Here is a 57,671-nt window from a genome sequence, read left to right on the forward strand (position 1 = left end):
CGTTCAAAGAATACCTAAAGGTTATCATACCAGATGTTTGCGTGTTTAGATATGGCACGCGTAGCTTTGTCAGAGTTTGCAACGTTTCTTGATCCGGATGACCATACCGATTATGCCGGCCTGAAGAAATTAAAGCAAATTGTGGCTGCAGTTGTTGAATAAAATCTGGGTTTGACGACGTTTTACTACCATGATGCGCAATTTTAAGAAAATCTACTTTCAATGATGGATAGTGCGTGATTATGCCCTTTTCCCCTGCTTGATCGACATCTCCAGTAAAAAGCCAACGCTTATGTCCAAGCTCAGTATATAGCACTAATGAATCTTCATTAGCGCCCATTCCGGGCTGAAACGGATGAACAGCTGAAAACCTCATACCAGCCAGATTCAATTGATCACCCGCTAAAACCGGAAAGTAATGCGGCTTGATCATTGGATCAACTAGTTTCTGATAAAAATGTGGATTTTGCGTCAGTCCCTGTGCAAAAACAACACGTACCACTGGAATTGATTGTAATAACGTTTGTAAATCGCCGAGATGATCAGCATCTTGATGTGTTAAAACAATGGCATCCAAATGACTGATCCCTTGTTGTTTTAAAAAAGGTAATGTGATTTTTGTAACACCATCTTGTTGAATTTTCTTTTGCCAGGATTGCAGTGGTAACTTCAGTTTACCTCCTGTGTCAATTAAAACGGTCTGTCGATGAAATGGTGTGGTAATTAGAATAGAATCGCCTTGACCAATATCAATTAAAGTTATCTGCCCCATTAGAGGAAAGTGGATCATGATAAAAGAAACGACTAATAAAGTACCATAAACAACACTACCCTTCAAACGATTTCTTTGCTGAGTTTGATTTAAAATCCAAAATGCTGTCATGACTAATCCAGTGACAATGATAAGCGACGGCTGCCCAAAAATCACATTTAAAGTTCGTGTTTGTGCTACAAAATGTAGACACTGGTCCAACGCTGTCAGCCCACCATTAACAAAGCTATGTATATGCCACATATCAAACGGCAAAAACGCCACGCCAATGATAATTGGCAAAATAATAACCTCAAAAAGTGGGATCATTATCAAATTTAATATCAATGTTCCCAGATGCCAACTATAACTAAAATATAATAAAAGGGGTAAGCTGGCCAACATTAAATTTAGTTGTCTGCCAATTGCGGAATGCCAACGATTTAAAATCAACGCTAATGACATGCCAAAACTTAATTGGCCGCCTAAATTAAATAATAAGTAGGGGTCAAGCAGCAATAAGACGATCATAATAACGCTAATTTTATCCAACTTTCCCCAATGCCATTTGACTTGATGCAAGCAAATATTTAATACAGTCAAAAAGACAGCACGTCGAATGCCCACCCCTGCGCCAACGAATAAACAATAAAGGGGTAATAAAATTAAAAGCCAACGCTCAACCAATTCTCTTGTAAATCTTAATCGAGTTGCGAAAAAATAAATGCCATTGATCAAGACAAAAACATGTAGTCCCGATAAACTAAACAGATGAATAATGCCTAGCTGACTCATGTCTTGTTTAAACGTCAGATCGCCATCAAATTTGCCAATAATCAAACCGGTCAAGTAAACATTGAGGGGTTTTGGAAAACGCATAAAATGCAAGTAAAGCTGTTGGCGCCAACTTAAAAGTTGATCAATCCAATGATGATCATCATAGACACAGCTTTGAATTTGCGACACATTGATTGCATATTGAATACGGTGGGCTTGCCATTGATAATTACGATTATCGAATTGACCGCGGTTAGTTGCGGCCATAATAGGCGTTACCTCACCGGTAATTTGTAAATTTAAATTATGATAGTTATTTTGAAAATATAATTTTTCCTGAGGTGACTGTAACCGATAATACACTAAAAATGACTTTGACTTACTATTGATTTCAGTCGCAATACCGCTCAACTGATCGCCATTGACCTTGATTGAATCAGCCTGAATATGAATATTTATTGGCGCTGGTATAGTCGTGATTCTAGGTGGCCGCACGCGAAAAGCCAGCGTTCCCACGACCACAATAATGCTGATCATTAAAAAAAATACGACCTTATCGGCTAGGCTAGCTACGCGTATGCATAAATAACTTAATAGTAATGCGGGTAGCCACCAACGTTGACCATTCACCAACCAAGCAGTTAAGATGGCTGCCAAGCCAATAAAAATCAGGCGATCTTCCAGCCGGTTTACCAACCACTTTGCTTGTCTCTGAATAATCATCTAAACGGTCAATTTATCACTTAATTTTTGTACGGTTTTATCCCCAAATCCATTGACCTTTTTTAAATCGGTCACACTTGAAAATTGACCTTGGTTGGTCCGAAAATCAATTATTTTCTCGGCTTTCTTCTCACCAACACCATCAATTTGCTGCAGCTCTTCTTTAGTTGCTGTATTCAAATTGATTTTAGCTCCAGTAGTAGAACTACTGGGTGCATTGGCTGTATTACTTGCTCCCGCAACTCTTGGTTCTCCTTTTTGAGGAACATAAACCATGCCTTGATCTTGCACTTTTTGCGCCAAATTGATTTGCGTCTGATCCGCTTCTGGTCGAAATCCCCCAGCACGTTGAATTAAATCATTGATGCGATCTTCACTTTTTAAGTGATAAAGGCCTGGATGGACAACTGCACCTTTAATGTCAACGACAACGGTTTGGTTTTTGGCGGCGTGATCACTAGACTTACCAGACGATATCGCACCCTTTTGGTTTGAAGCTGGGCCAGCTTTAGGAAAAGTCGCCTCGGCGGTAGCGACATCATGTGTCACATCAGATTTTGGCTGACTCAGATACCAAAACCCACCACCTGCTAGAAAAACACCGACAATTAACACCCAATAATAACGTTTAATCCACTCCATTAAAAAAACCTCACTTTCTGCTACTAATACGTACGCAGAAATCTGAGGTTATTATTTTTCTAGGTAATGAATTGCGTCATTTAAATTTCGCACAGGTATGATTTTCATTTTTGTGTGAATTTTCTGAGCCGCTTTTTTAGCAATCATATAATTGTTTTGGTAATGCGGCATGGCATGACGTTCTTTTTTAGTTAATTGATCATCAGGAGCAAAAAAGACCGTTGCTCCCATTTTTGACGCAGCAACAACTTTTTTATCAATCCCGCCAATTGGCCCGACTTGCCCATCCGTTGAAATTGTGCCGGTTCCAGCAATCGTTCGACCGCGCAATAAATGCTGCTGACTGAGCTGATCATAAATTTGCAACGTAAACATTAATCCAGCAGATGGCCCACCAATGGCACCAGCATCTACACGAATTGATCTTTTAGTTTTGATCTGCGTATGATCTGTTAGCGTGATGCCTAATCCAGGGCGCTTGGTATCGGGTAATCGAATCAGTCGGCCAATCGCATGGTGCGTTTTTTTATTTCGAGTATAGGTTAAAGAGACTTTCTGGCCCAACTTTAAATGGCGCACATACTTTTGGAAATTAGCCGTATTCGTAAATTTCTGCCCATTGACCTGAGAAACAGTATCGCCTAATTGCAACTTATGCTGAAAACTCGATTGCTGAAGCACATCTAGAACGTAGACACCAATGAAATGCCATTGATACGGGACTTTTGCACGTTTTGCTGCCTGTGCGATAGCGGTATTTTCAGAGTTTTCAATGTAATATTGTTGCAAGCGATCATAAGCCGCGCTAGACGCACTACCCATTAATTCTTGTTTACTATAGATATCTGTGAACGATCGAAAATGCCCAATCAGTAACTGTATTGGTGTGGCTTGTTGGATTTGGACTGTGGTTAACAAAAACTTTCCTTTAGTTTTAGCATGCTGATGATCGACTTTAACAAATTGACTGACATCTTCTGCCGATCCTGGAGATTCCAAGTAATAATTTGTCGGCCACAAAAAAACAACCGCTAGACCAACCAAACCAATGACTATTAAAAGTCGTCGGAACCAGAGCCAACGTGACTTAGTTGCCATAGTGAACTTCCTGCAGCTTCTGTTTCAGAGCAATTTCAACGTTTTTAGGCACCAAACCAGTCACGCGGCCATTAAAAGCCGCGACCTCTTTGATCATACTAGAAGAAATAAAGTTGTACTCTTGGTCAGCCATGAAAAAAACCGTTTCGATACTTGCATCTTGAACTTTATTCATTTGAGCAATCCCAGCTTCATATTCAAAGTCATTACCATTGCGCAATCCTCGAATCAGCGTCGTTGCCCCTAGTTCTCGAGCCAATGTTACCGTTAGTTTTCTGGGAGCCGCAATGACCGTTACCGATTCTAATGCAGTCACAGCATCTTTGATCAGCGCAACTTTTTCTTCTGTAGAAAACAAAGCACTTTTACCAGTATTGGTGGCAACAGCAATATAGACTTTATCAAAAAAAGTCAAAGCCTTTTTAACCGTGGCTAAATGGCCGTTCGTAAAGGGATCAAAACTACCTGGGAAAAGCCCAATTTTTTCAGTCATAGCTTACCTCGCAAATTAACTCGTATACTTAAAGATACTCACTTCTGTAATACCATATTGATGTTGTCCAATCAGTGAAAAACCGGTAATTTCGGGATATAGGACCGTAACATCAGTTTCAGCAACAATCAAAGCACCGGGATGTAACAACACTTGCTCATGAAATTGACCCAATAATTTCACGATTTGCTGTTCACGATAAGGTGGATCTAACAAGACTAAATCAAATTTGATTTGGTCTTCAGAAAACTTTACAAGTGCTCTATTAGCAGGTGATTTGATAATATCAAACTTCTCTGGTGCCTTGGTAACTGAAACATTTGCTTCAATTGTTTTGATTGCCGCATACTGCCGATCCACCAAATACGCTTTAGCAATACCCCGTGATACAGCTTCAATTCCTAAGCCACCTGTCCCTGCATACAAATCCAATGCAGTTCCACCTTCAAAATAGGGGCCAATAATATTGAAGATTGCTTCTTTAACTTTGTCGGTCGTGGGTCGCGTTTTACGACCAGGTACTGGCTTTAATCGGCGCCCACTATACTCACCGGCTACGATGCGCATCGTCGTTGCTCCTTTTTTTATATTTACGGTAATTTTCAACATCTGGAATAGCTTGCTCTGATTGTTCAGCAAGCTGATCTAATCGCTCGCCAAACTCAGTATTCAATTCACCGCGATGTGAAAGTTCTACTTTTCGTACAAAATTCAATTTTTCAATCATTGTCTTGACCGCATCTGCTTGAATTTGATCTACGTAAAGAACAACGTATTTCATACGCTTTGAGGTGTAATAAATCATACCATAACGGCGCAGCTGTTTGACATGATGTAAATTATACAACCAAACAATAACACCAACGCGCGGTTTAATTTGAAACATGTGCTTCACCTTTCTAACTTGTTGTGCGGTCGCCGTTTAGTCTCAAAAAAGGGATTTTGAGTCGCTACTTTGATATCTTTAGAAACACTATTTGCCATGACAACAGCAATCGTATCAATGACTGTTTCTAATTCACGCTGGGCCAATTTGTAAGCAGCCACTTGTTGATTTAGATCCATCGCACGCTTAGCGGCTAAAGTTGTTTGTTTTAATGTCATTACTTCAGGACGATAAGCGCCATAAGGTTCTACCTGACTTAAACGTTGCTGTAGGCTATGAAACTTATCAATGAGCACCTGTGCTTGTAAATCATGTTGTAACGCTGCAAGCTTTTGCTGGTAGTGCGTTACATATTTGGATTGAGCTAATTTTTCTACTAAATGATCAATACTGTCTTCTACAGCAGCCATATGTTCATCATAAATCAACCCGATCATCCCTTGATAGTCCTATTTTTTAGCCTCTTGTGGCGTCATTTCCATCAATAAATCATTCGTATCTACACGCTGTCCTGGTTTAACATAAATATGCTGAACCAAGCCATTATATGGTGCAGGGATCGAGGTTTCCATTTTCATTGCTTCAGTAACTAATAATGGTTCCCCTTTCTTCACAAACTGTCCCTTCTTAACTAGAACTTTGGCAATTGTCCCAGTCATCATAGCACCAATCTGATCATTATTCGTCGGTTCAACTTTTTGGTTGCCGACAACACCGTGACTGACAGACTTATCTTGAACACTGATCTGCAACCTCTGCCCATTCAAAGTAAAGTAAATGGTCCGCATGCCTTCAACATCAGGTTCACCGATCTCTTCTAAATTCACGATAGCTTCTTTGCCCGAACCATAATTAATATGAATGGTTTCACCGAGACGCATCCCTTCAAAGAAAGTTGGTGTATCTAAATGTGTCACACCACCATATTTTTCATGATCTTTAATATAGTCCATGAACACCTTAGGATAAAGTAGATAACTCACAATTTCTTCATCCGATGGTTCTCGCTTCATTTTTTCCGTTAATTCACTTTTAACAGCCGTAAAATCAACAGGCGCCACCAAACTACCTGGTCGAACTGTAATTGGTTTGCGATCTTTTAATATGATTGCTTGTAATTTTTTGGGAAAACCGCCAACCGGTTGCCCCAAATCACCAGCAAAGAAATTAATAACGGACTCAGGGAAATCAATATCACGGCCCTTTTCAAGTACGTCTTGTGGGGTTAGATTATTCTGCAGCATGAACAAAGCCATATCGCCAACAACTTTGGAAGATGGCGTAACTTTAATAATGTCACCAAACAATTGGTTGACTTTGGCGTACATGACCTTAACTTCATCAAAGCGATCACCTAGACCAACGCCCTTAGCTTGTTGATACAAATTCGTATATTGACCGCCAGGCATCTCGGTTAAATAAACGTCTGTTTGCGGGCTGGTCACACTCGTTGAAAAAGCAACATAGGCCTGGCGTAAGTTTTGAAAATATTCATTAACTTTTTCAACTGACTGCATTTCCAAGTCAGGCTGGCGTGCGCTATCTCCAAGTGCATAGTATAGACTACTCATACTTGGCTGTGAGGTTGCCCCAGACATAGCACTTTGCGCAACATCAACGACGTCTACCCCTGCTTCAACAGCTTTTACATAAGTATAAATACCATTACCGGCCGTATCATGTGTGTGTAGATGGATCGGAATAGAAACGGTCTCTTTTAACATTGAAATCAATTCATAAGCCGCCTGTGGTTTTAATAAACCAGCCATATCTTTAATCGCTAAAATGTTAGCACCGGCAGCTTCAATGTCTTTAGCCAGCTGTTTATAATAATTTAAATCATATTTGTGTAAGCTGGAATCTGAAACATCGCCGGTATAACACATGGCAACTTCAGCAATCTTATTGTTTTGCCGAACTGCATCAATACTTTTTTCCATTTGTGGCAGCCAATTTTGACTATCAAAAATACGAAAAACATCCATGCCCTCTTGAGCAGCTAAATCAATGAACTTTTTAATCAAGTTATCGGGGTAATTTTTATAACCTACCGCATTACTGCCACGGAACAGCATTTGCAACAATGTGCCAGGTAATAACTGCCGCAGCCGCCGCAGCCTTTCCCAAGGATCTTCATGGAGAAAGCGATAACTGACATCAAATGTCGCGCCGCCCCACATTTCATAGGAAAAAAGATCTGGTAATGCTCGGCCCATTTGTCCGGCCATCCGAACCATATCATGCGTTCGCATCCGCGTGGCAAATAAACTTTGATGTGCATCTCTTAAGGTTGTATCGGTTAATAAGACTTTGGGTTGCGCCAATAACCATTTTGAAACCGCTTCTGGGCCTTGGTCATCCAAAATCTGCTTGGCCGTTATTTGTGTTGGATCTGGATAAGCAGGCATGACAGGTAAGTCAACTAAACTAGCTGATTTTTCCTTCTTACGTGGCAAATCTGCATAACCATTGATCGTAATGTCACCAACGTATTGCATTAACGCTAAAGATGGATCTTTGTGTGCTTTGATCTTTAATAATTCAGGATGGTCGCCGATGAACGTTGTTAATGCCTGACCAGAAATGAAAACAGGATTCACAATAACATTTTGCATAAATGGAATGTTGGTTTTGACACCTTGAATATCAAATTCGCTTAAAACGCGACTCATCTTGTGACAAGCTTGTTCAAAACTCAAAGCATGAACACTAGCTTTAACCAGTAGAGAATCAAAGTAAGGTGTCACTACTGCGCCAGTATAGGCATTGCCAACATCTAGCCGAACCCCATTACCACCGGGAGAACGATAAGTATCTAAAGTTCCGGTATCTGGGAAGAAATTATTACTTGGATCTTCTGTAGTTACCCGACATTGAATCGCAGCACCGTCAAAATGCAATTCATCTTGTGTTGGTAATCCCAAGTCCTTGTGAATGTCAGCACCAGCAGCAATTCTTAACTGGGCCCCAACAATATCCACACCGGTAATTAATTCAGTAATCGTATGTTCCACTTGAATACGAGGATTCACTTCAATAAAGTAAAAATGGCCGTCTTCCATCAAGAATTCTACTGTGCCGGCATTACTATAGCCCACGTGTTGCATTAATTTCACAGCTGCCCCACAGACAGTTTCCCGCTGTTCAGGCGTTAACATCACACACGGAGCAACTTCAACAACCTTTTGGTTTCGACGCTGCACAGAACAATCCCGTTCGAAAAGATGCATCACATGACCGTGTTCATCAGCAAGAATTTGGACTTCCACATGCTTGGCATGGGCAATGAATCGCTCAACATAGAGCTCATCTTCACCGAAGGCCTGTTTTGCCTCGCCTTTGGCACGTTCATAAGCATCTGGTAATTCTTCCGGTGTATCAACCACACGCATACCACGGCCGCCACCGCCTAAAGCGGCTTTGATCATAATTGGAAAGCCGTATTTCTGACCAAAAGCTTGCACCTCTGCTAAAGATTCAACCGGGTGATCTGTACCAGGAATCGGTTGAATACCTGCAGCCTTCGCAGCGGCCTTTGCCTTAATTTTGTCACCAAATATATGTAAAAGTTCTGTTTTCGGACCTATAAAAGTTAAGCCAGCTGCCCGAACACGCCTTGCAAATTCTTCATTTTCAGATAAAAACCCATAACCGGGATGGACAGCGTCAGCGCCACTTTTTTGCGCCACACGAATGATACTGTCAATATCTAAGTATGCATCGGTTGGCTTTTTACCAGCCCCTACTAAATAAGCCTCTTGTGCTTTGAACCGATGAATAGATAGTTCGTCTTCTTTGGCATAGATACCTACCGTTTTTAGACCCAATTCTTCACAAGCACGAAAAATTCGAGTTGCAATTTCGCCTCTATTTGCAACTAATACTTTATGCATGAACGTGCGCTCCTTTGCTTTTATTATAATAAGCTTAAACAATGATTATAAAATTAGCAATCATCTTTTTGATTTAATATTAGAATTCAACCTCAATGTTGTGCTTTTTTGCTTCGTGCTGCCCGCTCACGTTTTTCAGTACTGCTAATATTTAACACCAATCCAATAGCAATGGACAGCGTTACAATACTAGAACCCCCATAGCTAATGAATGGCAATGTTACCCCGGTGATTGGCAAGAAACCGATCACACCAGCAATATTAAAAGAAGCTTGAACAAACATCATAGCTGCGACACCATAACAAATCAGCGTTCGATAGGTAGAATGCGCTCGAATCCCGACATAAATGATGCGCCCAATTAAGAAAAATAATAAACCCAAAATGACGGCAACGCCAATAACTCCTAATTCTTCTGCGATAACTGACAAAATAAAATCAGTATAGGGTACGGGCAGATAGCCCTTTTTTTGAATGCTATTGCCTAACCCACGGCCCAACCAACCACCATTATTGATGGCAAAATATGAATTAACTAACTGGCTGCCACCCGCACGTTCACGCTGAAAGGGATAAAGAAATGATAAAATACGTTGATACTGGTAACTATGTTCTAAAAATGGTAATGGAAATTTCTTAAGTAGATTGATACCTAAAGGTATAAAAGCGCCTAAAAGCGTGACAAATGATAAGCCCCAGCCAATTGGAATTCCTGCCGAAAAAATCATAATTGCAGCGATAAATGCCAGGATCGAGGCACCACCAGTATCTGGCTGGATCAAAACCAAGCCAGTAATCACGCCAGCTAAAATGATGGGCCCAAATAAATTATGCCAAATCTGGCCATGAGATAATTTGGGGCCGCGCTTATTGAAGATAAATGCAAAGTATAAAATAATTGTTAACTTGGCAATTTCTGTTGGCTGAATATTGATCGGGCCTAAATTGATCCAGGCAACGGCACCGTTGACGGCTGCCGCTGGATGCACAATCGAAAGTACCACCAAATAAACCAGCAATATTAAAGTCATGATCAACAATCCTTTGATCAATCGATCAGACCGCCAAATATCAATTTTCGATAGAAACACAATCGTGGTAATCACCAAAGCAACAATTACCCAAAAAAATTGCCGTTTTAAGTATATCGTTGGATCAGCACCGGCAACGGCCAACATATCGGAACTAGCTGAATAAATCATCACAACGCCAGCGCCAATCAACAACAGGAATGGTACCAATATATAATAATCTAAATATGAAAACTTCTTGTGAATCTGCACGTACGACTCAGCCCTTCTGTTGCGTTTGTTTCTTAGTAATTTCTTGATAAAAAGCTTCAATTTCAAGACTGAGGTCATTAATCAACATTAACGCCGTTTCTTTTGAAATTAAATCACATCGTTTAGCAAAATCAACTTCCCTTGAAAAGACTAACATCTGTGTATCCATAATTTCTTCAACAATGGGGCACTGCATCAAACAAAGTTCATCGAATTGTCCAAACAATTCTTGTCGAATTTTTTTAGCATCTGTTTTTAAAACAGTGAGTGCCTTATTGGATTTAGTTTTTTCCATGAGTGACCTCCAAAAAGTCTAACTTTTGTGGTGAAATTACTGAACTATTTAATTCAACAACCAACATTATATCATTTCACATCTAACAATGCGGCTTTGATGATATAAAAAAGAAGGCCTTCTGCTAAAAGGGCACACAATCATTCTCCTTTTGCATCGGCACTTCCTATTGTTAAGACAAAATGTACTGCAAATCACTTTGATCAGACGGATAAGCATAAATCGTCCGCTGAATATCTTCCAGAGTAAGTTGTTGATTTAAAATTGTCGTCAAAGCATTGAGCATACTCTCAGCTTGAGTAGCTAAAACGCAAAATCCAACGTATTTTTTAGTATTGCTCTCTTGGATCGTGATCACATGGGCATCAGGATCTTTAACTCGATTATAAGTATACCATTGTGTCATATCCAAATCATTAATGGTATAGCTATCATTATCAACAGCATCTTGATATCGAATACCAACTTGGCCCAATTCACTATTGGCAAAAACAATATTGGGAATTACTGGATACTGAATTGATGTTTTAGTTTGACCGAGTAAGTAGTCAGCTACATAATTACCCTCAAAGCTGGCCACTGGGGTTAACTTAGGTTGTGTTTTAACAACCACATCGCCAATTGCATAGATATTAGCAACATCAGTTTGTAAATAGTTATTTACTTGAATCCCTTTACCATCGGCTTTAACAACTGTAGGTAGTCGCAACGCCTCGATATTGGCTTCACGGCCAGTAGCGGCAACCACATAGTCCGCCTCAAAATTACCTCGATTTGTTTGTACTTGATAAGACTTTTGATCTTTGTCTGTGGTCAATTGAGTAACACTGGTATCTAACTGAAAATGAACCCCTTTTGCTTGTAATTGTTTGACTAAACGGCTAACTAATGGTTTTGGAAAAGCTTTTAGTACGCGCTGATTATGTTGTACGATCGTCACTTGGCTGCCAGCTTCAATCGCGATATTTGCCAGCTCAATCGCAACAAATCCAGCCCCAATAAAAACAATTTTTTTAGGTAATTGATCAAGGTCTAAAAAATCAGTACTTGTCTTGAAATATGTTTTTCCAGGAATATCAGGAATTGTCGGTTTTCGTCCTGTGGCGATAATTGCTTGTTCTGTGGTAACAGTTTTATCATTGATTTGTAAATGATGCGCATCGATAAATTGTGCTGTACCTTGAACATAGTCAATTCCAGCTGACTTCAATCCAGCTTTAGTACCTGCAGGTATTGCCTGAGTATATTGCCGTTTAAAAGCCATTAGCTCTGTCCAATCAATTTCAGGCGTATTTTTCAAACCGAAGCCTGATAATTGCTGGCTCCATTGTTTTGCCTCAACTGCAGAATAAAGCATCTTTTTCGGATCACACCCTCGGTTAGGACATGTCCCACCAAACAAATCATTTTCAACAACCAGCACTTTTTTTTCAGGATGCAACCGATAAGCGGCCGCTAGCCCACCCGGACCAGCACCGATAATAATAACATCGTAACTTTTCTCCAATGAAATGGCCTCCTTAATATTGATGTACTATAAAATTCAAAATATCTAGTGTGGACACTTTAGCGTAATTGTGCGTTTGCTTTATAAAAACATAAATTACGGTAATCTGATGTTGTGTCATCCACTCAATGACCCGATTCAAATTTTCGTGTGGTGTGAATTTTACTGACTTTTCCGGTAACGTAGCTGTATATTCTATATGGTCATTATCAGCAATCACGTCATTTAATTCATATTGCAAGGGCGTCAAAACATCCTTTGCCTTAAAAAAACTAGCCACAAAATCATTGACTGGATCAGTCGCCAAAGTTACTGGTTTAGCAGTTTGCAAAAGCTCCCCCTCATGCATGACGCCAATTCGATCACCAAGTTTCATGGCTTCCTTCATATCATGGGTCACAAAAATAATGGTTGTTTTTAACTCATGGTGCAAATCTAAAATTAAATCTTGGAGTTGTGTTCTCGATAAGGGATCTAAAGCACTAAAGGGCTCATCCATCAACATAATTGGCGGCTTTGAAGCTAACGCACGTACAATACCGACTCGTTGAGCTTCACCGCCAGATAGCTCCGCTGGCATACGTTTTAAATAAATATCCGGTGCTAATTGCACGCGCTTTAATAATTCGCGGCTATAGCTTGTAATTTCTGACTTGGATATTCCCTTCATTTCAGGAATTAGCGCAATATTTTCAGCCACAGTTAGATTCGGAAAAAGCGCAATTTTCTGCAACACATAGCCCATATGCCAACGTAATTGATTAATCGGGTATGCTGTCACATTTTTCCCTAAAAACTTGATGTTGCCTGCCGTTGGCTCATACAACCGATTGACCATTTTCAAAGTGGTTGTTTTACCACTACCAGAAGGTCCAACTAATACGAAAAATTCACCGTTTTGAATCTGCAAATTAAAATCGCGAACAGCTACCATTTGCCGAAATTTCTTTTCCACGTGTTTAAATTCAATCAATGGCTGGTCATGTACATTAGCCAAACGGTCTTCTAAATTAACTAAATTACTGTCCATAACCTACTCCTTCAATAAATGATGCGTTAATAAATACTGACGTGCAACTTTAGCGCTTGATTGTTTCTTAACATTGACCTGATAATTCATCTTTTGCATATCCGTGGCACTAATTCGACCGGCTAATTTATTTAAGACATTAACGATTTCAGGATGCTGTTTTGCAAAATCTTGCCGCATAAGTGGCGCACCCTGATAAGGTGGAAATAGGTGTCGATCGTCTTTTAAAACCAATAACTGATACTGTTGTAACTCACTGTCCGTTGAATAAGCATCCACAATATTAACACGACCCGATGCAATTGCCTCATAACGTAAAGAAGGTTCCATAGATTGAACTGGAAAATCTAAATGGTATAACCGCTTAACACCCTTGAAACCATCATCACGATCAATAAACTCCAAGGTCAAACCACCGTGTAACTGACTTTGTACCGTTTGAAGATCACTAATGTTTTTGAGATGATGTGCCTTTGCAAAACTAGCTTTGACAGCTAAGGCATAGGTATTTTCATAGGCCATTGGCTGCAAATAGGTTAACTGGAATTGTTGCTGCAATAACCGTCGCGCCTTTTGATAAGTTTGGGGAGCTGTAAGTCGTTGCTTGGTCTTTGGCGTTTTAACCAGTGACTCTAACACAGTCCCAGTAAATTCGGGATAGATATCAATATCATCATTACGTAAAGCATTAAACAGAAAACTAGTCTTACCGAAATTTGATTTTAAAACAACATGTGTTTTTGGCGACTGGGCTTTGATCAAATCCGCATACATATGAATCAAAATATCCGGTTCAGATCCAAGCTTTCCAGCAATAGTGATTGTTTCTGGCTTAGGCTTTACAGCCTGATACAAACCAGCCCCAATCATACCAAGTATAATAAGAGCCACCGACAGAAAGGACCAGCGTGCCCGGTGATTCTTCAAGAAGAAGATCCAGCCACTGATCAATAATGCTAGCGCTGCCGAACTAACGGCACCGATGATGATCAAAGGCATATTATTCCGGTCAATCCCCAGCAAAATGAACGAACCTAAACCACCGGCCCCAATCAAAGCGGCCAGTGTCGCTGTTCCGATAATCAAAACTGCAGCCGTTTGGATTCCAGAAATAATAAACGGTTTTGCTAAGGGCAATTCTACTTTGAATAGCTTACGCAAACGCGACATGCCAAAAGCATCGGCTGCCTCCTCTAAAGCAGGATCAATTTCCGTCAATCCGACATATGTATTTTGAAAAATAGGTAACAGTGCGTAAACAACTAAGGCAATGATTGCAGGTACCGTCCCAATACCAACAAGCGGAATCAGTAAACCTAATAGTGCTAGAGAAGGAATAGTTTGCAAAATACTGGTCAATTGTAGAAAAATGTTAGCCGTTTTTTTATGTGGTAAGACCACAATTGCTAAAGGCACGGCAATCAAAATAGCAATCAATAATGATAGTAATGAAATACCCAAATGTTGCCACAAGGCCTGTAGTAAATCACTTCGTCGACTAATCAAAGTACTAATAATATTATTCATAACGACTCCTATAAAAATAGCATAAAAAAATAAGCAACTTTATTATAATTCAAAGTTGCCTATTTTTCAGAAGATTTAATTTTTATTAATTTTTTTGGGCAGCAATTTTACGCTTCTTAGCGGCTTTTTGACGCTCACCTGTATTCAAAATCTTTTTACGTAAACGGATACTTTCAGGTGTCACTTCGCAATATTCGTCATCATTTAAGAATTCGATAGATTCTTCCAATGATAGTGTTTTAGGCGTCCGAATTGCAGCAGCATGATCTTTACCTGAAGCACGGGTATTCGTTAAGTTTTTACCTTTTGTAACGTTTACCGAAATATCTTGATCACGATTACTAGAACCAACGATCATACCTTCATATACTTCAGTCCCGGCATCAATAAATAATTGACCGCGATCCTCAACAGATTGCAAACTATAAGTTGTTGCCTGACCTGCATTAATAGATACCAAAGCCCCATTATGGCGTCCTGGTGTCCAATTCTTGATTACTGGTAAGTACTTTTCAAAGGTATGGTTCATGATCCCATAACCACCCGTTTGTGAAAGAAACTCATTAGAGTAACCAATCAAACCACGTGAAGGTGCCAAGAAGTTCAAGCGTGTCTGGCCATTGCCAGTGCTTTCCATATTTTGCATTTCACCTTTACGTTGAGCCATACCATCAATCACGGAGCCAACGTATTCATCTGGTGTGTCGATTTGAACAGCTTCAAATGGTTCGCTCAAAACACCCTCAACTTCGCGGTAAATAACTTCTGGGCGCGAAAGCTGCAATTCAAAGCCTTCACGGCGCATTTCTTCTACAAGGATTGACAAATGTAATTCACCACGACCAGAAACAGTCCAAGCACTTGGTTGGTCTGTATCTTCAACACGTAAGGATACATCAGTTTGTAATTGACTCTTTAAACGGTCTTCCAATTTACGAGCAGTTACAAATTTACCTTCTTTACCAGCAAATGGTGAATCATTGGCCGCAAAAGTCATTTGTAACGTTGGTTCATCGATGCGTAAAATTGGTAAAGCATCTGGATGATCTACTGGTGTAACAGTTTCCCCAACGAAAATGTCTTCCATCCCAGAAACAGCGATCAAGTCACCAGCTTTAGCTTCATCAACTTCGATTTTCTTGAGACCAAAGAAGCCAAAAATTTTCGTAACGCGGAAGTTTTTAGCAGTGCCATCTAACTTAAGTACCGAAACGTTATCGCCAATTTTAATTTTTCCACGGAATACCCGGCCAATACCAATTCGGCCAACGTAGTCATTGTAATCTAACATCGCTACTTGGAATTGTAATGGTTCGTCACTGTTATCAATTGGCGCTGGAATCGTATTGATAATTGTATCAAAAATAGGTTTCATTGTATGTTCTTGTGTCGCAATATCAGAATCTAAACTAGAAGTTCCGTTAACCGCACTAGCATACACGACTGGGAATTCTAGTTGATCATCATCGGCACCAAGCTCAATAAACAATTCAAGTACTTCGTCCACAACTTCTTCAGGGCGAGCGCCTTCACGGTCGATTTTGTTAATCACGACAATCGGTGTTAAATGTTGTTCCAACGCCTTTTTTAATACAAACCGTGTTTGCGGCATCGTTCCTTCATAAGCGTCCACAACTAATAACACACCATCAACCATTTTCATGATTCGCTCAACTTCACCACCGAAGTCCGCATGTCCTGGTGTATCTAAAATATTAATTTTTTTACCTTGGTAATCTACTGCCGTATTTTTGGATAAAATCGTGATACCACGTTCTTGCTCAATTGCGTTGGAGTCCATGGCCCGATCTTGCAATTGGATATGTTCATCCAATGTATCGGATTGTTTTAATAATTCATTGACCAATGTTGTTTTACCGTGGTCGACGTGGGCAATAATAGCGATGTTACGAATATCATCTCTGGTTTTCAAATGCGCAAACTTCCTTTCATTTCTTAGCCGAATTTCTTAGAAAAATTCTAACGAAACGGGCTAAACGCGCTTAATCTTATAAAAAAGCTGTGACGCAGGTCACAGTTAAGAATGCTCTCTTGTTATCGTCATAATCTGCTGATGCGTCCGTTCCGTTGCAATTAGCACAATTTCAGATGATAGCATATTTAAGGGGTCCCCGTCAATATTTGTAACTTTTAAACCTAAAGTTTCTGCCATAATTTTACCAGCTGCAAAATCCCAAGTCATCAAATGGGAAATGTAGCCGTTCTCGATGCCTTGAATGACCTTGGTAAATTCTACTCCTGCACTGCCAATGATTCGTGCACCAGAGCTTTGGGCCACAAAGTCAGCGACATGATACTTATTTTGCCGCAGTAACGGACCAGAAACGCCTAACAATCCGGCTGCCAAATCAATATTCTTTGGTGGTTTTATCTGGATATCATTGCAATAAACCCCAAATTCAGGGCCACCCCAAAATATCTTTTGCCGGACGACATCTAAGATGACACCAACGATGCCCTTGCCATCTAGATAAGCACCGATCATAATCGCAAAGTTCTCTTTTTCTTTAACAAAATTCATTGTCCCATCAATTGGATCAACGAAAAAGACCAATCCTGAGAGATCTGCAACCTTATCTCCAAAACCCTCTTCACCAATAATTTTAGCTTCAGGAAAAGCCTGCCGGATTTCTTGTACCAACAGTTTCTCCGTTGCTTTATCCATATTTGTTACTAAATCATTCCGATTAGATTTTGTAGCAACCTGTAAATCATCATACAAGTGTTGGCGCAGATGCTGGCCAGCAGCTTGAATCCATATTTTAAGCTTAGTGGCGATTTGCCATGAATTGACTGTCACTTATTATTTGACCTCCCTATGTCGGATCCACCATTTTGAGTCTGCCCTTTTGTTGTGATTGAGCTTGCTTAACAGTCCGATAGATAGAATAACCCGATGCCTTTTCAAAAGCACGATCAATTTGTTTCTCTTGCATCTTAGAGCGAACAACCTGTTTAAAAACTTGATAAGTCGCTAATAAATTGGCAACATCAACCCCGTGCTCGTAGGCTGCTTCAACCTCATTATAAAAATTCACGACAGCGACAAGTTCAGATGTTGTCCACTGATCATCAATAGGATAACAATAACCTTCCGTACCCGTAAAAAACGACCCCTTTACACTTATTAACCGAACGATGATTCTATGTTGAACATTATACCGCAAATTGCTGACAACATGTAGTATTTGCCAAATACGCAAAAAAATAAGCCGTGTCAGCTCAAACCGACACGTACTTATTTTGAAAGATATCAGCTTAAATGTTTGTTGGCATACCCTCAGCAACATCGGCAGCATCCATAATTGCTTCGCCTAAAGTTGGATGTGGGTGAATCGTCAAAGCAAGATCTTCAACATTCATACCAGCCTCGACTGCAACAGTTAATTCAGAAATCAAATCACTTGCGCCAGCACCAGCTACCTGGGCTCCAAGCAAAGTGCCTTCTTTTTTATCAGAAATTAATTTGACAAAGCCATCTGTTTCATCTAATGAAATTGCCCGACCATTAGCTGCAAATGGAAACTTAGAAGACTTGGCATCATAGCCCTTATCTTTAGCCTCGCTCAAACTTAGCCCTGTCGTAGCGAGTTCAGGGTCAGCATAACAAACTGCTGGCATTGCTCGATAATCAACAGCTGATTTCTTGCCTGAAATTGCTTCAGCGGCAATCTTGCCTTCATAAGAAGCTTTGTGAGCTAAAGCCGCACCAGCAACAACATCACCAATTGCATAAATATTCGAAACGTTAGTCCGACCTTGATTGTCAACTTCAATCAAGCCTCGATCAGTCGTTTTTACGCCAGCTTGTTCTAAGCCCATATCATTGGTATTTGGTCGCCGACCAACTGTGACCATGACATAATCCGCCTTGATAGTTTGCGATTTGCCATCAACTTCATAAGTGACAGTCACATCTTTATCTGTTTGTTTAGCTTCTTTAGCCATTGCATTGGTAATAACATCTGTGCCCTTCTTCTTGAAATTATTCAAGACAAGTGAAACCATGTCTTTATCAAAGTTAGGCAAAATTGATGGTGTACCTTCCAGAATCGTAACATGCGACCCTAAATTTGTGTAAGCCCCAGCTAATTCTGAGCCGATATAACCACCACCGATAACGACAAGCTCTTTAGGAATTTCTGGCAAGTTTAAGCCGCCAGTAGAATCAACGACCCGACCTTCAAATTTGAAACCAGGGATCTCAATTGGCCGGCTGCCAGTAGCAATAATCAAGTGCTTAAAAGTATAAGTCTGGGCACTGTCTTTTTGAATGACACGCAGACTATTACTATCTTTCAAGAAGGCTTCACCCATGATCAAATCAATCTTGTGCTTCTTGAACAGCATGCCAACACCACCGGTTAAACGTTCAACAACTTTGTGTTGTTTCCAGTCTTGCGTTGCTTGCCAGTCGATTGATGGTTGCTGTGTTTTAATACCAAAAGTTGACGCATCGGCAGCTTCTTGTAACCGATGGCCAGCATTGATCAGTGCCTTAGAAGGAATACACCCGACATTTAAACAAACACCACCAACAAATTCACGTTCAATAACGGTTACTTTTTGTCCCAATTCAGCTGCGTGAATTGCGGCAACGTACCCACCAGGGCCAGAGCCAATCACTACTGTATCTAAATCAATTGCAAAGTCACCAACTACCATCTGTCTGTCATCCTTCCATCAATAATAATTCTGGATCTGCGAGTAATTGTTTTAATCGATTCATTGCTTCTTGAGCATATGCCCCATCAATCAAACGGTGATCAAATGACAAAGATAGTTTCATCATTGATCCGACAGCTACTTGACCATCATCAGTAACGTAAGGTTCTTTGGCGATACGGCCAAATCCTAGAATAGCAACTTCTGGGTAATTAATGACTGGGGTAAACCAACCGCCACCAATCGAACCGATATTACTGATCGTAATCGTACCACCACGCATTTGATCTGGTTTCAGCTTGTTATCTTGTGCCAATTGGGCATTCTCAGAGATTTCTTTAGCGATTTCAAAGATACTCTTCTTATCTGCATCTTTAATATTTGGAACATATAACCCGTGTGGGGTATTTGTAGCGATTCCAATATTAAAGTAATGCTTGTGCACGATTTCTTGGGCAGCATCATCAATTGACGCATTCAAATCTGGATATTCTTTAACCATGACGACCAAAGCTTTAACCACATAAGCTAAGAACGTTAACTTGATACCACGGTCAGCTGCTACAGTCTTATATTTCTTACGATGTGTCATCAATTTGGAAACTTCCACATCATCAAACAAGGTAACATGTGGTGCGGTATGTTTGCTTGTGGTCATTGCTTTAGCAATTGCTTTACGTGTAGGCGACATCTTTTCACGCTCTTCACGATCTGGTTCCGTTGAAGTATATGCTTTTGGCTTCTCTGGAGCCGGTGCAGCTGCAGTAGTTGTTTGTTTAGCTGCTGGTGCTGGCTGAGCAGATGCCGTAGTGGCACCACCCGCAATAAAGTTATCAATATCTTGTTTTGTAATACGACCATGAGAACCTGTTGCTGGAACTTGAGAAATATCTACATCTTTCTCACGCGCATACTGACGAACAGATGGCATTGCCAGAATTTCACGATTTGGATCACTAATTGGCACCACATTATTAGCAGCACTGGCAGAATCAACAGCTGCCGGTCCACTAGCTGCATTAACAGCAGCAGGACCACTGGCGGCATTTTGGGTAGCCGGTGCAGTTGACGCTTCAGGCGCAGCATCATTATGACCTGGTGCATCAATTTCAACTAACACTTGGCCAACTTCAACCGTATCGCCTTCATTTGCCACAATATTTTTAACTGTTCCTGTGACCGGTGATGGAATTTCTTCAACGGATTTATCGTTTTGAACTTCTAATAATGTGTCATCTTCATTAATGGTATCCCCAGGCTTAACCATCCACTTGACGATCTCACCTTCAACGATGCCTTCACCTAGTTCAGGTAATTTAAATTGATAAACGCCGCCACCATTTGCAGTATCAGCTTTTGTCGATTCTGCTGGTGCTTCTGCAGCTGGTGTAGCACTTGGTGCATCGTTACCGGCTGCACCAGGCGCATCAATCTCAACTAATGGTTGACCAACTTCGACGGTATCACCTTCATTTGCGATTAACTTCACAACTTTACCAGTGACTGGAGATGGTATCTCCTCCACAGATTTATCATTTTGAACTTCTAATAATGTATCATCTTCATTAATAGTATCCCCAGGCTTGACCATCCATTTGACGATCTCACCTTCAACAATACCTTCACCTAGTTCGGGTAATTTAAATTGATATGCCATGATATTCTTCCTTTCTGCTGCGATTAGTAGCTCATGATTTCTTTAACTTCTGCTTCGATATCACTTGCATTTGGTAACCAATCGTTTTCGGCTTGTCCAAATGGAAATGGTGTATCTGGTGCAGCCACAAAGCCGATTGGCGCCTCTAGAGAAAGGATAGCACGTTGCGAAACTTCTGAAACAACATTATTACCAACACCACCTTGACGCTGCGCCTCTTGAACAACAACCAAACGACCGGTCTTTTTAACAGAAGTAAGAATCGTATCAAGGTCTAAAGGTGAAATTGTACGTAAATCGATCACTTCAGCGTCAATATTTTCTTTGGCTAAATCGTCAGCAGCCTTTAAACTTTCACGAACCATGGCACCGTAAGTCACAATTGTGATATCTTTACCCTCACGACTAACGTTAGCCTTATCTAAAGGCAAATCATAAGCTTCATCAGGAACTTCTTCACGGAAAGAACGATATAACTTCATATGTTCCAAGAAAAGAACAGGATCATTTGATTTGATGGAAGCAAGTAATAAACCTTTGGCATCATACGGATTACTTGGAACAACAACACGAATACCAGGAAATTGAGCAATCAAACCTTCGAAGTTATCCGAGTGCATTTCGGGTGTATGCACACCACCACCAAATGGTGCTCTGATTGTGATTGGCATTTGGCGCGTACCATCCATTTTATACCGCATTCGCGACATTTGACCGCCAATAGAATCCATCGTTTCAAAAACGAAACCAAAAAATTGAATTTCAGGAACAGGTCGATAACCCTCCAGTGCCAAACCAATTGACAAACCACCAATACCAGATTCAGCTAATGGTGTATCAAATACTTTATCCTCACCATATTTAGCTTGTAAGCCTTCAGTAGCACGGAAAACGCCACCGTTTTTACCAACGTCTTCACCGAAGATCAGTACTTTGTCGTCCTGTTCAATGGCTTGTCCTAATGCATCGGTAATTGCTTGAATCATTGTTTTCTTTGCCATATTAGTTCGACTCCTTCTGACGATAAGTTTCAATTTGTTCCTTAATGTTTTGCGGTTGTACTTCATAGGTATTTTCTAGGAATTGGCTAACTTTTTGTTTTGCAACATTGTCTGCTTGATCAATTGCCGCTTTGATCTCATCTTTATATTGCGCTGTCAATTTTTCTTCTTGTTCATCGGACCATAGATTCTTACTTTCCAAATAAGTTCTGAACCGATTTAATGGGTCACGTTGATGCCACATTTCATCTAATTCTTCAGAACGATAACGTTTTGGATCATCACCAGATAATGTATGTGGCCCATAGCGATAAGTCATCGTTTCAATTAAAACAGGTCCGTTACCGGCTGCAGCCCAATCACGTGCTTCTTTCATAGCTTCATAAACAGCCAACGGATCCATCCCATCAACCTGAACGCCAGGAATACCAACAGCAACAGCTTTTTGAGCTAGTGTCTTAGCGGCTGTTTGTGCTGAACGCGGTACGGAGATCGCAAATTCATTATTTTCAACCACAAAAATAGCTGGTGCCTTAAAATGGCCGGCAAAGTTCATCCCTTCATAAAAATCCCCTTGCGACGTGCCACCGTCACCGGTATAAGCAAAGGCAACATTTTTAGAGCCATTTTTCTTCAAGCCTAAGGCAACGCCAGCTGCTTGGACATATTGTGCGCCAATAATAATTTGTGGTGGTAATGCTTTCAAATCTTCAGGATAGTTATTGCCTTCAACATGGCCGCGAGACCACAAAAATGCTTTGTATAAAGGTAACCCATGTTGAATTAATTCTGGGACATCCCGATAACGCGGTAGTAAGAAATCAGCCTTATCCATTGCATAAACACTAGCCATTTGACTAGCTTCATGACCAGCTGTTGGTGCGTAAAAACCCAAACGACCCTGACGGTTTAAAGCAGTTGAACGTTGATCTAACACACGAGCCCACAACATTTTAGACATTAATTCAACTAATTGTTCATCACTCAAATCAGGAACATGATCCGCATCAACAAGCTCACCTTTTTCGTTGAGAATCTGCACCATTTTAAAGTCTTTATCTTGATCTTTTAATAGTGCTTCAAAATCAAGCAATTTGGTACTTTTTTTACCTGCCATAGATATTCAGTCCCCTTCGTTATTATCTGTAGCAATACAAATTAAAAAACTGTATTACTATAAACCTCTTCTTGTTCAAATTTAGCATTATGCAAACGCTTTTGCAAGCGTTTTATATATTTTTATAGCAAATTAGCCGTATTAAATTAGTGAAATAATTAACTTGATGTTAACACCAAGCAATCTGTTATATATTCCAGTTTGTATTTTACCAAACTGTATCTAAATCAGCCATGTAATTTTTACAAAACGACACCAAATTACCAAATTCGAAACATTTAACAGCCTTGATCCTTTATTACCCAATTTTCAATATTTTTGAGCAACAAAAAATGACCAGAAACAAAACACATGTTTTGCCCTAGTCATACGAATTTCAGTTTATTTCATACGATATTTAATTGATGTTTCTATTCTACGCCGCTCGTAGAAAAGCATTTGAAAAATGTGCCCTAGTTGACTGCGACGGTCGTTCAGCTTCCAAGCTACGTCTTGAGGATTGTAACGACTCATCCAAAAACTCCGGTATAATATTACTTTCAAGCTCTTTCAAAGCAACATTAGTAAAGGCGTCAGAACGCACATCACTGTCTGTTGATGCTGAAATTGTTTGTTGCTTCGATTTTGTGAAAGCTTCAACTATCTTCTTAATTGCCAATACAAGACTTGAACTATTTTTTGCAGTTGATCCATTATTAAATAAATCAGCGCCCGTTTGTAATACCACAGCAAGGCCATCACCAGCAATGATTTTTGAACCAAATTGCCCAGCGTGATCAGCCGTCAAAGTGCTGTCCTGAAAGAAACGAACATTTGCTGGCACATCATCGCCAGCTGTTAATACAATTATGTCGCCTGGGACCAGTTCAGTTGCTGGTAGACGCCGGCCTAAGCCTTCCCGAATAACCAAAACATCGGCTGTTAAAATACGATTGATTCGATCAACTGTCCGGTTAAACATAACGGTTCTACTCATATAAAGAATCATACCTAGAACATAACCCATTACAAAAATATTAACAAAGCCAACTGCCGCAGCTAAAAAACCAATAACTAAAAATAGTGGATTCTTTAAATAATTTAATAATTCATTCGTAAGTGAAACCCGCCGTAAACTTCTGCAAACATTCCGTCCGTTGCGCACCATAATGTGTTGAATTTCAGAAATGCTCAAACCACTTGCTCTTACTGAAGTATCCATCTTGGTATTAGCGCGGATATCAGTAACTGGAAGTGCTCCGTTCCACAGACGTTGTTTCAAAAAAGTTTTTTTGAACATACTTTCTGCCTCCTGTTTATAAGGCAAAAGAAGTTGTGTTCAACCACATTCAATTAAAAAGCGAGGTGGGTAAAACATCTGACTTCTCCTGCTGATCACCTGTATCCGTCGCTCCTGGTTTAGAATCTGTAGACATTCAACTCACCTCTCTTTTCTTTCTATCATTTTTTAAGATAAAATAAAAGGACACCGCAAACAATTGGGTGTCCGAAAACAAGATCCCAATCGTTTAGTTTTAGCACTATATGACGTAGAAATTCATCAGCTGTATTAGAAAAAGCCTTAATGGGCAGTTTCGGCTGACTCGTTGGCATCTCTCGATGTTTCTGAGCAACAGCGTATTTTCATATAGGAGCCTCACCTAACGGGATAAGCTTATATTATCTTTTAAGTTTATTATACGCTTTTAATATGTAATGTTAAGTATTTTACACAGTAAAAATACTTTTGTCAACTTTTTATTTATAAGTCAGCTTTGCATGATACTTTTCAACTCGCTTTCATGTCAGACTTGTGATAATATTTTACGAGAATTCACTAATGGAGGGACGAACCTTGATTTTAATGAAAGATATCACCCGGGACGGCAACCCTGTTTTACGGAAGACTGCACAAAAGGTCAGCTTTCCCTTGAGTGATGATGACAAAAAACTAGCTAAAGATATGATGACTTATCTTGAAAACTCGCAAGATCCAGAGATTGCCAAAAAGCACCAATTACGTGCGGGCGTTGGTTTGGCAGCACCTCAAGTCGGTGTTTCAGAACAGATGGCTGCTGTTTTGGTACCAAGCAATGACCCCGAGGTAGAACCGCTATTAAAAACAGTTTTGATCAATCCAGTGATCATTAGCCACTCTGTTAAAGATGCGGCGTTAGCTGAAGGCGAAGGTTGTTTATCAGTAGACAAAGATATTCCCGGGTATGTGCCACGCCATGACCGCATCACCATTCGCTGTCAGGATATGGACGGCAAAACCATCAAACTTAAGTTAAAAGATTATCCGGCCATTGTTTGCCAGCATGAAATCGATCACCTTAACGGCATTCTTTTTTATGACCATATCGACAAAAAAAATCCTTTTACGCTTAAAGAGAACACAGTCGTCATTGAATAAAAATTATCCACCTAATTAATGTTTATTAAACCTAACAAAAAGACTCGACAAGTTAAATTTGTCGAGTCTTTTCTAATACCCCTATTTCATAGAGCTATTCATTTAAAGCATCTGCATCTTCAAACTGAGAGTTATAAAGTTGTGCATAAAATCCATTTTTTGCAAGTAAGGACTCATGGTTTCCTTGCTCAATAATTTGACCGTTTTGCATGACAAGAATCAAATCGGCATTACGAATTGTTGACAAACGATGTGCGATCACAAAACTAGTCCGTCCTGCCATGACCTGATCCATTGCCTTTTGCAGCATTTGTTCTAGGCGTGTATCTACCGAACTCGTCGCTTCATCTAAAATCAAGATTGCTGGATCTGCGATAATTGCCCGGGCAATCGTCATAAGTTGCTTTTGGCCTTGGGAAATATTGTCTGCCTCCGACGAAATCGTGGTTTGGTAACTATCGGGTAAAGTATGGATATAATAATCAATATTCGCCATCTTCGCCGCATCCACCACTTCATAATCACTTGCATCCAATTTTCCAAAGCGAATGTTATTAGCTATTGTATCTTGATAAAGCCAGGTATCTTGCAAAACCATCCCAAAATTAGATCTTAGATCTTGAACGCTAAGTTGTTGCGTATCGACACCATCCAACAAAATCCGACCGGCATCAATTTCATAAAATCGGAGCAATAAGTTGATCATCGTTGTTTTACCTGCGCCCGTAGGTCCAACAATGGCTACCGTATCGCCCGGCTTGGCTGTAAATGACAGATCTTTGATCAAGGGCTCATTTTTAACATAGCTAAAAGACACATGATCAAAAGTCACGGCACCTTTAACTGGTTTTGGCAGAATTTGTAAATTTGCTTTTTCGGGTTTTATCGGTTCGTTAAGCACTTCAAAAACACGCCCAGTAGCCGCTTGACCCGCTTGAAGAATACTAGACAGCTGCGTCAACGAAGCCAATGGCTGGTTCACTTGCCAAATGTACTGGATAAAGGCCTGTAAATTACCAACTGGAATGACGCCACGAAGTACAAAATACCCACCTAAAGTTGCCATCGTCGCATAGGTTAGATAGGCCACCAAAGAAACCAAGGGCATCATGATGCCCGAAATAAAAGCGGCTTTAAACCCATGTTCTGCCAAATTATGGTTGACATCACTAAACCTCGCTAAAGCTGCCTTTTCTTGACTAAATACTTTAATTTCAGTGAAACCATTAAAGTTTTCTTGGACTGCTGCATTCAACCTGCCTAAATAGTTTTGTTGGTTTGTAAAGTAAGGCTGTGACTTTTTGACAATAATTCGTGAAACCAAAAATGTCGCTGGAATCATCCATAATGAGATCAGGGCCATTACCCAATTGATCGTAAACATCATAATTACAGCAACCGTGATACCTACAACTGAATTAACAACCTGAATCAAGCCTTGTTGCAAGGCATTAGTAATGGCATCGACATCATTCGTGAAACGCGACAATAGATTGCCCAACTGATGACGATCAAAGTAGCTCACCGGCAACGCATTCATCTTTTCATCCAACTGTGCCCGCAACCCACGCATAGACCGCTGTACTGCTAATGTCATCAAATATTGCGATAAAAACATGGTGATCTGGTACAACAAAGCAAACAGCAAAATCAAAGCAATGATCTTTAAAACATAGGTAAAATCAATAGCCCGATGCTGTCGAGCAGCATTCGTAATTTCGGTGACGATTAGTCCCATGATCACTGGCCAAAGCGCATTAAAAAACATAGACAAGCCAGCATTAAGCAACGCCAAGTACAGATGACGCCGATTTGGCTTTAAAAAAGGCTGCAATTGCTTGAAGGAGCGGATCATTTGTTTCATGAGAGTTCCTCCTTCGATAATTGAGAATATGCAATATCTTGGTAAACTTGATTTGTTTTTAATAAACTTGCATGTGTCCCAACGCCAACGACCTGCCCACGATTTAAGACTACAATTTGATCAGCGTTCATAATTGTACTGATCCGTTGGGCCACGATTAGAATCGTTGCATCTTGAATTTGATGATAGAGTGCCTGCCGTAATTTAAGATCAGTCTTATAATCTAAAGCTGAAAAACTATCATCGAAAATATAAATTGCTGGTTGGCGCACGATCGCCCGAGCTATTGACAGTCGTTGTTTCTGACCACCAGAGAAATTACTGCCACTTTCAGAGATCTCTGTATCTAGCTGGTCAGGTAAGGCTTGTACAAAATCTTTAGCTTGGGCAATCGTTAACGCTTGCCAAATCTCGTCATCTGATGCATCTGTTTTGCCAAATTTAAGATTATCACGAACCGTGCCTTGAAATAGCATCGCTTTTTGCGGGACAAAACCGATCTGCTGCCGCAATTGCTGAATTTGATATTGATCAATACCAATACCATCTAAACTAAGTCTTCCATCGGTGATATCATAAAATCTGGGAATCAATTGGATCAATGTGGACTTACCACTGCCCGTGCTGCCGATAAAAGCAGTGGTTTTCCCCGCCGGCAAGTCTAACGTTACATCGCGAATGACAGGTTCTTCTGCAGAAGTATAGGAAAAAGTAACTTTTTCAAATTGAATATGTCCCTTGATTTTTTGTTGAACTGGTTGCTCAGGTGCCTTGATCTCACTTTTAGTATCTAATACTTCCTGAATACGTTTTGCCGAAACAGCAGCCCGAGGATAAAGCATAAATACGCTGGAAAACATTAAAAATGAAAAAAGCACATGAAAGATATATTCTACAAAAGCAATCAATGACCCAATTGCCAAATTACCAGCACTGATGGACAAAGTCCCTTGCCATAGAATTAAGGCAAATACAATATTAAACACAAACGAAAAAGCCGGTTGTGACATTGCCATCAATGTGTATAAATTAATGGAACTTTTAGCATAAGCCTGGTTAACATCTGCAAAGCGCTGCTGCTGGAACTTCTCCCGGACAAAAGCCCGAATGACACGAATACCCGACAAGTTTTCCCGCATATTTTGATTGATCTTATCCAAGTTTGCTTGTTGTTTTTCGGACATGGGCTCTGAATAATGCGCTATCACAAGAATCCCCAATAACAGCACTGGAATTGCTAGAAAAACAAAAATAGATAAAAAAGCATTCGTTCGAACGATCATCACACCAGAAACGATAAACATTAGTGGCGTCATAAATCCAGTTCGAAAGACCATCTGTAAAAATGTCATAACTTGAAAAGCATCATTGGTACTGCGTGTGATCAATGATGCCCCACTAATTTGCTTATATTCACTTTGCGAAAAATTGATGGCTGACTTAAAAATATCATCCCGAATATCCCGCACAATATTATTGGTCAACCGTGAGCCTGTATAAGCCAAACCGATTAGACCAATCATGCCAATGGCAATAATTAAATACATCAAGCCGCCATATTGAAAAACACCTTGGACGCGATTTTTATTGATGCCATTATCGATCATTTGGCCTAATAAGGTTGGCAAACCCAACTCAATCAAAGCAAAACCAAGTACAAAAAAAAGATTGAGTAAGATCAATTTCTTGTATCGTAGTGAATATCGAATCATCAACTGCATATCAACACACTCCTACTATATGTGGCAACGGTAAATTAAAAGAGACCTTGGTAAAAACAAAGTTTTAGCCGCAGACTCTCAGATGACACGTTTCTTACAAAATCAATGATAGCTACAACGCTTCAGTCGTAACTCTTTTCATATCTTTCACATAATCAATTGTTGGTTTGTTGGTCATGAATGCAATATCAATATGATAATAATTCTCCAAATACCAATGATCACTAATCACAAAGGGCGTATAACGTGGCATTGAAGAAATCACCCCATTCTCAGAAGCGTGTTCATTGAGCTTTTGGGCCAGGGCATTCGTGAAATCGTCATCAAAGAAATCAGCCGTGCCACTAAAATTCGGCCCAATGGCAAATTTGTATTCAAAAACCATGATGCCCTTGCCCCATATATCTTGGACCGGCTCCGAATCAATTTGCTTAGGAATTTGTAAGATATTTTCGTAATTCGTTGATGGATCCATTAATGTCTGTGCTAAAATTTTATTCGTTAGCTTTTGACTGTGATTCAAAAGAATTTTTAAAGCAGCATTGCGTCTGATACGTTTGATCAAGTAATAAAGGGCAACGATTATAATGACACTGGTAATTGCAACTGCAAATGTTAACATAAATTATGCTCCTAATTCATCTTGTACTAACATAAGCCTATCATATCAGAATCACTGAAGGGTTTCCATTGATTATAAATGTACTTTATATGTGAATTATGATATATTTGACCTAATTGTTGTTCATCAACATCACGGACGGTACAGCGGCGGTTGAACCGCACTTTTCAAATCGGACATATATTGGTTCGGACTATGCTTATTTATTTGCATAGTCTGCTTTGATAACTGAACAAATTAATAAAGGAGTTTCATTATGATTTTTAAAGTTTTATATCAAGAAAACACAAAACAAGCCCCAAGACGAGAAACAACACATGCTTTATACTTAGAAGCAGACAATGTCGTTGACGCTCGGGCATTGGTTGAAAAAAACACGGCTTATAATATCGAATTTGTTCAAGAATTAAGTGGTAAGTTTCTTGAATTTGAACAAAATGAACCTGATTTTAAATTAACGGAGTTTCCGACTAAATGAAATTAAAAGTAAAGAATAACGAGACCGCAGTTTTTGCCATTGGCGGTTTGGGTGAAATCGGGAAAAATATGTACGGCGTTCAATTTCAAGATGAAATCATCGTTATTGACGCAGGTATCAAATTTCCCGAAGACGACTTATTAGGTATTGACTATGTCATTTCTGATTATTCTTATTTAGCTCAAAACCAACAAAAGATCAAAGCATTGGTAATTACTCACGGCCACGAAGACCATATTGGTGGTATCCCCTATCTGTTAAAACAAGTTCCAAATATTCCAATATATGCCGGTCCTTTAGCTTTAGCATTGATCAAAGGTAAATTAGAAGAACATGGGTTATTACGGACTGCTGATTTACATGAAATTAATGAAGATACCGTCTTAAAGTTCCGTAAAACAAAAGTCAGTTTTTTCAGAACTACCCATTCAATTCCCGATACGCTGGGTGTCGCCGTAGAAACGCCGCAAGGGGTAATTGTTGAAACTGGTGATTTTAAGTTTGATTTAACACCTGTTGGTGATCAGCCCGCCCCAAATCTACAACGGATGGCTGCACTTGGCGAAAAAGGTGTTTTATTGCTGATGTCTGATAGCACCAATGCTGAAATTCCTAATTTCACAAAATCTGAGCGCTTTGTCGGAAATTCAATTCGCCACATCTTTGAAGGCATTGAAGGCCGAATTATTTTTGCAACCTTTGCTTCTAATATTTCCCGAATCAACCAAGCCGTTGAAGCTGCGATGCATGAAGGGCGTAAAATTGCTGTTTTTGGCCGCAGTATGGAAGGTGCCATCGTTAACGGTCGAGAACTAGGCTATTTGAACATTCCAGATGATGTGTTAGTGGATGCCCACACGATCAATAGTTTGCCAGCTAATAAGGTTTTAATTCTCTGTACTGGTTCTCAGGGTGAACCTATGGCTGCCTTGAGTCGCATTGCAAACGGCACTCATCGACAAATAACGATCCAACCGGATGATACCGTTATTTTTTCCAGCAATCCAATTCCTGGTAACACGACTTCTGTCAACCATTTGATCAATCAGTTGTCTGAAGCCGGTGCCGAAGTCATCCACGGAAAAGTTAATAATATCCATACTTCTGGGCACGGTGGTCAGGAAGAACAAAAATTGATGTTACGGCTTATGAAACCGAAGTTCTTTATGCCTGTCCATGGTGAATATCGGATGCAGCGTATTCACAGTGAGCTTGCGGAACAATGTGGCGTCGATAAAGACAATATCTTTATCATGGAAAACGGTGATGTTTTGGCGTTGACAGATGAAAAAGCGCGTCGTGCCGGTCACTTTCCTGCCGGTGATGTCTATGTTGATGGCAGTGGCGTTGGTGACATCGGTAACGTTGTATTAAATGATCGCCGAATTCTTTCTGAAGAAGGTTTAGTCGTTGTGGTAGCAACGATCAACTACAAGACCGGTGAAATTCTTGCTGGTCCGGATCTGCTTTCAAGAGGTTTCGTTTATATGCGTGAATCTGGGCCTCTGATCAAAGAATCACAGCGGCGTATCTTTAATGTCATGCGTAACACGTTCAAACAAAACGAACACGTCACGGAAGCAAAACTTCGTGATGCGATCATTGATAGTTTACAAGATTATCTGTTTGACCAGACTGAACGCCATCCGATGATTCTACCAATGATCATCTCTGCAAATTAATCATTCGAAATTTAATGTTCTACTAAAGGCTGCTGTAGTTTTATCCTGCACAGCCTTTTTAATTTTCAACAACAACCAAAGCGATAACTAAGGAGGTTTTAGTTTGACTAAAATACGCTGGACAACATTAATTTATAGTCTTAGCTTTGTAATTGCATTAATTTTATTTTTCGTTGCACCCCAAAGTTTGCTCTGGAAAGTCATCAAAACCAGTTTATTCATAATAGCCTTGATTTTTGCATTAATCACGACCCATTTGAAGCAAAAACAGCAAAACTAATAGAAATTGAGGTATGAATCGTTGGTTGTAAGAAATACAAAATTTTTACATATTATTGCCAATGAAACCGCTGGCAGCAATCATGGTCGGCAGACGACGGCAAAAGTACAACAGTACCTGAATAAAATCGAGCAGCCCTATGACCTCTTACGCACGCAGTTTCCCGGTCATGCGACGATTATAGCTAAAAATATAGCCATCCCAACACAGCTGCAAAATCGAGTCCATCTGGTCGTTGTCATTGGTGGTGATGGCACGTTACATCAAGTCATCGCTGGTTTAAGACAAAATTCAAATATGAAGCAGCTCCCAGTGGCCTACATTCCCAGCGGTTCTGGTAATGATTTTCGCCGAAGTCTAAATATTGAATTGGATCCACTCAAAAATTTGGCCCATATATTAGCGACCAATCAAGCCACTTTGATCGATATTGGCAGTTTAAAATATGATCAAGCACCAGAAACAATTTTCGTAAACAATGTGGGTATTGGTATTGATGCACGCACTGTCCATTTAACAAATATTTCCGCGCTTAAAAAGTTATTGAATCAAATCAAACTAGGCTCTTTTTCTTACTTGGCCAATCTCGTACGGGCCTTTTTGCAGCAGACTAGTTTTGATGTGCAAATCACACATGACGGATATACCCAAAATTTCCATAATATCTTTTTAGTTACGCTTGGTAACGAACCTTATTTTGGTGGCGGGGTACCAATCCTACCTCGGGCGACTTTTTTCAATCATAAAATTGATTTGATTCTAGTTGAAAAAATGCCATTGAAACAATTAATTCCGCTATTTTACTGCGTATTCAAAGATGGTACGCATCTTTACCAACGAGGTGTTTATTATACCCAAGCAACTCAGTTCGATTTACAAATCCAGCAGCCAAACTATGGTCAAGTTGATGGTGAATTATTAGGCAAAGCTGCTTTTCATGTCACTGCTCAAGTCACTCAGTACCCTTTTTGGTTATAAAATAAATTGCGGACACAAAAAATCCTAATTCGCTGACGCACACAGTCATTCGAATTAGGATTTTTATATATTTAGGAGTTTCGCTGAGCATTATATTGTTTCATCGCAACACCAGTTTTAGAATCAATGACCTTCTGAGCAGCTTCAGGCACACCCGCATATAGCACTTGACCGCCATACCGACCAGCTCCTGGACCAAGATCGATCAGCCAATCTGCTTGACTGATGATTGCTAGATTATGTTCAACGATAACTAACGTGTTACCCGCAGCCACTAATTCATCAAATAAATGACTCAACTTAGTCACATCTTTCATGTGCAGCCCAGCAGTGGGTTCATCTAATAAATAAATTCTGCCAGTTAAATTTAACTGAACGGCTAATTTCAAACGTTGTAATTCACCGCCTGAAAGTGTCGTCAGCGGCTGACCTAATGTTAAATAAGCTAACCCCACTTTTTTCATGTTAACCAGCTTATGTTCAATTTTAGCAATCCCGTGAAAAAAAGGTAGAGCCATTTCAATAGGCAAATTTAAAACGTCACTGATATTCTTACCATGATACTGATAGCTGAGTGCTTTGGCATTGTAACGTTGACCCTGACACTTTTCACATGTCTGTACGACTGGATCCATGAAAGCCATATTAGTGATTGTGACACCTTTCCCTTTACAGCGTGGACAAGCGCCCTTGCCATTATAACTAAAAAGACTTGTAGACTGACCTGAGGTTTTGGCAAATAAGTGCCGAATATCATCTAAAATAGCGAGATAAGTAGCTGGCGTCGAACGAATGTTTACACCAATTGCTCCTTGTGTTAAATCAATATAGGTATCCTTTAACTTTGAACGTAAAGCATCCATTAACGAGCTTTTCCCAGAACCGGCAACGCCAGAAATAACCGTTGCCACACCTAATGGTATTTGAACAGTGACATTGTTTAAATTATGTGTGGTCACGTGTGCTAATGAAATCGTATCTTTGATCTTGCGAGGTTGACGAAATTTAAGCGGCTGCTTTAGATATTGGCCTGTCAGCGTGTTGCTGGCCAGCAGTTGTTGATAAGTCCCAGTAAAGGTCACTTTTCCTCCGGCAACACCGGCTTCTGGCCCCATTTCTACGACATAATCGGCAATCGGCATCACTTCAGGGTTATGTTCTACGACCAGAATCGTATTGCCCTTGGCCTTTAATTGTTTCAATGCGTTTTTGATCAGCTGGATATCATGTGGATGCAATCCAACACTGGGCTCATCTAAGATATATACCATATCAACTAAGGCACTAGTCAAAAACTTAGCAATTTTAATCCGTTGTGTTTCGCCACCAGATAGTGAACTTGTCCCTCGGTCAAGGGTCAAATAGCCTAAACCAATATCAATCAAAGACTGAATTTTTGTGGTTACTTCCCGAATCAAATCTTGGACCAGGGGTTGTTCAACCGCCTGCAGAAATTGCAGTACATGGACCAAATCCATCGCCAATACTTCAGCAATATTTTTACCATTCAACTTACAAGTTAACACTTTAGCTTGCAGCCGCGTCCCGTGACAAGTCGGACATGCCCGTCGTGTCACTACTTTTGCCAAAGCTTCCTGATGATGTTTGGCTTCGCTTTTACCAATAATCGAACGGCGGATTCGTGGGACGATTCCCTCATAAAGTGCTGTTCGTGGCCAGGCAGCTGGGGCATTCTTTAAGCGCTGCTGGGGTGCATATAATAGCAGCTGTAAGTCCGCTTCACTATAATCTTTAAGTAATTTATCATTATCAAAAAGGCCACTATCCACATAACGACGCCAGCGCCAGGTATTGGGTCCAAAACTGACAAATGTAATTGCTCCTTGATTTAACGACTTATTCGGATCGATAAGTGCTTTCACATCAATATCATCTACGTAGCCGAGCCCTTGACATGTGGGGCACATCCCTTGCGGTAAATTAAATGAAAAAGTATCCGAATAACCAATAAACGGCTGACCAACTCGAGAAAATAACAGGCGCAAAAGCGAATAAATTCCTGTATAAGTTGCTAACGTGGACCGGGCATTTTTACCGATCCGCTTTTGTTCAATCACAATGGCCACTGGTAAATTATCAATTTGCTGGACGTGTGGCTGGCCATATTTAGGTAAATACTGCTGGGTAAAACTGGGGAAGGTCTCGTTCAATTCTCGTCTTGAAGTGGCCGCAATCGTATCAAAAACCAAAGAAGATTTTCCCGATCCAGATAAACCCGCAAAAACAGTGATCGCATATTTAGGAATCTTCAAATTCACATTTTGTAAATTATTTTGAGTTGCACCGTGCACAACAATGGCCCCACGTTCAAACATAAACAACCTCCTTAAAACCCGTGATTCACTTGGCAAAACGGAATGACGCACTTACTATTAAGTGTTCAAAAATAATCAGAAAAATACGGTGTTTCTATTGGAATAATGTTTTCTAAATACTTGATGGCATTTTTTGAGGCCTGCAGACGTTCAATACTAGCTAAATAGGATGGTCGCCGGTAACTCATCAACATAGCCGTCAAAGTTTGAATATCTACTTTGACCACGTAACCATTGGCACTGGTTTGATTGATCGATAATTTACCATCACGATTCACATGAATATGAAATAAACCATTATTCCATGCTGCCATCGGATCAGTCACTTCAAAACTAATATCTTCCGTAATATTTTCAAAGGGGTAAGCCTTAAGAAACTCCTTCACATCAACTATCCGCGCCATATAATACGGTTCAATCGTTTCTTTGATATCCCCTGCATCCATCAAAAAAGCAATGGGTTCATCTTTATAAATATGCCCCTTGACATGTTCCACCATCGAATAATGCGCACTAATAAAATTCCAAAGACCAACCCGGGCTTCTTGATTTAAATAAATCATTTCCTTGAGATGGAAAACTTCTTCGGCAATCCAATAAATCACATAACCTGTAGCCACCTGATTTTCATCATAGTAAACGGCAGCAGTACGCTCTTCTTCATTTTCCCAACGCCAATATTCATCCCAAGCTAACTGATCGCGGATCATTGCACCGTGCGTCTGGTGAGCAAAGCGGTCATAAGTATCTAAAACATCAAAATCGTCGATTTCCTTACGTGCAACGTGGCCGGTCACTGGTACTGGTTTTGGTAATTGAGTATCGCGCAAATCAAAAGTTAGATGATCAGACATGATCTCCCAGCCCTTCTTACGATAAAAAGGAATGCTATATGGATATAAATATGAAATCCACTGTTGATTGTCCCGCATCTTTTCTAACCCAACTTTTACAAGATCGTGCATTAAGCCATGACCTGCATACTCAGGATAAGTGCCAACACCTGTTAGACCAGCCATTTTAAAAACTTTACCATGAATATTGACCTCGCAAGGATAAATCGCCAATTGCGAAACTAATTGTGTTTGATTGTACCACCCGATCACATCTGATTTTTCCAGAATCGGTTGTTTAGCCCGCACCAATTCTCCCTCTTCATAACCGCTCTCCAAGAGGTCTTGATTGGTGACTTGAAAAACATACCGCAATAGATCATTAAATTGATCAACGTCTGCCACTGGTACTGACTTGATTTGCAATTGTTGCCGAGTATTGTTATCTTTGTCCATCATCTTCACTCCTATTTCAAAAACGCATACGGGGAAAGACCATCCATACCAATCATAGGATCAATCGTTTGGTTATCAATCAATTCAGGTGTTAAATTCTGAGAAAGCGGCTCATCAACAGAATTAGTTATGGTGCTTGATTCTGCTTTTAGCGGTGCAGCTTCAACCCGAGCCGCTTCGTTTAGCTTTGAAGTACTTGTAAAAATACTCTGCATGCGCAGCACCAAAGTCGTTTTACGCGTGTTTGCCAACGCATGAACGGCTGTTTCAAACGCTTGAGGTTCGCCTACCATGATCAATAATGCCTTTGCTCTAGTAATAGCAGTATATAAAAGATTGCGTTTCAACATACGGCGAAATTGCATCACTAACGGCAGAATAACTAACGGAAATTCACTTCCCTGAGCTTTATGGATCGACGTACAATAAGCCAAGGTAAATCGGCTCCATTCGGAACGTTTATACGTCACCTCAGTCCCTTCAAAATCAATAGTAATTTTATCAACTTTGTCTGTATTTTCTTTGGCCAAAGTAATGGCAACGATTTGTCCGAGTTCACCATTGAAAACATTTAAGTCTGGGCTATTCACTAGATGTAATACTTTATCACCAATGCGATAAATAAAATTACCGAACTTGACTTCTTTACTGCGATCCGATTTTTTAGGATTCATAATATCTTGTACTAATGGGTTCAAGTGATCAATGCCAGCTGGACCCTTATACATTGGAATCAACACCTGCATATCTTTAGCTGAAAAATCACGTGCTTTTGCTTTCGCAACAACTTGCGCGATGACATCTGGAATTTGATTCGGTAGACATTTAATAAAACTACGATCACTTTGATTTTTGAAAAAGTCGGCTGAAATGACACCCTCGTTAACTTCATGGGCCAATTCGACAATTGAAGAATTTTCATCCTGACGATAAATCTGCTCTAGCTCTTGACTGGGCAGTGCTTGTGAATTTAACAAATCAGCGAAAACTTGGCCTGGTCCGACAGATGGCAGCTGATCTTTATCACCAACCAGCACCACGTGCATTCCCAAATGAACCGATTTGATCAACTGGCGAAACAATGAGGTATCTACCATTGACATCTCATCAACCACTAACAACTTACCATCCAAATCATTTGTTTCTAAATCTTGATTATTTTCTTCACGTCCATTTAAGCCTAGCAACCGATGAATGGTGCTCGCCGGTAATCCCGTTGTTTCACTCATGCGCTTAGCTGCTCGTCCTGTGGGTGCTGCTAGCAAAACCGGAAAAGGAGTATCTTTATATTCATTAACATCTAAGGAAAATTCAAAATAGCGTGCAAAACAAACCACGATGCCATTTAAAACCGTTGTTTTACCGGTGCCTGGTCCCCCTGTTAGTAAACTAACCGGGCTTTCCAAAGCTTGTTGAATCGCTAATTGTTGTGCGGCATCATATTGAATCCCTAAGCTCTGCTCGGCTTGTTGGATCAATTGTTTTAAAACGGTTGGCTCAATTTTTTCGGGTCGTTCTTGAGTTAACCGCTTTAAATGCTCAGCAATTTGCCACTCACTTCGAAAAAGAAATTCAGGATATAATCGATGATCTTGAGAAATAATCTTACCTGTTTTGGCAAGATTTTGAATTTCAATTGCTATTTGATCCTCACTCACCGGCGCTGGCCGACTGGATTCTAACAAATGTAGAGTTTCATCCAATAAACGCCCTGCATCCGTATATGTATCTCCCGCCTGAAAAGTTAAATCGTTTAACACTTGTAAAATACCCGCTTGATAACGTTCAGGCGCATCAGCCGTAATCCCTTGTTTTTCAGCAATGCTATCAGCACGTTTGAACCCGACGCCGGTAATATCATAAACCAACTGGTAAGGGTTCTCAGTAATCACACGAATGGTGTCCTCTTGATACTTCTGATAAATCTGTGTCGCTAAACTACTCCCAAAACCAAATGCATTTAGACTGATAATTGCGCGCTCCATACCAACATTAGCTTGTAGTGCAGCTACAAGGTCCGTTTGTTTCTGGCGTGATAAACCCAGGTTTTGTAAACAGGTTGGATCTTTAATGATTTGATCAATCGCATTTACACCCAGTCGATCAACGATTTTCTCGGCTGTTTTAGGGCCAATACCCTTAAATTGATTGCCAGATAGATATGCTACTAGCCCCTCTTTAGAAGTGGGGGTTAGCGTTTCATAGTTGTCTGCTTTAAACTGATACCCATATTTAGGATGATCAATTGGGTGCCCAATAAACTTATAGGTTTGATCTTCTTTAATATCACCAAAACTACCCGTAACTACGATTTCATCTTCATGAAAATCCGGCAAATTATGATCTTTGATTTTAATCAATAAGATCTTAAAAAAATTCTCTGGGTTTTGAAAGAAAATACTACTAACAGTCCCCGTCAGCCATAATTGCTGAACTGCATCTGCCATTGCCACCCTCCTAACGTTTATCTTTTTGATCACGAATCATTTTTTCAATTGCCACTAATTGAGTTTGCTTGCTAGCATAGTACTGAGCATCTTTAGCTTTCACAGCTAATAACTTAGTTTGATCGTGGTCACGAACAAAATCAATTAAGCCTATCCCAAACAAAGCATCTAGATCAGTTGGTTTTAACTGATACGCTTTTTGGTAAAAAGTTTTCGCTTGAGCTAACTGTCCCAAACTTAATAAACTATCCGCTAACACCAAATAAGCCGCCGAATTTTGAGGTGCTTTTTCAGTAGCTGTCAAAGCAAAAGCTGCTGACTTTGCATATTGTTTCGTCTTAAAAAAGATACGCGCTAACATTAGATTATTATCAAAATTTGCGTCTTGTTGGTTCAACTTATCAAACTCGGTTTGAGCTAAATCATAACGGCCCGCTTCATAGTAAACAACCCCTAAATTATAAAGTAGCTCGGTTTGCGCGCCAAATTTACCAATTGCTTTCTGTAATAACACTTCTGCCTGCTCAACATCCTGTAACTGTGTTAAATACGTACTCAATTGCAAGTAATTCTCAATTTGTTCTGGCTCATTATTAATTGCTTGTACTAAAACGTGAACGGCCTTCTGCTTTTCGTCCTGATTAAATAATTTTTCTGCTTGCTTATTCATAAATTCACCTAACTAAATTGTATCCGTCGCATTTAACCGGTGTTTCAAAAATTCAGTATCATTCCATTTAACCAGCTGGAATTTTTGACCATGATCTTGGGTTTTAATGATGGTGACACTACTATTAGTCAAACCGCCATTTTTACGAATATTTGCAATTGGCGTGCCTAATAAGGATTGGATCAAAGCTACTAACGCGGCACCATGACTGACGAAGAGGATATTTTGTTGACCGGTTTTATCAAGGCGTACCGCTTTTTTGACGACCGGTTGCATCCGATCAATCAACGCCTGAAAGGTTTCCCCACTAATTCGCGCTGGATTATAATTTGCTGGCTCATGTCGAAACGCAGCCAATTCTTTTGGAAAACGTTGGGCAACCTCCGTGAACTTCATACCTTCCATTTTACCTAAATTAAATTCGCGTAAATTTTCATTAATAATAATCGGAAAATCTTGTCCTAAGGCCTCTTTTAAATAAACGGCTGTCATTTTGGCCCGTAATAAAGGGCTTGTATACAGGCGGGCAAATTTAATATGACTCAAATAATGACCCAGACTGGCAATATCACGATAACTTTGTGGCAGCAATGGTGAGTCCCCTTGACCGCCTTGATAACGCCCTTCTAAGTTCCATTCAGTTTTACCGTGTCTGATAAAATATAATTTCGTCATAATCTGCCTCTTTACTTACCTTATACTTTTTAAACTAATGACACTTATGTACATATCGTAATAGTCCCATTATACCAATAATTGCGGCGCAAAAAAATAAGCGATTCAAAAATGACAACGACAACTCAAATATTTTGCATCATGCAGCCAGACACAAACTAAAAAAGATCTATTGAATAAAGTGATCGCACACTTTTTCAATAGATCTGACTTAGTTTATTTTAAATCATAAACCATTAATTTCTAAACATATTGTAATTGCTTCTCAGCACTATAAGCAGCATCAATCGTGCCACCACCAAGACATTCAGCACCATCATAGAAAACAACCGCCTGTCCAGGTGTAATTGCTCGAACGGGTGCATCAAATTCTACTTTAGCTTTGCCGTCAGCTAACAAGTGAACTGTCACGCCAACATCTTGCTGACGATAGCGAAACTTAGCGGTGCAGTGGAAGACCTCAGGCTTAGTCTCAGGTGTCATAAATGTAAGCTTGCTAGCGTCTAAACTTGTCGCATACAAATGTGGATTATCAAAGCCCTGATCCACATAAAGGATGTTCTTATCCAGATCCTTGCCAACGACAAACCACGGCTCGTTAGACTTACCATTGCCACCGATTCCTAAGCCAGAACGCTGCCCGATCGTGTAGTACATCAAGCCAGAGTGCTCACCCATGATCTCACCAGCTGGTGTCTGCATGACACCTGGCTGTGCTGGTAAAAACTCACCTAGAAACTTCTTGAAGTTACGCTCGCCAATAAAGCAAACACCGGTTGAATCTTTTTTATGTGCTGTGGCTAAACCAGCTGCTTCAGCAATCTTTCGGACATCTTTTTTCTGCATATTCCCAATTGGAAACATCGCTTTTTGTAACTGATCTTGACTTAAAGCACTTAAAAAATAAGTTTGATCTTTATTTTGATCAGCACCACGCAATAAGTGCACTGTGCCATTTTCATCTTTTTGAGTTTGTGCATAATGCCCCATAGCAATATAATCAGCATTCAAATCCATTGCATAGTTCATAAAGGATTTAAACTTGATCTCCTTATTACACATAACATCAGGATTTGGCGTCCGCCCGTGGCGATACTCGTCTAAGAAATATTCGAATACATTATCCCAATACTCTTTTTCAAAATTAACTGAATAATAAGGAATTCCGATTTTAGCAGCAACTTTTGCTACATCTTCGTAATCCTCTGTTGCGGTACAGACTCCAGCATCGTCGGTATCATCCCAGTTCTTCATGAACACACCAATGACATCATACCCTTGTTGCTTGAGCAAAAGCGCCGTCACAGATGAGTCCACACCGCCTGACATACCGACAACAACACGCGTTTGGCTGTTATCCATAAAATTCACCATCATTTCATATAAATTCTAGTTTTCTACGATTTGAAGGTCGCGAACACCAGTACATTACATTATAACAAAGGTGTCAAGTATTATTTAATAGCTAAAACTTCACGATCCAGCAGATTTTGAATCACAAAGTTAAACTGATCAATAATTGCTTGAGTTTTACTAGGATCCTTAAAAATATTCATTGGATGCAAACCAGAATTATCAGTGATCGATAGCTTTAACTTCTTTAAATCTTTGTCCACCGTTATCTTCAATTTGAAGCCACCAGCATAAGGCGAATCGCCATTCAAAGGCCGTTCCAATTGAAAGTTGCCATTACGCGTCGGTACAAAGCCTGTATCGCGTAGCGTATAACGTTTTACTTCTGGACTTAAACCATATGTTATTGGTGATCCTTGAACTTTTGCTGTCGTCGTTAATGCCATCGCTGCTAACCTCCGATTTTACTTTTTTGCTTGGTTAAATAACTTTTGACACTCTGTATCAATTGTTCACTAAACTTAGCTACTTCTTCAGGCGTTGTCTGAGCACCAAAACTAACCCGAATAGACTCAGCAACTTGTGGCGCATCACTGCCGTACATCGCTGTCAAAACATGGGAAGGCTCCAAACTACCAGCTGTACATGCAGAACCGCCAGAAATAGCAAAACCAGCTAAATCCAAATTCATCTGTAAAACATTAGTTGGTACGCCTTTCAGCCAAATATTCATCACATGCTGCAAATCATCGGTAGCTAACGTGCCATTGATACCATAGTCAATCCCAGCCGCATCTAGCGCTTGCGTGATCTGTAATTTAAACTGATGGTACTTGGATTGCCGGTTGGCACGTTCCGTATCATCAATTAAAGTCACCGCTTTAGCAAAGCCAGCAATTGCAGGAATATTTTCCGTCCCAGCGCGCCGTTTATGTTCTTGTTCGCCGCCCTTTACTAAAGGCATAAAATTAAGTCCTGTGCGGGCATATAAAAACCCAATAAACTTGGGACCGTTAATTTTATGTGCTGAAGTGGATAATAAATCAATATGCATTTTTTCAACATCAATGGGTAGCAATCCATAAGCCTGAACAGCATCCGTATGAAAAACGGCTTGGTGATTTTGCAATAAGGCCCCAATTTCTTGAATCGGCATGCGTGCACCAGTCTCATTGTTGCCCATCATGACCGTTACTAAAATAGTATCTGGTCGTAACGCCGCTTTGAAATCAGCTAAAGCGATATGATTTGTTTTATCAACTGGTAAGTATGTCACTTCAAAACCTAAAGATTCCAAATAGGCCAAAGATTTCAAAACTGCCGGATGTTCTACTTGAGTTGAAATAATGTGTTTACCTTTAGCTTGATTGGCTAACGCCGTTTGTACAATTGCCGTATTGTCACTCTCACTGCCACCAGAGGTAAAAATGATCTCATCGTCTTTAGCATGAATACTCTGGGCAATAATGTGCCGACTCTCATCCAAAACAGCTCGAGCGGTACGCCCAAAGTAATGGGTGCTGGAAGCATTACCAAAATCATGCGCCATTTGGTCTGTCATTTCGGCAATGACTTCTGGTGCCATGGGTGTTGTGGCAGCATTATCTAAATAAATATGTTCCATAATAACCTCCTATACCATTATCGACTCGCAGCAATACTTAATATCATTTCAAAAAGCTTAATAGAATCTCAGCTGATTGGCGGCCAGCTTGAATGATAAAATCATCAAAATTAGTAGCAGCCGCTTCATCAGCAACATCACTCAAGGCGCGAATAATCACAAAGGGCACACCAAACTGAGTCGCTACTTGACCAACAGCCGCACCCTCCATTTCATTAGCCAGCGCCTTGGGGTATTGTTTTAGAATCTCCTGAATACGGTCACTAGAATTGACAAACTGATCACCGGAAACAATTAATCCCCTCGTAACTGGTAACTGCTTAGCTTTGGCTGCCTGTACAATTTTGTCTGCTAATACGCTATCTGCTGGAAAAATCTGCGGTTGATCAGGTAGTTGTCCAGGTAAATAGCCAAAGCCAGTCACATCTACATCGGTATAGGCTACACCAGTTGAAACCACAGTCTCTCCGATTTGTAAGCCAGCACCAATCCCACCAGCAGAGCCAGTATTGATCAATGCGTCTAACGGCATAGCTTCTAATAACAAAGTGGCTGTGATAGCTGCTTGAACTTTACCAATACCGCTTTCACAAAGGACGATCTCATGCGTACCAATCTCGCCAAAATAAAGCGTCACGCCTCCTTTGATTATCGTATGTGTATTTTGCAAATTTTGTTTCAAAACGGTGATTTCTTCCGGCATTGCACAAATAATCCCTAATTTCAAAATTGCCACCCAATCTTAATTTAAATTTGATTAAACGAAAAATAAAATAGCATAAACAAAAGCCGTCAAAAAGCCAATAATTAAAATAGCCCAATTCAAGCGCCATTTCAAGGTATACGACTTTTCTTCAGCATAAGCTCCTGTTAAGGCTAATTTTTCTTTCAAAGTTCGTTTTTGATAAGCTTTTTCAGCAGCTAAACGTTGGTCATCACTAGATCTAAAGTCTGGATCCGTTTTTCGGCGTTGTCGAATTGTTTTTCTTTCAGCAAATTTTTGTTTAAAAGCAGTCATTAATTTAATCAAGTCGAACCGCACCCTTTAATCGCAATATTTCCCAATAATATAAAGCCATGATTGTCTTGGCATCACAAATCAAGCCTGCCTGTTTTGCATCATTTGCTTCAGCAAACGTTAAGTGACTGACATTTAAAAATTCATCGGGGTCTAAACTGCGTTTATGTGTGACCTTTTGTAGCTGATCGCTATAATATAGATGTAAAAATTCATCCGCAAATCCTGGTGTTGAATAGAAATCCGTTACATGCTGCAACTGGTCAGTATATAATCCAGTTTCTTCATTTAACTCTCGTAAGGCTACTTTATGGGGATCTTTTTCACCTAAATCAATTTTACCTGCCGGTATCTCTAAGGTCTCTTTTTGCATTGGTGCGCGCCATTGCCGCACAAAAATCATCTTACCATCTTGGTCAATTGGCATAACTGCAACGGCACCATGATGATGAATAATTTCACGTTTTGCTGTTTTACCATTGGGCAAAAGCACATCTTCTAAATCTAAATTCAGAATAGCCCCACGATAAATTGGCTGTGTTTTAATGACTTTTTCTTCGAAATTCATACTTGACCTCCATTATCTTCTATCATCTTACAAGTGTCCGCTGAATTTGTAAATGTAAGGTCCCAATATTTGCTTATTTCAAGCAAAGATCAGCACCTAGTTGGTGGAAAAATCCACCTTTAGACTTATACTTTTGCGCTTAGTCCCTGTGTTAAAATGAAGCCATACAGAACAAGAGAGATGTAGGAGTGACAATATGAAAAAAATAAGAAACACTCTGATTGGTAGTGTCATTGTCTTATTGATCAGTGGTATCCTTATGCAAGTTAGGTATATGGGTTCTATCCCCTTTTTAGCGATGATGGTTGCAATGATCAGCTTTGCCGTTTTCATCATCAGTTTACCATTTTATATCATCCAGCGGCGGGCATTGCGGCACCAGAAAGTTGCAGATGATGCAACTTTACCCACAGGTAAATTATCACATCGTTTAATGGAACACTATAAGCAAGCTGGTTTAAGTGACAGCGACATTGTCTTCTTTCGGCAAACAATGGCTGAGGCTGAAAAAACCATCCGTCACTTAGACAAAGCTATTAATGATACGCCAAAGTTAAAAACAATCGATTTGAACTTGGATATTATCAAAGTTTCCAAATCAATGTTTGCGGCAATCGTTAAAGAACCTCAGCGTATGGCTGAAGCCAGTGACTTCTTATATAAGCACTTGCCTACGATTACAAAATTAAGCGACAAATATATCGAAATTTCTCATCACGAGATCAAAACTACCGATACTTGGGAAGTGCTGGCAAAAAGCTTAGATGTAATCAAAAATCTAGGTAACCAAATCCGTAAAGATTACACTACCTTTGTCGCAGATGATTTGGATGACATGGACGACGAAATGTCCGTTGCTAAGGATAGTCTATCTGATCTACAAAAAGACGCAGATAAGATGGACGCAGCAATGCAAAAGATCAATGAGACCTATCAACGCGATAAGGAGCAACAACATGGCTGAAAATCAGAATAAACAAGCAACCACAGATGATTTAATGAACGATTTATTGGCGGATCCTTTCACAAAACAAACGCCTCAAGTAAACCCAAAGCAACAAGCAGCACCTAACTCAAGTATTTTAGAAAAGCTGCCGCCTGAAGATCAGCAGAAGGCTCAGGAACTTGCAAAATCGATCGACACAACTAATACAACCAGTGTTATTAATTATGGTGCTCAGGCCCAAAAGCAGTTAGGTGAGTTTTCACAAAATATCTTAACTAAAGTTCAATCACAAGATACAGGTGAAATTGGCGATGCTTTGACCGACTTGATGTATCGCTTAAATGAAGCAAATCCAGATGAACTGCGAGCAGAAGACCGCAATGTATTTAAAAAACTTTTTGGCAAAGTCAAACGTTCAATTTTTGAAATTCAAAATAAATACCAAAAAATTGGTGCTCAAATTGATGGAATTGCCGCTAAATTAAATAATGAAAAAAATAGTTTATTAACTGATAACGTCACTATGGAAGAATTGTATCAACAAAACAAAACCTACTTCCAAGCCTTGAATATTTATATTGCCGCTGGACAAGTTAAAATTAAAGAATTGGATCAACAACTGATTCCAGAAGCCGAGCAAAAGGCCAAAACGACCCAAGATCAAATGGATGTCCAAACAGTACAAGATTTGCAACAGTTCAAAAATCGTCTGGAAAAACGGACGTATGACCTGGAATTAGCACGACAAGTTACTTTACAGCAAGCACCCCAAATTCGACTGATTCAAAATACAAATCAAGCCTTGGCAGAAAAAATTCAAGCATCCATTAATACAGCTATTCCGCTTTGGAAAAATCAAGTAGCCATTGCATTAACTTTATTACGGCAAAAAGATGCCGTTACAGCGCAGCGGCAGGTTTCCGAAACAACAAATGATTTATTGAAGAAAAATAGCGAAATGCTGAAGATGTCTTCAATTGAAACAGCCAAAGAAAATGAACGTGGTGTAATTGATATTGAAACCTTACAAAAAACCCAAAATGATTTAGTCGAAACTTTACAAGAAACATTAAAAATTCAAAAAGAAGGTCGCGAAAAACGGCAAAATGCTGAACTCGAATTAAACCGTATGGAAGATAATCTACATGATCAACTCTTACAAATCACGACCAATCAAAAATCGAATCCAACTGGACCCAAAGATGTCACCGGCTAATGATTGCCTGGTTATTACATTAAAGAGGGCCAGGAACAAAATTGATATTTTGTTCCTGGCCCTCTATTTGTCTGCTAACAATTTCATGTTAAACGTGTTTCAAAAGGCAATGCCCTCACCCAACGACGAATGACTCAAATGGAAAGTCCACCATTTTTCGTAATTCTTGTTGGTGCTCAGGCGCTGGGCGCCTTTTGTCTCACTCTCCTCTATTTGTCTGCTAACAATTTTATGTTAAACGTGTTTCAAAAGGCAATGCTCTTGATCACACGTTGCTTTTGATAATTTTAACTAATCTAACTCAAAGTAACCTATTTCGTTAGGTTTCGGCTACTTTGGCGCCAGCGATTAATCGTCACAATGGCTGTAAGCAAACAGATCACTGAGGAAATAATAAAGACCATGTGCATGCCATAAATAAAAATATCAGGTCGATGAGTCAAATAAGTGGTAACATGATGTCCCGCTTTATGGCTCATTGCTGCAAATAAAATTGTTGTGGACAAAGAGATTCCAATAATCATACCCATATTTCTTGCTAATGCATTCAAGCCACCAGCGATCCCCAGATCCTGAGTCTCAACTGTACTCATCACGATGGTATTGTTTGGTGCTTGGAAGATCCCATTACCTAGACCAACAACCCCGATCATGGCCATAAAGAACCACAGGGGTGATGTTAACTGCGTCATCGCATAGCCAATTTGACTAATTAAAATGGCAATCAACCCAATCACCGTCAATAAATAAGGCCCAATTTTATCTGAAATACTACCAGCCAACGGTGCAATCACAACTTGAACAATCGGAAAGATCATCAAAATATAGCCAGCGTAATTAGGTTCTAGTCCGCGAGCATTTTCTAGATAAAAAGGCCCAATAACATTGAAGAAGAAATTGACAATAAAAATCAACATTGCTGTCAATAAACTAATGGTGAAATTTTTGTTTTTAAAAATATGGAATGGTAACAATGGCTGTTCTGTATGCCGTTCGACGTGGATAAATCGCCACAGGCCAATTAACGAAAATACCCATAATGCAATAATGATCCAATTGCTAAAACCGATTTCTTGACCTAAAAAGACACCCAGGAAAAACAAAACAATTGTTAGTCCAAATGTAAAAGAACCGGGGACATCAATTTTAACTTTATTGAAAAATCGGTCTTTAGGTAGCATGAAATGTCCCATGATCATCGTTAGAATACCAACAGGTACATTGATCCAAAAAATATAACCCCAAGGTAAATGCGCCAAGATAACGCCACCAATACCTGGACCAGCAATACTACCTAAAGAAACAAATGAGCCAATCAGTCCCAAAGCTTTACCTCGCTCGTTCATGGGAAAAATCTCTGTAATAATACCATTGTTAGTACTCATCGTCATACTGGCACCGGTTGCTTGCACTACTCGAGCAAAAAGTAAGAACCATAAACTATGGTTAAATCCGGCTAATAGGGAACCCAAAATAAATAAAGATGTGCCCCAGCGAAAAACTTTGATCTTGCCAAAACTGTCGCCAATTTTGCCAAAAAGCAATAGCAGCGCACAGATAATAATTAAATATATCGAAACGACCCACTCTACTTGGTTTAGTGGGACTCGCAGATCGCGACTCATGACTGGTAGCGCAATGTTGACAATACTGCCATCTAAAGTTGACATAAAAGTAAACATCCCCACTGCAGTCAGAATCCACCAGCGATGTTTTTGGACGTCACTATCGTCCACGTAACTTTTTACAGGATCCATCGAACTGCCTCCGTTTATAAATTCGCAACCTTGACATTATAGCCGAAATTTACCTCAAAATAAAACAATTGAAACAAAAAATAAAAAATAAAGTTGTAACGAATAATCAATTGAAAATTCGCAACAACTTTATTTTTTCATCATACCATTTTAACCTTCATCTGACTTAACTAAGGAAACATTAGCAGCTTGAGGGCCTTTTGAACCTTGTACAACCACAAAATTTACTTTGTCGCCGGGATCGAGTGTTTTAAAACCAGGTTCAATAATTGCAGCAAAGTGAACAAAAATATCACCTTCGTCTTGAGTCTCAATAAACCCAAAGCCTTTTTCTTTATTAAAAGTTTTAACCGTTCCTATCATCTAAACGCCTCACTTTGTAACTTTTTGAATAAACTGAAGATACTGTTTTTGCTCCGATGTTTTTTGAATCTTAATATCAGTAAAATCTTGCATTAATGCCGCCTTTAGATCAAGCGTAATATAGTCTTGGAACGTGGCATTTCCAATCAAATCAATCCAATAATGGTTGCCATCTTCATGAGGCACTGTTTTGACCATCCCACCAGGATTATAAACACTCAACGTATCATTAAAATTAGCATATTCTGGATGTAAGTAAGCTGTTAGCAAGCTAGAGGCTGACATTGCTGTGCCACAAGCGTTGGTAAAACCAACCCCACGTTCATAAGTACGAACAAAAATTTCGTCCTTTGCACGTAAATTAACGAAACTAACATTGACCCCTTCCGGGAAGTAAGGGTTCTCACCATTTAAATAAGCCGCAATACGTTCTAATTCTGGGCCTTGCAAAGTTACCTCATCCACAAAACTGATCAAATGCGGGTTGGGCACGGCAATCGCAGTAAATTTTAACGTATCTGATAATTCAGGCAACACCTCATCAATAACCTGCTCTTTAGCCTTAAAATGCATTTTTAAATCTTGCGCTGCAAAACTAACTGGTGAAATTTCAACTTTGAAAGCTGAAACACCAGTAAATAAATCTTGTGCTTTTTGAACATGAAGATTTTGATACATGGTTTCGACTTCGAAATTTTCAGCATGATTCTTTTGTGCTAGGTAACGTGCTACAGTCCGTAACCCATTACCACACATGCTAGCTTCAGAACCATCCGCATTAATCACCCGCATCCGTCCAACAGCGTCATTCTTTTGACTATCGCCAACCAATAATAATCCGTCTGCTCCACCGAGCAAGCCATTCTCATGATCCGTTAATTTTTGCGTTAAGGTTACAATCTCTGATTCTGTCAATTGATGTGGTAATTTTGTTGTATCTAAAAGAAAAAATGTATTTCCAGAACCGTGAACCTTGATTAATTGAATGTCCATTTTCGCACTTCCTAAAAGTAGGTTTAGAATAGTTTATCATAGATTTTTAATTAAATAAATCAAGCTAACTGAAAATAAACTACTATTCTTAAAAATGGCCATAAAAAAATCGGTCACAGAGGCTATTGGACCGATTTTTTCACAATATAATATACTTAACCTTTGACCTTTAAGGCTATCACACATTGAAGTCTATGGTTCTAAACCTGCTTTGACCGCATCTGCAAAATGCTCATGCAATATTTTAGCACAGCGCGCACAAATATTTGGTAACTGTGGATCTTGACCAACATCCTCACGCGTCATCCGGCAGCGCTGACAAACTTCACCAGGCGCATGTTCAACTTTAATGGCAACATCTTCGAAGTCCATAGCGTCTGCAGGTGCTTCTGATTTTGAGCCAGCTACCGTTAATTTGGAAACAATCAGCATCTGTTTCACATCATTATCGATCGTAGTTAACAAATCTTTAACTGGTGTTGTTGGATAAACTGTCACATATGCTTCAAGCGACTTACCAATCACCTTATTATCTCTAGCAACTTCTAGAGCCTTTAAAACATTATCTCTAAAGGTCATAAAATTAGACCATTCTGATAATAAAGCATCTTGATCTGCAAATATTTCTGGTTCTGGCATTTCAGCCAATTGAACAAATGCCTCAGGTTCCTTTAAGAAGCTCCAGATTTCTTCAGTTGTATGTGGGATGATTGGTGTCAGTAATTTGGTCAAAGCAACAACCACATCATACATTACTGTTTGCATGCGCCGACGTTTGATATCATCAGCAGCTTCGATATAAACAACGTCTTTGGCAAAGTCTAAGTAAAACGAAGATAGATCATTCGTCAAGAAGTTAGAAATCGTCTTAAAGACAGTTGCAAAATCATATTGATCATAAGCATCTAAGCAAGTTTTGATCACTTGATTCAAGCGGACCATCATATAACGATCTACCGAACTTAAGTCGGCATAAGCTACTCGATCAGTTTTGGGCTCATAATCACTCGTATTAGCTAGCATGAAACGAATTGTATTTCTGATTTTACGATAGCTTTCAGATGTTTGCCGGAAAATATCCATGGAAACAGCGACATCTGAGTTAGTGTCAACAGATGAAACCCACAAACGAACAATGTCTGCACCCATCTGTTTGATGACGTCATTGGGTGAAATCACATTACCTAATGACTTACTCATCTTGCGGCCCTTATCATCCAAGGTAAACCCTTGCGAAAGGATCTGCCGATAAGGCGCTTGGCCAGTAACAGCTACTGAAGTGATCAAACTTGAATTAAACCAACCACGATACTGATCAGAACCCTCTAAATACAAATCAGCCGGAAAACTTAATTCAGGTCGTTGTTTCAAGACAGCTTGATGAGAAGAACCTGAATCAAACCAAACGTCCATGATATCATTTTCTTTGGTGAACTTACCATTGGGACTACCTGGATAAGTAAAGCCCTCAGGCAATAATTCCTTTGCTTCTCGTTGGAACCAAATATTTGAACCATACTTGGCAAATAAATCAGCTACATGATTGATCGTTTCGTCAGTAATAATTGCATCACCATTTTCAGCGTAGAAAATTGGCAGCGGTACGCCCCAAGCTCTTTGCCGGGAAATGACCCAATCTCCACGATCTTTGATCATGTTATAAAGTCGTGTTTTACCCCAATAAGGCTTATAAGACACACCTTCAACAGCCTTCAATAAATTGTCTCTAAAGGCCGCTACAGAAGCAAACCATTGCGTCGTAGCTCGGAAAATAACTGGTTTTTTAGTCCGCCAGTCATGCGGATAACTATGGGTAAAGAAGCTGAGTTTTAATAATGCCCCTTTTTCATCTAATAATTTAGTGATTTCTTTATTAGCATCATCGTAAAACATACCTTCAAAACCAGGAGCTTCTTTAGTAAAGCGCCCTTGTTCATCGACTGGTGATAGGGGTGGCAAATGATATTTTTGACCAACGAAGAAGTCATCAGTCCCATGACCTGGAGCGGTATGCACTAATCCAGTACCTTCATCAAGAGTGACGTGATTCCCAAGAATCAACAATGAAGTTCGATCATAAAAGGGATGTTGTGCCGTCATATACTCTAATTCAGTACCTTTGAACGTTTGTAATACTTGTGTATGCGTCCAACCTAATGCTTCTTTGACGCGTTCAAGCAATGATTCGGCAATGACATATTTTTTCCCATCAGCTTCAACTTGAATATAGTTAAACTTAGGATTTGCTGCAATAGCCAAGTTAGCAGGCATTGTCCAAGGCGTTGTTGTCCAAATAATAAAGGCCGTATCTGTATCCAACAAGTCTTTACCATCTACAACTTTAAAAGCAACATAAATAGATGGTGACTTCACGTCTTTATATTCAATTTCAGCTTCCGCTAAAGTTGATTCAGAAGAAGGCGACCAATAAACCGGTTTTTTACCCTTATAAATATAACCCTTGTCAGCCATCTTACCAAAAACGCGAATTTGTTCGGCCTCATATTCATGCTGCAATGTAATATAAGGATGATTCCAATCGCCAGCAACCCCTAAACGCTTAAAGTCGGATCGTTGTTTGTCAATCTGACTCATCGCATATTGGCGACAAAGTTCGCGGTATTCAGCCATAGACATAGATTTGCGATCCACGCCCTGTTTGGTTAATTCTTGCTCAATTGGTAAACCATGGGTATCCCAGCCAGGTACATAAGGTGCCCGAAAACCGTGCATGGATTTATAACGGACAATAATATCCTTGCTGATCTTATTCAGCGCATGCCCCATGTGAATATTACCATTGGCAAATGGCGGGCCATCATGAAGTATAAAAGTTGGTTTCCCCTCATTCAACTTTTGACGTTGTTCATAAACTTCGTTTTCATACCAGGCCTTTTGCCGTTCAGGTTCCTTGTTGGGGAGATTTCCCCGCATTGGAAACTTGGTTTTGCCTAAATTTAACGTATCCTTAACTCGCATAAACTGCCTCCTCAAAATTTGGTAATAAAAAAAGACCTTGTCATTTATAGGACGAGATCTTCGCGGTACCACCTAAATTCAGGAATAAAATTCCCCTTTAGCATGGTATAACGCCCATGAATCGTTTGATCTTACAAAAATTCAGACCAAAGACGAGAACGACTGATATAATATTGCCAGTGACTTCTCGGCCTTTCACCATTTACCGAGTCGCTGTTAAGTATGTGCTAATTATGTGTGTCGTTAGTGTCTTTTTGATTATTGTCATTCATTTTACCACTTGTTCGGTCATCTGGAAAGATGATTGTTGGCCGATTTTGTTCCGGATTCTGGTCAAAATAATCAGGATCCAGTTGAGCGGCCGGACTACCATCTTGTTGCTGTGTATGTGCACTATCTCCCGGATTAACTTGTGGTGCAGCTGTATTCGTGCCCTGCGTTGGCTGATTGTAGCCGGTAGCTGTTTGATCATCAGCTTGTTGGGCTTGCTGATTATAATCATCAAATTGATAGTCTGGTCCGGCAGTATAATCTTGATTAGGCACATTCATATCATCAGGTGTTAAGGTTTTGGTTGGGTTGGCTTGATCAGCTGTACCTGTACTTTGATCATAGTTTGAATATTGACCATCTGTACTTTGATTCTGATCAAAATTATAGTCCTGTTGTTGGCCCTGGTGTGTTTCGGCTTGGCCACTAGCATAATTGTTGGCATCCTGTGTGGTTGTTGTATCTTCACTATAATTTAATTGTTGATTATATTGGTCGTCACTATTATCGATCTGATCATCATTTAATAGTTCATTCCACTCTGGGCTGCGAACAATCTCCAATTGCGACTCCAACATAACTTGGAGCCGTTGCCGGAAAATCCGAGTTTGTTTCTTTAAATCATCTGTTTCAATTGTAATTTGACGTGCCTTTTCAGAAGCATCTTGTAAAATTTGATTTGATTTATCTGTGGACTCATTCAACAACTGTCGAGCTTGTTTCTCAGCATCATCTTGAATGATCTCTGCTTCGCGCTGAGCGTTTGTTTTAACCTTATCAGCTGCATCTTGAGCTACGATAATAGATTGATTCAAGGCGTCCTTTAAATCAGTAAAATAAGCCACTTTCTCCTGATTATCTTTTAAAGCACGCTCCAAATCTTCATTGTGGCGCAACAATGCCTCATAATCTTTAATGATCTGGTCCAAAAAATCATTAACCTGATCTTGATCATAACCACGAAACCTCACATTAAACTCTTTATTATGAATATCCATTGGTGTCAACGCCATAATTTATGCCTCCAAAATTTTACACATCATTTCCGTAAGGTTCGAATACTTAATCGAACTTTACCCTTTCGAGTTTCACCTTGGTTTGCTAACAATTGAACTCGACCAAAGTGGCGAACCGAAAGTATATCCAACATTTGAACATCAAAATCCGGCTTTTCAATTACCTGCCAATTAACCTTAACTTGTTTTGCTTCAATCATTTGCTTGGCTCGTTGTCGGGAAATATTAAACACATCAGAAACAATCGTATCCACACGTAGAGAACTAGCAGTCAACGATTCTTCAAGCCAATCTACCTGAGCCGAAATGACGTCTGCAAAGTCAATCTTTTCTAACCTAACTTTAATTCTGCCAATACTGGTTATTTGTGTGATAATATAATCCGCCATTTTGGCATCCGCAAAAAACTGCCAATGGCTACCATCTGTGATAATATCTCCAAAATGTTGCCGATCAACACTTTGATTCGCCAGTGTTCCGAGGATTTGTCCATGTTTTAAAGTAGCGAACTTTTCTGGATATTGAATTTCGATCGGCTGAATCTCATAATCCTTATTTTCCGCTTGATAATAATCTGGCGCTAAAATCAAACGGCGTTGTTCCGCATGCTGAAAACCACCAAATTCATATATCTTCAAGCCTTCAAAAGCGGGCAAGTTATGGACAATAAAAACTTTTCGTGGATCAAGAAACTCAGTCAATACCGGACGATATTCAGATTCAACAATGCCAATCAACTCACGCATACGATCAATAAAAGGTATCTCATCTTTTCTAAAATGCTGGTAAATATCTAAATCCATGATTCCCCCACTAATCTATACCATGAAAATACTTAGAAACTTGAGCAACCCAATCTCAATGAACTGCAGTGCCAAAATCGCAACGATAGGTGAAAAACTTATACCCATAATTGATGGAATAATACGGTCAAAGACACCTAAAAATGGTCCAACTATTCGACCAAGCAGTTGTCCTAGCTTAGAGTTGTATGCACCAGGAACCCAAGATAGCAATGTGTAAATTACGATCAAAAAGGTATAAATATCAAATATCCATTTTACGCCGATATATAAAAGTGCCAGTAATGACATTTTTCACCTCATAAATTTTTCTGAATAATTAATCCACTTTTGTCTTGCGGATAATATCTGTAATTGAACCATCAATCTCAAATTTAGACGGCGTACACAAGAAAATACAATCACCAACACGTTGAACTTCACCTTTGATTGCAAAAATTGTACCCGTCAAAAAATCAAGGATTCTTTTAGCTTGTTTTTCATCAATACGTGTGAAATTCACAATAACTGCACGCCCGTTGATCAAATGCGTCCCAACTTCTTTTGCATCCGAATAAACTCGTGGTTCAAACAAAACGATTTTAGTAGTTTGATTTGATTTAACAGTATCCATCGATACAACATTATTGTTCACATTTGTCTTACTCGTGCTTTGACTGATCGGTGGCACCGTCTCATAAGCTGTTTTAACTGTGGCCGATTTTGGTGTCTCGGTTTCGTTTGTACCTAAATCGTTAAAATCATCATCGTTCATACCAAAAAAGCGACTTATTTTTTCAAATCCCATCATGCAAGCCCTCCTTGAACAAGATGTTATTATTTATTGCGACGCTTAAAAAATGGTGGTGTACTATCGTTATCATCATCATTAATTGGTTCATCAGTTCTTTGGAAAATATCAAAATCTTTTTTCTCAACATTATCAAAGTCTTGATCTGGTCGGCGACTGTGGCCCTTACTTGGTTCTTGACGAACATCCCAGTTACCAAAAGGATCGGTTGTTTTAGCATCTTGATGCGGTACTTGATTCTTATCTGTATGGATTGGTTCATCAGTATTTGTCGTTGGCCGGTTAGTTTGATTCGTTGGCCGTACCCGATTTCCGGATACACCATTACCTTGTGTGGTCCGACCGCCATTAGCATGCCCAGCGCCTAGTTCGTCTTCAATACCCGTTGCAATAACTGTAACAACAACTTCATCTCCGAGATTTTCATTGATCAAAACACCAAAAATAATGTTAACATCACTTGTTGCTGCTTGAGCAACGATACCAGAGGCATCCTGCGCTTCAAATAGTGAAAAGTCAGGGCCACCAGTAATATTGAGTAAAACTTGCTTTGCACCATCAATAGAGGCTTCTAATAAAGGCGAGGAGATTGCCTTTTTAGTAGCTTCTGTCGTGCGATTTTCACCAGTGGCTGAACCGATACCCATCAAAGCAGATCCTTGATTTTCCATAACAGTTTTCACATCAGCAAAATCCAAGTTCACGTAACCTGGTGCTGTGATCAAATCTGAGATACCTTGAACCCCTTGTCGCAAAATATTATCCGCTTCATGGAAAGCCTCTAACATCGGCGTCTTTTTATCAACAGTTTCGAGTAGACGATTGTTAGCAATCACCACCAACGTATCTACATGCTCTTTTAATTGAGCGATACCTTCTGCTGCATTACGACCACGTTTTGGCCCTTCAAAACTAAACGGTCGCGTCACCACACCAACCGTTAAAGCACCTAAATCCTTAGCTGTTTTAGCAACAATTGGTGCTGCACCGGTACCAGTGCCGCCACCCATACCGGCAGTGACAAAAATCATATCAGCACCCTTCAGAGCCTCCTGAATTGTTTCATCGCTTTCTTGAGCAGCTTTTTCACCGATTTCAGGATTCGATCCTGCACCCAATCCACGCGTCAATTTGGGGCCTAATTGAATCTTAGTTTCAGCTTTAGAGCTTTC

At 39.8% G+C, this 57,671-nt stretch carries 50 protein-coding genes, 1 pseudogene and 1 riboswitch (2 of these 52 cut by a window edge); of the genes and pseudogenes, 7 read left to right on the forward strand and 44 right to left on the reverse strand.

From position 1 onward, the window contains the following. The 21 genes from FHQ08_RS00865 to FHQ08_RS00965 all read right to left on the reverse strand — a co-directional run. Positions 1–2,251: the 5' portion of a DNA internalization-related competence protein ComEC/Rec2 gene (locus FHQ08_RS00865; protein WP_230912490.1), read on the reverse strand. Its footprint begins 38 nt before the window's first position; 2,251 of the gene's 2,289 nt are visible here — the first part of the coding sequence; the start codon lies at positions 2,249–2,251; the stop codon falls past the left edge of the window. Continuing rightward, positions 2,252–2,893, reverse strand: a complete 642-nt coding sequence (locus tag FHQ08_RS00870) for a ComEA family DNA-binding protein (RefSeq protein ID WP_230912491.1) — start codon at positions 2,891–2,893, stop codon at positions 2,252–2,254. 51 nt (positions 2,894–2,944) lie between these two features. Continuing rightward, positions 2,945–3,991, reverse strand: coding sequence for a SepM family pheromone-processing serine protease (locus FHQ08_RS00875; RefSeq protein WP_230912492.1), 1,047 nt, complete (start codon positions 3,989–3,991; stop codon positions 2,945–2,947). Continuing rightward, positions 3,981–4,484 (reverse strand): pantetheine-phosphate adenylyltransferase, encoded by a 504-nt coding sequence (gene coaD, locus FHQ08_RS00880; protein WP_230912493.1) that lies wholly within the window; start codon positions 4,482–4,484, stop codon positions 3,981–3,983. The genes FHQ08_RS00875 and coaD overlap by 11 nt, the downstream gene beginning before the upstream one ends. A gap of 15 nt (positions 4,485–4,499) precedes the next feature. Beyond that, positions 4,500–5,051 carry a 16S rRNA (guanine(966)-N(2))-methyltransferase RsmD gene (gene rsmD / locus FHQ08_RS00885; protein ID WP_230912494.1) on the reverse strand — a complete coding sequence of 184 codons (552 nt, stop codon included), beginning with the start codon at positions 5,049–5,051 and terminating at the stop codon, positions 4,500–4,502. Further along, positions 5,032–5,370, reverse strand: coding sequence for a YlbG family protein (locus FHQ08_RS00890; RefSeq protein WP_230912495.1), 339 nt, complete (start codon positions 5,368–5,370; stop codon positions 5,032–5,034). The genes rsmD and FHQ08_RS00890 overlap by 20 nt, the downstream gene beginning before the upstream one ends. A gap of 5 nt (positions 5,371–5,375) precedes the next feature. Further along, on the reverse strand, positions 5,376–5,807 hold the full coding sequence (locus FHQ08_RS00895; RefSeq protein WP_230912496.1) for a YlbF family regulator: 432 nt from the start codon (positions 5,805–5,807) through the stop codon (positions 5,376–5,378). Positions 5,808–5,819: 12 nt separating this feature from the next. Then, entirely contained in the window at positions 5,820–9,263 is a 3,444-nt protein-coding gene (locus FHQ08_RS00900) for a pyruvate carboxylase (protein WP_230912497.1), read from the reverse strand. 92 nt (positions 9,264–9,355) lie between these two features. Beyond that, entirely contained in the window at positions 9,356–10,540 is a 1,185-nt protein-coding gene (locus tag FHQ08_RS00905; RefSeq protein ID WP_230912551.1) for an FtsW/RodA/SpoVE family cell cycle protein, read from the reverse strand. Positions 10,541–10,553: 13 nt separating this feature from the next. Then, entirely contained in the window at positions 10,554–10,841 is a 288-nt protein-coding gene (locus tag FHQ08_RS00910; protein ID WP_230912498.1) for a DUF1507 family protein, read from the reverse strand. A 172-nt stretch (positions 10,842–11,013) separates the two neighbouring features. Continuing rightward, positions 11,014–12,348 (reverse strand): dihydrolipoyl dehydrogenase family protein, encoded by a 1,335-nt coding sequence (locus tag FHQ08_RS00915; RefSeq protein ID WP_230912499.1) that lies wholly within the window; start codon positions 12,346–12,348, stop codon positions 11,014–11,016. Between the two features lie 13 nt (positions 12,349–12,361). Continuing rightward, on the reverse strand, positions 12,362–13,378 hold the full coding sequence (locus FHQ08_RS00920) for an ABC transporter ATP-binding protein (RefSeq protein ID WP_407929101.1): 1,017 nt from the start codon (positions 13,376–13,378) through the stop codon (positions 12,362–12,364). 3 nt (positions 13,379–13,381) lie between these two features. Then, entirely contained in the window at positions 13,382–14,905 is a 1,524-nt protein-coding gene (locus FHQ08_RS00925; protein WP_230912500.1) for an ABC transporter permease/substrate-binding protein, read from the reverse strand. 85 nt (positions 14,906–14,990) lie between these two features. Further along, complete coding sequence (typA, locus tag FHQ08_RS00930) at positions 14,991–16,838, reverse strand: translational GTPase TypA (RefSeq protein ID WP_230912501.1); 1,848 nt, start codon at positions 16,836–16,838, stop codon at positions 14,991–14,993. Between the two features lie 105 nt (positions 16,839–16,943). Beyond that, complete coding sequence (locus FHQ08_RS00935) at positions 16,944–17,726, reverse strand: inositol monophosphatase family protein (protein WP_230912502.1); 783 nt, start codon at positions 17,724–17,726, stop codon at positions 16,944–16,946. Positions 17,727–17,742: 16 nt separating this feature from the next. Beyond that, the gene (locus tag FHQ08_RS00940) at positions 17,743–18,129 is read right to left on the reverse strand and encodes a UPF0223 family protein (RefSeq protein ID WP_407929102.1); all 387 of its coding nucleotides are present in this window, start codon (positions 18,127–18,129) and stop codon (positions 17,743–17,745) included. A gap of 55 nt (positions 18,130–18,184) precedes the next feature. Next, entirely contained in the window at positions 18,185–19,591 is a 1,407-nt protein-coding gene (gene lpdA, locus FHQ08_RS00945; protein ID WP_230912503.1) for a dihydrolipoyl dehydrogenase, read from the reverse strand. A 7-nt stretch (positions 19,592–19,598) separates the two neighbouring features. After that, entirely contained in the window at positions 19,599–21,248 is a 1,650-nt protein-coding gene (locus FHQ08_RS00950; protein WP_230912504.1) for a dihydrolipoyllysine-residue acetyltransferase, read from the reverse strand. Positions 21,249–21,271: 23 nt separating this feature from the next. Further along, positions 21,272–22,249 (reverse strand): alpha-ketoacid dehydrogenase subunit beta, encoded by a 978-nt coding sequence (locus FHQ08_RS00955; protein WP_230912505.1) that lies wholly within the window; start codon positions 22,247–22,249, stop codon positions 21,272–21,274. Position 22,250: 1 nt separating this feature from the next. After that, a complete protein-coding gene (gene pdhA, locus FHQ08_RS00960) occupies positions 22,251–23,366 on the reverse strand; it encodes a pyruvate dehydrogenase (acetyl-transferring) E1 component subunit alpha (protein ID WP_230912506.1) in 1,116 nt (371 codons plus the stop codon). 415 nt (positions 23,367–23,781) lie between these two features. Next, on the reverse strand, positions 23,782–24,645 hold the full coding sequence (locus FHQ08_RS00965; protein ID WP_230912507.1) for a P-type ATPase: 864 nt from the start codon (positions 24,643–24,645) through the stop codon (positions 23,782–23,784). A gap of 213 nt (positions 24,646–24,858) precedes the next feature. Next, positions 24,859–25,021: riboswitch (M-box (ykoK) riboswitch) on the reverse strand. Between the two features lie 179 nt (positions 25,022–25,200). Here FHQ08_RS00965 and def point away from each other — a divergent pair. Next, positions 25,201–25,761: a peptide deformylase gene (gene def, locus FHQ08_RS00970; protein ID WP_230912508.1), complete on the forward strand. Its 561-nt coding sequence runs from the start codon at positions 25,201–25,203 to the stop codon at positions 25,759–25,761. A gap of 94 nt (positions 25,762–25,855) precedes the next feature. Here def and FHQ08_RS00975 read toward each other — a convergent pair whose 3' ends face one another. The 3 genes from FHQ08_RS00975 to FHQ08_RS00985 all read right to left on the reverse strand — a co-directional run bounded on the left by FHQ08_RS00975 (position 25,856) and on the right by FHQ08_RS00985 (position 29,968). Next, on the reverse strand, positions 25,856–27,625 hold the full coding sequence (locus FHQ08_RS00975) for an ABC transporter ATP-binding protein (RefSeq protein ID WP_230912509.1): 1,770 nt from the start codon (positions 27,623–27,625) through the stop codon (positions 25,856–25,858). After that, entirely contained in the window at positions 27,622–29,346 is a 1,725-nt protein-coding gene (locus tag FHQ08_RS00980; protein ID WP_230912510.1) for an ABC transporter ATP-binding protein, read from the reverse strand. The genes FHQ08_RS00975 and FHQ08_RS00980 overlap by 4 nt, the downstream gene beginning before the upstream one ends. A 112-nt stretch (positions 29,347–29,458) precedes the next feature. Continuing rightward, the gene (locus FHQ08_RS00985) at positions 29,459–29,968 is read right to left on the reverse strand and encodes a hypothetical protein (RefSeq protein ID WP_230912511.1); all 510 of its coding nucleotides are present in this window, start codon (positions 29,966–29,968) and stop codon (positions 29,459–29,461) included. 256 nt (positions 29,969–30,224) lie between these two features. Between FHQ08_RS00985 and FHQ08_RS00990 the strand changes: the two genes are divergently transcribed. The 4 genes from FHQ08_RS00990 (at position 30,225) to FHQ08_RS01005 (ending at position 33,386) form a co-directional block, all read left to right on the forward strand. Continuing rightward, positions 30,225–30,446, forward strand: coding sequence for a DNA-directed RNA polymerase subunit epsilon (locus FHQ08_RS00990; RefSeq protein ID WP_230912512.1), 222 nt, complete (start codon positions 30,225–30,227; stop codon positions 30,444–30,446). After that, positions 30,443–32,128, forward strand: coding sequence for a ribonuclease J1 (gene rnjA, locus FHQ08_RS00995; protein WP_230912513.1), 1,686 nt, complete (start codon positions 30,443–30,445; stop codon positions 32,126–32,128). The genes FHQ08_RS00990 and rnjA overlap by 4 nt, the downstream gene beginning before the upstream one ends. Positions 32,129–32,231: 103 nt before the next feature. Continuing rightward, complete coding sequence (locus FHQ08_RS01000) at positions 32,232–32,408, forward strand: hypothetical protein (RefSeq protein ID WP_230912514.1); 177 nt, start codon at positions 32,232–32,234, stop codon at positions 32,406–32,408. A 21-nt stretch (positions 32,409–32,429) separates the two neighbouring features. After that, positions 32,430–33,386 carry a diacylglycerol/lipid kinase family protein gene (locus FHQ08_RS01005; RefSeq protein WP_230912515.1) on the forward strand — a complete coding sequence of 319 codons (957 nt, stop codon included), beginning with the start codon at positions 32,430–32,432 and terminating at the stop codon, positions 33,384–33,386. A 71-nt stretch (positions 33,387–33,457) separates the two neighbouring features. Here the strand turns inward: FHQ08_RS01005 and FHQ08_RS01010 are convergent, their stop codons facing one another. From FHQ08_RS01010 to FHQ08_RS01060, 11 genes are all read right to left on the reverse strand, one after another. Next, complete coding sequence (locus FHQ08_RS01010) at positions 33,458–35,722, reverse strand: ATP-binding cassette domain-containing protein (RefSeq protein ID WP_230912516.1); 2,265 nt, start codon at positions 35,720–35,722, stop codon at positions 33,458–33,460. A gap of 65 nt (positions 35,723–35,787) precedes the next feature. Continuing rightward, the gene (locus FHQ08_RS01015) at positions 35,788–37,011 is read right to left on the reverse strand and encodes a GNAT family N-acetyltransferase (protein WP_230912517.1); all 1,224 of its coding nucleotides are present in this window, start codon (positions 37,009–37,011) and stop codon (positions 35,788–35,790) included. A gap of 11 nt (positions 37,012–37,022) precedes the next feature. Beyond that, positions 37,023–39,458, reverse strand: a complete 2,436-nt coding sequence (gene recD2 / locus FHQ08_RS01020; protein ID WP_230912518.1) for an SF1B family DNA helicase RecD2 — start codon at positions 39,456–39,458, stop codon at positions 37,023–37,025. A gap of 10 nt (positions 39,459–39,468) precedes the next feature. Continuing rightward, a complete protein-coding gene (locus FHQ08_RS01025) occupies positions 39,469–40,128 on the reverse strand; it encodes a tetratricopeptide repeat protein (RefSeq protein WP_230912519.1) in 660 nt (219 codons plus the stop codon). A 12-nt stretch (positions 40,129–40,140) separates the two neighbouring features. Continuing rightward, positions 40,141–40,803 carry a histidine phosphatase family protein gene (locus FHQ08_RS01030; RefSeq protein WP_230912520.1) on the reverse strand — a complete coding sequence of 221 codons (663 nt, stop codon included), beginning with the start codon at positions 40,801–40,803 and terminating at the stop codon, positions 40,141–40,143. A 243-nt stretch (positions 40,804–41,046) separates the two neighbouring features. Next, positions 41,047–42,180: a tRNA 2-thiouridine(34) synthase MnmA gene (gene mnmA, locus FHQ08_RS01035; protein ID WP_230912521.1), complete on the reverse strand. Its 1,134-nt coding sequence runs from the start codon at positions 42,178–42,180 to the stop codon at positions 41,047–41,049. 77 nt (positions 42,181–42,257) lie between these two features. Next, on the reverse strand, positions 42,258–42,602 hold the full coding sequence (locus tag FHQ08_RS01040; RefSeq protein ID WP_230912522.1) for a DUF1831 domain-containing protein: 345 nt from the start codon (positions 42,600–42,602) through the stop codon (positions 42,258–42,260). Between the two features lie 5 nt (positions 42,603–42,607). Next, a complete protein-coding gene (locus tag FHQ08_RS01045; RefSeq protein ID WP_230912523.1) occupies positions 42,608–43,780 on the reverse strand; it encodes a cysteine desulfurase family protein in 1,173 nt (390 codons plus the stop codon). Between the two features lie 43 nt (positions 43,781–43,823). After that, the gene (locus FHQ08_RS01050) at positions 43,824–44,510 is read right to left on the reverse strand and encodes a 5'-methylthioadenosine/adenosylhomocysteine nucleosidase (RefSeq protein ID WP_230912554.1); all 687 of its coding nucleotides are present in this window, start codon (positions 44,508–44,510) and stop codon (positions 43,824–43,826) included. Positions 44,511–44,537: 27 nt separating this feature from the next. Beyond that, positions 44,538–44,810, reverse strand: coding sequence for a hypothetical protein (locus tag FHQ08_RS01055; RefSeq protein WP_230912524.1), 273 nt, complete (start codon positions 44,808–44,810; stop codon positions 44,538–44,540). Next, a complete protein-coding gene (locus tag FHQ08_RS01060; RefSeq protein WP_230912525.1) occupies positions 44,803–45,366 on the reverse strand; it encodes an NUDIX hydrolase in 564 nt (187 codons plus the stop codon). The genes FHQ08_RS01055 and FHQ08_RS01060 overlap by 8 nt, the downstream gene beginning before the upstream one ends. A gap of 196 nt (positions 45,367–45,562) precedes the next feature. Between FHQ08_RS01060 and FHQ08_RS01065 the strand changes: the two genes are divergently transcribed. Together FHQ08_RS01065 and FHQ08_RS01070 are read left to right on the forward strand one after the other, a co-directional pair. Continuing rightward, a complete protein-coding gene (locus FHQ08_RS01065; protein WP_230912526.1) occupies positions 45,563–46,330 on the forward strand; it encodes a 5-bromo-4-chloroindolyl phosphate hydrolysis family protein in 768 nt (255 codons plus the stop codon). Next, positions 46,323–47,528, forward strand: coding sequence for a toxic anion resistance protein (locus FHQ08_RS01070; RefSeq protein WP_230912527.1), 1,206 nt, complete (start codon positions 46,323–46,325; stop codon positions 47,526–47,528). Before FHQ08_RS01065 ends, FHQ08_RS01070 begins: the two co-directional genes overlap by 8 nt. 311 nt (positions 47,529–47,839) lie before the next feature. Here the strand turns inward: FHQ08_RS01070 and FHQ08_RS01075 are convergent, their stop codons facing one another. The 9 genes and pseudogenes from FHQ08_RS01075 to ftsZ form a co-directional block, all read right to left on the reverse strand. Next, positions 47,840–49,285 (reverse strand): MFS transporter, encoded by a 1,446-nt coding sequence (locus FHQ08_RS01075; protein ID WP_230912528.1) that lies wholly within the window; start codon positions 49,283–49,285, stop codon positions 47,840–47,842. Positions 49,286–49,435: 150 nt separating this feature from the next. Beyond that, on the reverse strand, positions 49,436–49,648 hold the full coding sequence (locus FHQ08_RS01080) for a cold-shock protein (RefSeq protein ID WP_230912529.1): 213 nt from the start codon (positions 49,646–49,648) through the stop codon (positions 49,436–49,438). A 9-nt stretch (positions 49,649–49,657) separates the two neighbouring features. Beyond that, the gene (gene dapF / locus FHQ08_RS01085; protein WP_230912530.1) at positions 49,658–50,641 is read right to left on the reverse strand and encodes a diaminopimelate epimerase; all 984 of its coding nucleotides are present in this window, start codon (positions 50,639–50,641) and stop codon (positions 49,658–49,660) included. 192 nt (positions 50,642–50,833) lie between these two features. Beyond that, positions 50,834–53,620, reverse strand: a complete 2,787-nt coding sequence (gene ileS, locus FHQ08_RS01090) for an isoleucine--tRNA ligase (protein WP_230912531.1) — start codon at positions 53,618–53,620, stop codon at positions 50,834–50,836. Positions 53,621–53,847: 227 nt separating this feature from the next. Next, positions 53,848–54,903: a DivIVA domain-containing protein gene (locus tag FHQ08_RS13270; RefSeq protein WP_407929103.1), complete on the reverse strand. Its 1,056-nt coding sequence runs from the start codon at positions 54,901–54,903 to the stop codon at positions 53,848–53,850. Between the two features lie 26 nt (positions 54,904–54,929). Then, entirely contained in the window at positions 54,930–55,709 is a 780-nt protein-coding gene (locus FHQ08_RS01100; RefSeq protein WP_230912532.1) for a YlmH family RNA-binding protein, read from the reverse strand. A 15-nt stretch (positions 55,710–55,724) separates the two neighbouring features. Then, the gene (locus FHQ08_RS01105) at positions 55,725–56,000 is read right to left on the reverse strand and encodes a YggT family protein (RefSeq protein ID WP_230912533.1); all 276 of its coding nucleotides are present in this window, start codon (positions 55,998–56,000) and stop codon (positions 55,725–55,727) included. A gap of 28 nt (positions 56,001–56,028) precedes the next feature. Continuing rightward, the gene (locus FHQ08_RS01110) at positions 56,029–56,496 is read right to left on the reverse strand and encodes a cell division protein SepF (RefSeq protein WP_230912555.1); all 468 of its coding nucleotides are present in this window, start codon (positions 56,494–56,496) and stop codon (positions 56,029–56,031) included. A gap of 368 nt (positions 56,497–56,864) precedes the next feature. Further along, positions 56,865–57,671, reverse strand: a pseudogene (gene ftsZ / locus FHQ08_RS01115) (cell division protein FtsZ); its annotated part runs 153 nt beyond the window's last position; the annotation flags it as partial.

It is taken from the genome of Agrilactobacillus fermenti, assembly GCF_021030645.1.
Lineage (GTDB): Bacteria > Bacillota > Bacilli > Lactobacillales > Lactobacillaceae > Agrilactobacillus > Agrilactobacillus fermenti.

What these genes read in the sequence shown, in the direction of transcription:
- FHQ08_RS00870 (WP_230912491.1), bottom strand. Translation starts at nt 2,893, where the DNA reads ATGGAGTGGATTAAACGTTATTATTGGGTGTTAATTGTCGGTGTTTTT.
- FHQ08_RS00875 (WP_230912492.1), bottom strand. Translation starts at nt 3,991, where the DNA reads ATGGCAACTAAGTCACGTTGGCTCTGGTTCCGACGACTTTTAATAGTC.
- coaD (WP_230912493.1), bottom strand. Translation starts at nt 4,484, where the DNA reads ATGACTGAAAAAATTGGGCTTTTCCCAGGTAGTTTTGATCCCTTTACG.
- rsmD (WP_230912494.1), bottom strand. Translation starts at nt 5,051, where the DNA reads ATGCGCATCGTAGCCGGTGAGTATAGTGGGCGCCGATTAAAGCCAGTA.
- FHQ08_RS00890 (WP_230912495.1), bottom strand. Translation starts at nt 5,370, where the DNA reads ATGTTTCAAATTAAACCGCGCGTTGGTGTTATTGTTTGGTTGTATAAT.
- FHQ08_RS00895 (WP_230912496.1), bottom strand. Translation starts at nt 5,807, where the DNA reads ATGATCGGGTTGATTTATGATGAACATATGGCTGCTGTAGAAGACAGT.
- FHQ08_RS00900 (WP_230912497.1), bottom strand. Translation starts at nt 9,263, where the DNA reads ATGCATAAAGTATTAGTTGCAAATAGAGGCGAAATTGCAACTCGAATT.
- FHQ08_RS00910 (WP_230912498.1), bottom strand. Translation starts at nt 10,841, where the DNA reads ATGGAAAAAACTAAATCCAATAAGGCACTCACTGTTTTAAAAACAGAT.
- FHQ08_RS00920 (WP_407929101.1), bottom strand. Translation starts at nt 13,378, where the DNA reads ATGGACAGTAATTTAGTTAATTTAGAAGACCGTTTGGCTAATGTACAT.
- FHQ08_RS00925 (WP_230912500.1), bottom strand. Translation starts at nt 14,905, where the DNA reads ATGAATAATATTATTAGTACTTTGATTAGTCGACGAAGTGATTTACTA.
- lpdA (WP_230912503.1), bottom strand. Translation starts at nt 19,591, where the DNA reads ATGGTAGTTGGTGACTTTGCAATTGATTTAGATACAGTAGTGATTGGC.
- FHQ08_RS00950 (WP_230912504.1), bottom strand. Translation starts at nt 21,248, where the DNA reads ATGGCATATCAATTTAAATTACCCGAACTAGGTGAAGGTATTGTTGAA.
- FHQ08_RS00955 (WP_230912505.1), bottom strand. Translation starts at nt 22,249, where the DNA reads ATGGCAAAGAAAACAATGATTCAAGCAATTACCGATGCATTAGGACAA.
- pdhA (WP_230912506.1), bottom strand. Translation starts at nt 23,366, where the DNA reads ATGGCAGGTAAAAAAAGTACCAAATTGCTTGATTTTGAAGCACTATTA.
- FHQ08_RS00965 (WP_230912507.1), bottom strand. Translation starts at nt 24,645, where the DNA reads ATGTTCAAAAAAACTTTTTTGAAACAACGTCTGTGGAACGGAGCACTT.
- FHQ08_RS00975 (WP_230912509.1), bottom strand. Translation starts at nt 27,625, where the DNA reads ATGAAACAAATGATCCGCTCCTTCAAGCAATTGCAGCCTTTTTTAAAG.
- FHQ08_RS00980 (WP_230912510.1), bottom strand. Translation starts at nt 29,346, where the DNA reads ATGCAGTTGATGATTCGATATTCACTACGATACAAGAAATTGATCTTA.
- FHQ08_RS00985 (WP_230912511.1), bottom strand. Translation starts at nt 29,968, where the DNA reads ATGTTAACATTTGCAGTTGCAATTACCAGTGTCATTATAATCGTTGCC.
- FHQ08_RS00990 (WP_230912512.1), top strand. Translation starts at nt 30,225, where the DNA reads ATGATTTTTAAAGTTTTATATCAAGAAAACACAAAACAAGCCCCAAGA.
- rnjA (WP_230912513.1), top strand. Translation starts at nt 30,443, where the DNA reads ATGAAATTAAAAGTAAAGAATAACGAGACCGCAGTTTTTGCCATTGGC.
- FHQ08_RS01010 (WP_230912516.1), bottom strand. Translation starts at nt 35,722, where the DNA reads ATGTTTGAACGTGGGGCCATTGTTGTGCACGGTGCAACTCAAAATAAT.
- FHQ08_RS01015 (WP_230912517.1), bottom strand. Translation starts at nt 37,011, where the DNA reads ATGGACAAAGATAACAATACTCGGCAACAATTGCAAATCAAGTCAGTA.
- recD2 (WP_230912518.1), bottom strand. Translation starts at nt 39,458, where the DNA reads ATGGCAGATGCAGTTCAGCAATTATGGCTGACGGGGACTGTTAGTAGT.
- FHQ08_RS01025 (WP_230912519.1), bottom strand. Translation starts at nt 40,128, where the DNA reads ATGAATAAGCAAGCAGAAAAATTATTTAATCAGGACGAAAAGCAGAAG.
- FHQ08_RS01030 (WP_230912520.1), bottom strand. Translation starts at nt 40,803, where the DNA reads ATGACGAAATTATATTTTATCAGACACGGTAAAACTGAATGGAACTTA.
- mnmA (WP_230912521.1), bottom strand. Translation starts at nt 42,180, where the DNA reads ATGATGGTGAATTTTATGGATAACAGCCAAACGCGTGTTGTTGTCGGT.
- FHQ08_RS01040 (WP_230912522.1), bottom strand. Translation starts at nt 42,602, where the DNA reads ATGGCATTAACGACGACAGCAAAAGTTCAAGGATCACCAATAACATAT.
- FHQ08_RS01045 (WP_230912523.1), bottom strand. Translation starts at nt 43,780, where the DNA reads ATGGAACATATTTATTTAGATAATGCTGCCACAACACCCATGGCACCA.
- FHQ08_RS01060 (WP_230912525.1), bottom strand. Translation starts at nt 45,366, where the DNA reads ATGAATTTCGAAGAAAAAGTCATTAAAACACAGCCAATTTATCGTGGG.
- FHQ08_RS01065 (WP_230912526.1), top strand. Translation starts at nt 45,563, where the DNA reads ATGAAAAAAATAAGAAACACTCTGATTGGTAGTGTCATTGTCTTATTG.
- FHQ08_RS01070 (WP_230912527.1), top strand. Translation starts at nt 46,323, where the DNA reads ATGGCTGAAAATCAGAATAAACAAGCAACCACAGATGATTTAATGAAC.
- FHQ08_RS01075 (WP_230912528.1), bottom strand. Translation starts at nt 49,285, where the DNA reads ATGGATCCTGTAAAAAGTTACGTGGACGATAGTGACGTCCAAAAACAT.
- FHQ08_RS01080 (WP_230912529.1), bottom strand. Translation starts at nt 49,648, where the DNA reads ATGATAGGAACGGTTAAAACTTTTAATAAAGAAAAAGGCTTTGGGTTT.
- dapF (WP_230912530.1), bottom strand. Translation starts at nt 50,641, where the DNA reads ATGGACATTCAATTAATCAAGGTTCACGGTTCTGGAAATACATTTTTT.
- ileS (WP_230912531.1), bottom strand. Translation starts at nt 53,620, where the DNA reads ATGCGAGTTAAGGATACGTTAAATTTAGGCAAAACCAAGTTTCCAATG.
- FHQ08_RS13270 (WP_407929103.1), bottom strand. Translation starts at nt 54,903, where the DNA reads ATGGCGTTGACACCAATGGATATTCATAATAAAGAGTTTAATGTGAGG.
- FHQ08_RS01100 (WP_230912532.1), bottom strand. Translation starts at nt 55,709, where the DNA reads ATGGATTTAGATATTTACCAGCATTTTAGAAAAGATGAGATACCTTTT.
- FHQ08_RS01105 (WP_230912533.1), bottom strand. Translation starts at nt 56,000, where the DNA reads ATGTCATTACTGGCACTTTTATATATCGGCGTAAAATGGATATTTGAT.
- FHQ08_RS01110 (WP_230912555.1), bottom strand. Translation starts at nt 56,496, where the DNA reads ATGGGATTTGAAAAAATAAGTCGCTTTTTTGGTATGAACGATGATGAT.